This window comes from Vibrio cyclitrophicus, from assembly GCF_024347435.1.
Classification (GTDB): Bacteria; Pseudomonadota; Gammaproteobacteria; order Enterobacterales; family Vibrionaceae; genus Vibrio; species Vibrio cyclitrophicus.
In genome coordinates this window covers 230,685-288,355 of the sequence record NZ_AP025480.1, presented here as the reverse complement: position 1 = coordinate 288,355, position 57,671 = coordinate 230,685, and the positions used below count along the sequence as shown (strand labels likewise).

General features: G+C 44.7%; 51 protein-coding genes and 1 pseudogene (2 of these 52 cut by a window edge). 23 read left to right on the top strand and 29 right to left on the bottom strand.

All coding sequences use genetic code 11. From position 1 onward, the window contains the following. From OCW38_RS01280 to pilM, 9 genes are all read right to left on the bottom strand, one after another. A protein-coding gene (locus tag OCW38_RS01280) for a Dam family site-specific DNA-(adenine-N6)-methyltransferase (RefSeq protein WP_010435266.1) crosses the window boundary here: on the bottom strand, nt 1-391 show its 5' end (the start). 455 nt of this gene lie to the left of the window's left edge; 391 of the gene's 846 nt are visible here — the first part of the coding sequence; it begins with the start codon at nt 389-391; its stop codon lies beyond the left edge, outside the window. Between the two features lie 69 nt (nt 392-460). Next, nucleotides 461-1,978, bottom strand: a complete 1,518-nt coding sequence (locus OCW38_RS01275; protein ID WP_261894841.1) for an SPOR domain-containing protein — start codon at nt 1,976-1,978, stop codon at nt 461-463. An 80-nt stretch (nt 1,979-2,058) separates the two neighbouring features. Further along, entirely contained in the window at nt 2,059-3,147 is a 1,089-nt protein-coding gene (gene aroB, locus OCW38_RS01270; RefSeq protein ID WP_010435273.1) for a 3-dehydroquinate synthase, read from the bottom strand. 24 nt (nt 3,148-3,171) lie between these two features. Next, entirely contained in the window at nt 3,172-3,690 is a 519-nt protein-coding gene (gene aroK / locus OCW38_RS01265; protein ID WP_009848907.1) for a shikimate kinase AroK, read from the bottom strand. Between the two features lie 176 nt (nt 3,691-3,866). Then, on the bottom strand, nt 3,867-5,558 hold the full coding sequence (locus OCW38_RS01260) for a type IV pilus secretin PilQ (RefSeq protein ID WP_016787694.1): 1,692 nt from the start codon (nt 5,556-5,558) through the stop codon (nt 3,867-3,869). Nucleotides 5,559-5,617: 59 nt separating this feature from the next. Beyond that, nucleotides 5,618-6,136, bottom strand: coding sequence for a pilus assembly protein PilP (locus OCW38_RS01255; protein WP_016787693.1), 519 nt, complete (start codon nt 6,134-6,136; stop codon nt 5,618-5,620). Then, nucleotides 6,123-6,752 (bottom strand): type IV pilus inner membrane component PilO, encoded by a 630-nt coding sequence (locus tag OCW38_RS01250; protein ID WP_010435284.1) that lies wholly within the window; start codon nt 6,750-6,752, stop codon nt 6,123-6,125. Before OCW38_RS01250 ends, OCW38_RS01255 begins: the two co-directional genes overlap by 14 nt. Then, on the bottom strand, nt 6,745-7,359 hold the full coding sequence (locus tag OCW38_RS01245) for a PilN domain-containing protein (protein WP_010435288.1): 615 nt from the start codon (nt 7,357-7,359) through the stop codon (nt 6,745-6,747). Before OCW38_RS01245 ends, OCW38_RS01250 begins: the two co-directional genes overlap by 8 nt. Next, the gene (gene pilM, locus OCW38_RS01240) at nt 7,343-8,368 is read right to left on the bottom strand and encodes a type IV pilus assembly protein PilM (RefSeq protein WP_016787692.1); all 1,026 of its coding nucleotides are present in this window, start codon (nt 8,366-8,368) and stop codon (nt 7,343-7,345) included. Before pilM ends, OCW38_RS01245 begins: the two co-directional genes overlap by 17 nt. A gap of 151 nt (nt 8,369-8,519) precedes the next feature. Here pilM and OCW38_RS01235 point away from each other — a divergent pair, with 151 nt between their 5' ends. Then, a complete protein-coding gene (locus OCW38_RS01235) occupies nt 8,520-11,078 on the top strand; it encodes a penicillin-binding protein 1A (RefSeq protein ID WP_032545551.1) in 2,559 nt (852 codons plus the stop codon). A 95-nt stretch (nt 11,079-11,173) separates the two neighbouring features. On the opposite strand, the gene oxyR is transcribed toward OCW38_RS01235, so the two are convergent. Then, entirely contained in the window at nt 11,174-12,067 is an 894-nt protein-coding gene (gene oxyR / locus OCW38_RS01230) for a DNA-binding transcriptional regulator OxyR (protein ID WP_010435297.1), read from the bottom strand. Nucleotides 12,068-12,288: 221 nt separating this feature from the next. Between oxyR and OCW38_RS01225 the strand changes: the two genes are divergently transcribed. Both OCW38_RS01225 and OCW38_RS01220 read left to right on the top strand, forming a co-directional pair. After that, a complete protein-coding gene (locus tag OCW38_RS01225; RefSeq protein ID WP_010435300.1) occupies nt 12,289-13,017 on the top strand; it encodes a glutathione peroxidase in 729 nt (242 codons plus the stop codon). Between the two features lie 307 nt (nt 13,018-13,324). Further along, complete coding sequence (locus tag OCW38_RS01220; RefSeq protein ID WP_010435302.1) at nt 13,325-14,791, top strand: dihydrolipoyl dehydrogenase; 1,467 nt, start codon at nt 13,325-13,327, stop codon at nt 14,789-14,791. 243 nt (nt 14,792-15,034) lie between these two features. Here the strand turns inward: OCW38_RS01220 and OCW38_RS01215 are convergent, their stop codons facing one another. Beyond that, a complete protein-coding gene (locus OCW38_RS01215) occupies nt 15,035-15,382 on the bottom strand; it encodes a RidA family protein (protein ID WP_102370802.1) in 348 nt (115 codons plus the stop codon). Between the two features lie 87 nt (nt 15,383-15,469). Here OCW38_RS01215 and OCW38_RS01210 point away from each other — a divergent pair, with 87 nt between their 5' ends. Next, the gene (locus OCW38_RS01210) at nt 15,470-15,718 is read left to right on the top strand and encodes a DUF3624 domain-containing protein (protein ID WP_102421265.1); all 249 of its coding nucleotides are present in this window, start codon (nt 15,470-15,472) and stop codon (nt 15,716-15,718) included. A 252-nt stretch (nt 15,719-15,970) separates the two neighbouring features. Here the strand turns inward: OCW38_RS01210 and argH are convergent, their stop codons facing one another. The 4 genes from argH to argC form a co-directional block, all read right to left on the bottom strand. Next, nucleotides 15,971-17,845 (bottom strand): argininosuccinate lyase, encoded by a 1,875-nt coding sequence (gene argH, locus OCW38_RS01205; RefSeq protein ID WP_010435308.1) that lies wholly within the window; start codon nt 17,843-17,845, stop codon nt 15,971-15,973. A gap of 345 nt (nt 17,846-18,190) precedes the next feature. Further along, entirely contained in the window at nt 18,191-19,402 is a 1,212-nt protein-coding gene (locus OCW38_RS01200) for an argininosuccinate synthase (protein ID WP_010435312.1), read from the bottom strand. A 120-nt stretch (nt 19,403-19,522) separates the two neighbouring features. Then, a complete protein-coding gene (gene argB / locus OCW38_RS01195) occupies nt 19,523-20,311 on the bottom strand; it encodes an acetylglutamate kinase (protein ID WP_010435314.1) in 789 nt (262 codons plus the stop codon). A gap of 12 nt (nt 20,312-20,323) precedes the next feature. Next, nucleotides 20,324-21,328 carry an N-acetyl-gamma-glutamyl-phosphate reductase gene (argC, locus tag OCW38_RS01190; protein ID WP_016767982.1) on the bottom strand — a complete coding sequence of 335 codons (1,005 nt, stop codon included), beginning with the start codon at nt 21,326-21,328 and terminating at the stop codon, nt 20,324-20,326. A gap of 153 nt (nt 21,329-21,481) precedes the next feature. On the opposite strand from argC, the gene argE reads away from it, so the two are divergent. The 3 genes from argE (at nt 21,482) to OCW38_RS01175 (ending at nt 26,421) form a co-directional block, all read left to right on the top strand. After that, complete coding sequence (argE, locus tag OCW38_RS01185; RefSeq protein ID WP_261894832.1) at nt 21,482-22,618, top strand: acetylornithine deacetylase; 1,137 nt, start codon at nt 21,482-21,484, stop codon at nt 22,616-22,618. Between the two features lie 253 nt (nt 22,619-22,871). Continuing rightward, a complete protein-coding gene (gene ppc, locus OCW38_RS01180) occupies nt 22,872-25,508 on the top strand; it encodes a phosphoenolpyruvate carboxylase (RefSeq protein WP_261894830.1) in 2,637 nt (878 codons plus the stop codon). 373 nt (nt 25,509-25,881) lie between these two features. After that, complete coding sequence (locus OCW38_RS01175) at nt 25,882-26,421, top strand: PadR family transcriptional regulator (protein ID WP_010435321.1); 540 nt, start codon at nt 25,882-25,884, stop codon at nt 26,419-26,421. A gap of 129 nt (nt 26,422-26,550) precedes the next feature. On the opposite strand, the gene metF is transcribed toward OCW38_RS01175, so the two are convergent. The 3 genes from metF to OCW38_RS01160 all read right to left on the bottom strand — a co-directional run bounded on the left by metF (nt 26,551) and on the right by OCW38_RS01160 (nt 31,285). Further along, nucleotides 26,551-27,435, bottom strand: a complete 885-nt coding sequence (gene metF / locus OCW38_RS01170; RefSeq protein ID WP_261894828.1) for a methylenetetrahydrofolate reductase — start codon at nt 27,433-27,435, stop codon at nt 26,551-26,553. A gap of 254 nt (nt 27,436-27,689) precedes the next feature. Continuing rightward, on the bottom strand, nt 27,690-30,101 hold the full coding sequence (locus OCW38_RS01165; RefSeq protein ID WP_261894826.1) for a bifunctional aspartate kinase/homoserine dehydrogenase II: 2,412 nt from the start codon (nt 30,099-30,101) through the stop codon (nt 27,690-27,692). A 2-nt stretch (nt 30,102-30,103) separates the two neighbouring features. Continuing rightward, on the bottom strand, nt 30,104-31,285 hold the full coding sequence (locus tag OCW38_RS01160) for an O-succinylhomoserine (thiol)-lyase (protein ID WP_010435327.1): 1,182 nt from the start codon (nt 31,283-31,285) through the stop codon (nt 30,104-30,106). 208 nt (nt 31,286-31,493) lie between these two features. Between OCW38_RS01160 and metJ the strand changes: the two genes are divergently transcribed. Beyond that, the gene (gene metJ / locus OCW38_RS01155; RefSeq protein ID WP_010435330.1) at nt 31,494-31,814 is read left to right on the top strand and encodes a met regulon transcriptional regulator MetJ; all 321 of its coding nucleotides are present in this window, start codon (nt 31,494-31,496) and stop codon (nt 31,812-31,814) included. A 299-nt stretch (nt 31,815-32,113) separates the two neighbouring features. On the opposite strand, the gene OCW38_RS01150 is transcribed toward metJ, so the two are convergent. After that, nucleotides 32,114-33,403 (bottom strand): malic enzyme-like NAD(P)-binding protein, encoded by a 1,290-nt coding sequence (locus OCW38_RS01150; RefSeq protein ID WP_261894824.1) that lies wholly within the window; start codon nt 33,401-33,403, stop codon nt 32,114-32,116. 331 nt (nt 33,404-33,734) lie between these two features. Further along, nucleotides 33,735-33,953, bottom strand: coding sequence for a 50S ribosomal protein L31 (rpmE, locus tag OCW38_RS01145; protein WP_004737142.1), 219 nt, complete (start codon nt 33,951-33,953; stop codon nt 33,735-33,737). 331 nt (nt 33,954-34,284) lie between these two features. On the opposite strand from rpmE, the gene priA reads away from it, so the two are divergent. From priA to rraA, 7 genes are all read left to right on the top strand, one after another. Beyond that, on the top strand, nt 34,285-36,486 hold the full coding sequence (gene priA, locus OCW38_RS01140) for a primosomal protein N' (protein WP_261894821.1): 2,202 nt from the start codon (nt 34,285-34,287) through the stop codon (nt 36,484-36,486). Nucleotides 36,487-36,726: 240 nt separating this feature from the next. After that, on the top strand, nt 36,727-37,731 hold the full coding sequence (cytR, locus tag OCW38_RS01135; protein ID WP_261894819.1) for a DNA-binding transcriptional regulator CytR: 1,005 nt from the start codon (nt 36,727-36,729) through the stop codon (nt 37,729-37,731). 122 nt (nt 37,732-37,853) lie between these two features. Further along, the gene (locus OCW38_RS01130; protein ID WP_010435351.1) at nt 37,854-38,393 is read left to right on the top strand and encodes an SPOR domain-containing protein; all 540 of its coding nucleotides are present in this window, start codon (nt 37,854-37,856) and stop codon (nt 38,391-38,393) included. Between the two features lie 206 nt (nt 38,394-38,599). Next, nucleotides 38,600-39,148, top strand: a complete 549-nt coding sequence (hslV, locus tag OCW38_RS01125; protein ID WP_004729692.1) for an ATP-dependent protease subunit HslV — start codon at nt 38,600-38,602, stop codon at nt 39,146-39,148. A gap of 58 nt (nt 39,149-39,206) precedes the next feature. Next, nucleotides 39,207-40,547: an HslU--HslV peptidase ATPase subunit gene (gene hslU, locus OCW38_RS01120; protein ID WP_016767976.1), complete on the top strand. Its 1,341-nt coding sequence runs from the start codon at nt 39,207-39,209 to the stop codon at nt 40,545-40,547. 155 nt (nt 40,548-40,702) lie between these two features. Beyond that, nucleotides 40,703-41,620: a 1,4-dihydroxy-2-naphthoate polyprenyltransferase gene (locus OCW38_RS01115; protein ID WP_261894816.1), complete on the top strand. Its 918-nt coding sequence runs from the start codon at nt 40,703-40,705 to the stop codon at nt 41,618-41,620. A gap of 73 nt (nt 41,621-41,693) precedes the next feature. Then, nucleotides 41,694-42,212 (top strand): ribonuclease E activity regulator RraA, encoded by a 519-nt coding sequence (gene rraA, locus OCW38_RS01110; RefSeq protein WP_010435359.1) that lies wholly within the window; start codon nt 41,694-41,696, stop codon nt 42,210-42,212. A gap of 106 nt (nt 42,213-42,318) precedes the next feature. Here rraA and zapB read toward each other — a convergent pair whose 3' ends face one another. Next, nucleotides 42,319-42,561: a cell division protein ZapB gene (gene zapB / locus OCW38_RS01105; RefSeq protein WP_010435362.1), complete on the bottom strand. Its 243-nt coding sequence runs from the start codon at nt 42,559-42,561 to the stop codon at nt 42,319-42,321. A 324-nt stretch (nt 42,562-42,885) separates the two neighbouring features. Here zapB and glpX point away from each other — a divergent pair, with 324 nt between their 5' ends. The 3 genes from glpX (at nt 42,886) to OCW38_RS01090 (ending at nt 45,200) form a co-directional block, all read left to right on the top strand. Continuing rightward, nucleotides 42,886-43,893 carry a class II fructose-bisphosphatase gene (gene glpX, locus OCW38_RS01100; protein ID WP_010435365.1) on the top strand — a complete coding sequence of 336 codons (1,008 nt, stop codon included), beginning with the start codon at nt 42,886-42,888 and terminating at the stop codon, nt 43,891-43,893. A gap of 178 nt (nt 43,894-44,071) precedes the next feature. After that, nucleotides 44,072-44,698, top strand: a complete 627-nt coding sequence (locus OCW38_RS01095; protein WP_010435367.1) for a helix-turn-helix transcriptional regulator — start codon at nt 44,072-44,074, stop codon at nt 44,696-44,698. 154 nt (nt 44,699-44,852) lie between these two features. After that, entirely contained in the window at nt 44,853-45,200 is a 348-nt protein-coding gene (locus OCW38_RS01090) for a DUF3135 domain-containing protein (RefSeq protein ID WP_010435369.1), read from the top strand. 124 nt (nt 45,201-45,324) lie between these two features. On the opposite strand, the pseudogene OCW38_RS01085 reads toward OCW38_RS01090, so the two are convergent. Then, nucleotides 45,325-45,621, bottom strand: a pseudogene (locus OCW38_RS01085) (group II intron reverse transcriptase/maturase); the annotation flags it as partial. Nucleotides 45,622-45,693: 72 nt separating this feature from the next. Between OCW38_RS01085 and OCW38_RS01080 the strand changes: the two are divergent. Then, nucleotides 45,694-46,871 (top strand): IS3 family transposase gene (locus OCW38_RS01080; protein WP_102461597.1). Its coding sequence is split into 2 segments (ribosomal slippage): nt 45,694-45,952 and nt 45,952-46,871, totalling 1,179 coding nucleotides; the frame shifts between segments, so codons are not numbered across the junction. On the opposite strand, the gene ltrA is transcribed toward OCW38_RS01080, so the two are convergent. The 4 genes from ltrA to OCW38_RS01060 all read right to left on the bottom strand — a co-directional run bounded on the left by ltrA (nt 46,790) and on the right by OCW38_RS01060 (nt 50,849). After that, nucleotides 46,790-47,869, bottom strand: coding sequence for a group II intron reverse transcriptase/maturase (ltrA, locus tag OCW38_RS01075; protein WP_261894810.1), 1,080 nt, complete (start codon nt 47,867-47,869; stop codon nt 46,790-46,792). The two genes, OCW38_RS01080 and ltrA, sit on opposite strands and share 82 nt — an antisense overlap. A 365-nt stretch (nt 47,870-48,234) precedes the next feature. Then, entirely contained in the window at nt 48,235-49,266 is a 1,032-nt protein-coding gene (locus OCW38_RS01070; RefSeq protein ID WP_261894808.1) for an IS110 family RNA-guided transposase, read from the bottom strand. A 727-nt stretch (nt 49,267-49,993) separates the two neighbouring features. After that, entirely contained in the window at nt 49,994-50,416 is a 423-nt protein-coding gene (locus OCW38_RS01065; protein WP_010435371.1) for a DUF805 domain-containing protein, read from the bottom strand. A gap of 85 nt (nt 50,417-50,501) precedes the next feature. After that, on the bottom strand, nt 50,502-50,849 hold the full coding sequence (locus OCW38_RS01060) for a 5-carboxymethyl-2-hydroxymuconate Delta-isomerase (protein WP_010435372.1): 348 nt from the start codon (nt 50,847-50,849) through the stop codon (nt 50,502-50,504). Between the two features lie 250 nt (nt 50,850-51,099). On the opposite strand from OCW38_RS01060, the gene tpiA reads away from it, so the two are divergent. After that, on the top strand, nt 51,100-51,870 hold the full coding sequence (tpiA, locus tag OCW38_RS01055; RefSeq protein ID WP_010435373.1) for a triose-phosphate isomerase: 771 nt from the start codon (nt 51,100-51,102) through the stop codon (nt 51,868-51,870). Between the two features lie 149 nt (nt 51,871-52,019). Here tpiA and pfkA read toward each other — a convergent pair whose 3' ends face one another. The 3 genes from pfkA to OCW38_RS01040 all read right to left on the bottom strand — a co-directional run bounded on the left by pfkA (nt 52,020) and on the right by OCW38_RS01040 (nt 54,879). Continuing rightward, nucleotides 52,020-52,982: a 6-phosphofructokinase gene (gene pfkA / locus OCW38_RS01050; RefSeq protein WP_004729705.1), complete on the bottom strand. Its 963-nt coding sequence runs from the start codon at nt 52,980-52,982 to the stop codon at nt 52,020-52,022. A gap of 315 nt (nt 52,983-53,297) precedes the next feature. Then, complete coding sequence (gene fieF, locus OCW38_RS01045; RefSeq protein ID WP_016767974.1) at nt 53,298-54,206, bottom strand: CDF family cation-efflux transporter FieF; 909 nt, start codon at nt 54,204-54,206, stop codon at nt 53,298-53,300. 163 nt (nt 54,207-54,369) lie between these two features. Next, nucleotides 54,370-54,879 (bottom strand): CpxP family protein, encoded by a 510-nt coding sequence (locus OCW38_RS01040; RefSeq protein ID WP_010435378.1) that lies wholly within the window; start codon nt 54,877-54,879, stop codon nt 54,370-54,372. A 178-nt stretch (nt 54,880-55,057) separates the two neighbouring features. Between OCW38_RS01040 and OCW38_RS01035 the strand changes: the two genes are divergently transcribed. The 3 genes from OCW38_RS01035 to OCW38_RS01025 form a co-directional block, all read left to right on the top strand. Then, a complete protein-coding gene (locus tag OCW38_RS01035; RefSeq protein ID WP_010435380.1) occupies nt 55,058-55,747 on the top strand; it encodes a response regulator in 690 nt (229 codons plus the stop codon). Further along, on the top strand, nt 55,747-57,129 hold the full coding sequence (cpxA, locus tag OCW38_RS01030; RefSeq protein WP_010435382.1) for an envelope stress sensor histidine kinase CpxA: 1,383 nt from the start codon (nt 55,747-55,749) through the stop codon (nt 57,127-57,129). The genes OCW38_RS01035 and cpxA overlap by 1 nt, the downstream gene beginning before the upstream one ends. Nucleotides 57,130-57,205: 76 nt before the next feature. After that, a protein-coding gene (locus OCW38_RS01025; RefSeq protein WP_016767973.1) for a superoxide dismutase crosses the window boundary here: on the top strand, nt 57,206-57,671 show its 5' portion. The gene runs 152 nt beyond the window's last position; 466 of the gene's 618 nt are visible here — the first part of the coding sequence; its start codon is at nt 57,206-57,208; the stop codon falls past the right edge of the window.

Here is a 57,671-nt window from a genome sequence, read left to right as displayed (position 1 = left end):
AGCCGCCCTTCTTGTTGTAACGACACAAGCCATTGAAGCCAAATCGGTTCATATACAAGAAAGCAAGCGAGCGATACATGATGTTATCTGTACCGTTGAACTGAGCTCGAATATCTAGAAAGACTTCTTTGCGGTTGTTCTCAGGGCAGAACCAACGCTTTGCTTCAGTGATGTACGTTTCAGGGTCGGTTTTCAGTAGGTTATATAGGTTGATAAGGTCGGGATTGATATCGGCTAGTAGGTACTGCTCAAAATCAGTGTTCAAAAATACTGAACCAGCACCGACAAACGGTTCTACCAATTTACGAGCAGGTGGCAGGTGACGTTGGATGTCTTCAACTAGGCCATATTTACCACCAGCCCATTTTAGAAAGGCACGCTGCTTTTTCATTTACTGCTCTATCTATCAACTCAAAAATAAGGCTGCGGAATGTAACATATTTTGAGGCTAAGCTCAGGGTTATTTCGCACGTTCTATCTCTCGATGCACTTGATTCATCGATTTTGCCCAAGGTTCCAACTGTTGAAGTGGTTTTGATAATGCACTTACCGCGTCCCGAGCTACTTGAATCGTTGGATAATCTTGATAAGTAATAATAAACCACTTGGTGTCATTACGAAGTGTTGGATAGATACGAACCTTGTCTTCGACTTCATATTCTTCAATAAAAGACTGAACGTCTTCTAATGACGTCATGGCACTCAACTGCAGAGTATAAGCTCGTGGAGAGATAGCTTGTAACTCTTCGCGAGCAAATGAGAAAGTGATCTTTTTCGTCGGAGGATTTGAATTTGTTAGGTCTAACTCTTCATCGATCGAAGGCTGTGACTCTACCTTTTCTGATTCTGGCTGTGGACTAACCGGGTCACCTGTGTTTTCTTCAACAACAGCATCAATCACACTGGTATCGGCACTCTCCGGTTTATCGTCAAGTAGAGCATCAACCACATCAGAGGTAATCACGACACGTTGCTGATCTTGCTCCACCTCTCCAACACTAGCGGTATCTTCAACAACGGTTGGTGGCAGAGATGAACTATCATCATCAGCACCTTGGTAGCTCATGTCAGTTTCGGCTTCAGCACTTAGCGCTCCGTCGACTCCAACCTGTTCGGAACCACTTTCCACTTCAAAGGTTGGGATAGCTGTCTGTTCAATGGGAGCAATAAGAGATTGCGCTTTATCGTCAGGGGTTGGTTGACTGAACATCCACCAATAACCACCACCAATTAAAACCAACATCAAGGCCACCACTATTGCAATGTTGATGGGCGAGCCAATAATTGAGCGAATAATAATCCTTTTTTCCACTTTCAATTCTCCTAAAGCCATTAACTCACCGGGCAGAGGTTGTGCTTTATTAAACGCACGTCGCACGCGATTTTCAGACTCATCATCTACATATCGAATCACCAGAGATTCAAAGAAATGTTCAGCCTCTGATTGTGAAAGGTCATCGATCTCGAGATCGATAGGCTTGTGTTGCTGACCGTAACTCAGACGTGTTAATAACGTATCTAAGTGGCCACTTTCCGAAAAGAGAACGATATTGATCGTCCATTGAGGGTTTGATTGAGCCTCAAGTACCAACATCCATAATTCGGATACTAATAGCTCTGAGAGTCGGTGGGCATCATCAACAACAATAACCACATTGCACGAGTCTCCGTCAAGTAACCTAGTAAGGCTATCTGACAAGGAATCATGTTGGTTAAACAGTGGATCAGAAACAATTTGGCTAAGAATAAGCGCTCGATGTTGTTGATCATCTTGGCTCGGATGGCAAAGCAGTAAACACTGATTTTTTTCTGTGGACCACGCTTCAAGATAACGCTGAGCTAACCAAGAACGGCCAGAGCCAGCTTTACCAGCTACCGTCACAAGGTTTGAACCAAAGTTCGTCAAAAGTTGTAAGCGTTCTAGTAGCTCAACTTGAGACTCTAACTCCAATACTCTTAATTCATGAGCCAAACTCATTGGGGATCCCTACTGAATAAGACCGATCAGTAAAACGCTTCAGTTGCCTAGGGTTTAGCTAGGCAACATCACAACCAAATTTAAAGAGTACGGCAGAAATCAATCGCTTGTTTAATGATGTCCTGAGGCACATCAGCAACCACTTCAGCAGTACCAATACTTGTTGGCAATACCAGACGTAACTGACCAGACAGCACTTTTTTATCTCGCATCATATGCTTCATAAAGTCTTCAAAAGACATGCTTTCTGGCGTATGGATTGGCAGTTTCGCATTCTTGAGTATAGAAATAATTCGCTCAAGTTGCTGCTGAGAAATCAGCCCCTGTAATTGAGCAGTTTTCGCTGCCATTACAGTACCTGAAGACACAGCTTCACCATGTAGCCAATTACCATAGCCTAGTTCAGCTTCGATCGCATGACCAAATGTATGACCTAGGTTCAATAACGCTCTGATTCCTGACTCTTTTTCATCGATAGCAACCACTTCAGCTTTAATTGCACAACAACGAGCAATAGCAGTGATCAGTGCTTGTTCATCAAGTTGATAAAGTTTCTCTAGATTCAGTTCCAACCAATCAAAGAAAGCTTCATCATAAATGATGCCGTATTTAATGACCTCAGCAATACCCGCTGCAAATTCACGCTCAGGAAGTGTGGCTAAACAGTTAGTATCGATGATGACAGATTTTGGTTGGTAAAAAGCGCCGATCATGTTCTTACCAAGAGGATGGTTCACTGCAGTTTTACCGCCTACAGAAGAATCCACTTGAGAAAGAAGTGTCGTCGGGATTTGAATGAAATCAATACCGCGTTGGTAACAAGAAGCAGCAAAACCGACCAAATCACCGATAACACCACCACCCAAAGCAATTACCACCACATCGCGGCTGTAATTTCCTTCAAGCATGTAGCTCATCACTGAATTGAATGTTTCAAGGGTTTTATACTGCTCGCCGTCTGGCAACTCTAAAAGAGAAGTCTGACAACCAACTTGATCCAATAACGATAAAATTTTATCAGCATAAAGGGGCGCTACTGTTACATTACTGATAACAACAACTTTCTGTTTGCCTGATAAAAAAGAAAGGTACGCCGGGTCTTCAAATAACCCGGCGCCAATAGAGATAGGGTAGCTACGCTCAGCTAGATTGACCGTAATCCGTTCCATGGGTTTGCTCTCCGAAAAATGAACTTAACGTTCTTCTAGCATTTTTACGATCTGGTTGGCTACCACTTTTGCACTTTGGTCGTCAGTACGAACTGTGTAGTCCGCCACTTCTTCGTATAGTGCGTTGCGAGATACAGCTAGATCTTCTAGCACATCACGCGGGTTGTCTGTTTGAAGTAGAGGGCGTTTCTTGTCGCGGTTAGTGCGAGCAAGTTGCTTTTCAATTGTTGTCTCTAGGTATACAACAATGCCTCGTGCAGATAGACGGTTACGGTTTTCTTTGCTCAGCACTGAACCACCACCTGTCGCAAGAACAATACCTTGTTCTTCTGTCAGATCGTTGATTACAGATTCTTCGCGCTTACGGAAACCATCTTCGCCCTCAACATCAAAAACCCATGCGATGTCTGCGCCAGTGCGCTCTTCGATCACAGTGTCGGAGTCTAAAAACTCCATATGAAGTTGGGAAGCTAGGTGTCTACCAATTGTACTTTTGCCGGCGCCCATTGGGCCAACAAGAAAAATATTGCGTTTCTCAGCCATGTTTTTAGCAGTAATTTACAACGTTAATTCAATGACATCGCCACAAGGTAGGTCAGTACAAGTACTGAAATTAAAAGGCCCGTGGCACCGATTCCTCACAGATAATTCGTGATAAGACCCGAAATTATCAAGGTTAGGTGCCACTAATGCAACTTTATTTTTAATCTAATTGTTCATTACTGAATCACAACTTTAGGTGTAACAAAAATAAGCAGTTCACTTTTGCCTACATTTTCATAGCTGCGACGGAACAATGCGCCTAAAACTGGCAGGTCGCCCAACAGCGGAACTTTGTCGACAGTACTGCTGACACTATGTTGAAAAATCCCGCCAAGTACGACTGTTTCACCATTATTAACAAGCACTTGCGTTCCTATTCGTTGAGTATCAATGGCCACTGCTTCGCCCGTTCCTGTTTTCACTACCTGCCCAGGTCTATCTTGAGTCACACTCAAGTCCAACACTAAGCGGTTATCTGGCGTGATCTGCGGTGTCACCTTCAAACTTAATACCGCTTTCTTAAATGCGACCGACGTTGCACCACTTGAAGAGGACTCCAAATAAGGAATTTCCGTACCTTGCTCAATATAAGCCGGTTTTTTATTGGTGGTGATTAAGCGTGGGCTCGAAATTATTTCGGCTTTAGATTCTTGTTGTAGCGCTGATAATTCAAGATCGAGCAGCGTATCCGAACCCAACTTAGCAACCTGAAACGCAATACTCGATGCGTTCGGCGATGTTGCCCCTAAATTGACGTTGAGATAATCATCAATCGCACTATTCCCACCATTATCGTCATACGGCGTAATTTGCGATGGGTGGTTGCCTTCAATTGAACCGCCAACGGTGAAGCTTCCGTTGTTTGAGGAAACGCCCCAGCGCACACCAAGCTCATCCAGGTTACCCTCGGTGACAGTTACGATGCGCGCCTCTATCTGAACTTGCTTCACCGGAATATCTAGCGATTCAATGATGCCTCGGATCACCGCAATGTTTTCTTCCAACTCACGAATGAGCATTGAGTTGGTTCGTTCATCAATGGTAATTGAACCTCGATCAGACAACATACTCACCGCACCTTCACCGCCAATCATGTCGGCAATGTCGGTCGCTTTAGCAAAGTTGATTTTGATGATTTCAGATTTGAGTTCACCCAACTCCTCTTCTAAACGCGATTTCTCGAGCGCTTGCTGCTCTCGAAGATCGAGTTCCGCTTTCGGTGCGACCAAGATAACGTTGCCATCAACACGTTTATCTAAGCCTTTAACTTGCAAGATAATATCGAGAACTTGCTGCCAAGGTACGCCATCTAAACGTAAAGTTAGGTTACCTGCCACCGAATCAGATACGACTAGATTGAAATCATTGTAATCGGCAATCAGCTGCAAGACATTTCGTACCGGGATATCTTGGAAGTTAATCGATATCAGTTTGCCCTCTTTTTCTAAGATACTTTTCTCAATCGCAGCTTCATCGATCTTAGGCTGACTCACAACAACCTCAATAAAACGTCCTTTGAGGTTGTACTCATATTGGTAGTCATTGGAGATGTTTGCCAACAGCCGAGTGCTCGGCAACTCCCTAAAGACTTCAATCCCCTCAACTAAAGTCGCAAAGTCCTTTACGTCCAGTAGGTACAGTTTATCGTCGTCAACCTCAGTATTGATCAGTTCAATACTCAACCCTTCTTGCACTCGCTGAACATCGACAACCGCAGTAGTCGTTGCCAGTTCAATAATGATGACCGCTTCTTTGTCCTTGTTGACCCTGAAATCAATATTCTCCAGCTTGTTGGAGGTCTCTGCATGACTCATCACCGTAAAAAACAACACCACCGACAACACAATGCCTTGCAGCCCTCTGTTCATTGTCTCACTTATTCCTTTAATCATAGTTACATCTCATATCCACATCATGTGACATTGGTTTACTTCAGAGCCAGCCTAACGTTGCGCTTGTGCCAACAACCTAAGCCATCTGGAAGAGTTTCATTAATCAGAACGTACTGGCTTGTTACCTTGGTAACTCGACCATTGTTTAAGCCGATGAACTGACCTTTCTTAACATTCACAACGTTACCTATAGGCGTCTGCACAAGGCCAAATACACTTGAGTCACTTCCCATTACACCTTTTAAACGCAACTGATTTAGCGGGTACTTTTCTAATTTTCCATTACGAGCACGAGTACTGGGCTGCCAACAGTTTTTTTTAACCAGAGGTTGATTCTGCACAATAGCTTCCTGAGGAAGTTCAAAAGGAGGACGAAAAGCTCGGCGTTGATAAGTGGCAGCAGCAAACTCAGAGGCAGGAACAAGCTGTTCCACCTCTTTCCTCGCCTTGGCCTCAACTTGCACAACAAAGTCTTCTAACGAATCCTCATTTGCTTTGCAGCCCGACAATAAAAGTAATAACAAGATCGAATAAAGCGCGTTACTGGGTTTCATCATTCACCTCCGACTTAAACTGGTAGGTATAAGCGCGAACCCTAAAGTGCAGCGTGCTACTTTCTTGACTGACTCGCTGCCAGTTCACATCATCAAAGCTAATAATTCGTGGCAGCTTAGCGATGGCCGCCGAGAAATCACCAATCTCATGGTAGTCACCCGTCAACTCAATATTGAGAGGTAACCGATACAGAAACGCTTTGTTTTGCTTCTGCCCCCAATCAATCCGTGTAAACGTCAGCTTGTTATCCAAGCCAAGTTCATTCACTGAGGCCAACATGCTGGCCAGCTCCTTTTGAACCGGTAGTTGCTCTAACAAGTAGTCGTAACGGCTAGTTAATTCATCTAACTGACTCTGCAACTTAGGCAAGGCTGCAACCTTATTGGCCTTTATTCTCAAGGTCGCTTTTAAGGTTTGCTCTTGTTGTTTCATTTTCTGTAGCTCATCGTCCAAAGGCAGAATATAGAGCCAAGTCCCTAATCCTTGGATAAGCACCATCAACAACAGAATCACCAGTAATTGAGGCAGTAACGGCCATTCGGTGATTTCATCAACATCAAGATCTTGCAAGCTCATCCTATTTTGCCAACTAATCCTATTTTGAAGGTTAGCCATGATTCGCCCCCTTCTCTTTTATGTTCGCAGTTGTGCCCTCTGCGGTTGTGTTTTCTAAAGAAACAGGGCTAAACACAAAAGAGACCTTGAAGCTCTGAAACTCTTTATTGAAGCGCTTACGGTTATGAACAATAGAGTGCATCTCAACTTCTTTAAGAGAGTCAGAACGTTCTAGGTTGTCCAACATGGTGGCTAGACGAGCGGTGCTGTCGCTGATGCCCGACATTTCAATCTCCTGACCATTCATCTTTATCTTGTCGACATACACGCCCTCAGGAATCAGCTCCGGCATCAGGTTCATAAAGTCGGTGGTTTTATTGCGCCCGAACTGTAAAGACTCCACGACAGCAAGTCGTGTAAGGATGGCTTTGTGCTCTTGCTCTGCGACTTTTAATGACTGGATTTGTCGGTCGAGCACTGCGATGTACTTATCGAGATAACTGAGGCGCGCTTGCTGCTTGGCTTGTTGGTCATGAAAATAGTGTCCCACCGCCCATTGCCCGGCAAGCGCAATGATGACGCCAAGAATGACCAGATGAATGAAACGCTTTTTATGCTGAGCGCGAATCTCATCACGCCACGACAACAGGTTAATTTGATGCAACATGCTTTTCTCCCTGCCACTTGAGTCCACTCATCGCCATGCCTGCTGCAATACCAAAATGTTGCCAATCCATGGGTAATCGACGTTTTTTCGCGACCTTATTCTCAAACAAAGATAGGGGGTTCAAAGACTCACAACTTAACTGAAAATGTCGCTCTAACTCTTCAACGACCATCGGCATACTTGCTCCTTCGCCCATTAGCCAAATTCCTGAGATAGGTTGAAGCGCATTGACCGATGAATAGAGCTGTAACTGACGCTTGAGTTTTTCAATCAAATTGACAATAAACTTATGCTTCTCCTCAACGTTACTAAACCCACCCTCCATATCCATCGAGTTACCCGTACTGCAAAGATCTTGAATGCCAAAGGCAATATCTTTATAAAATGGCGCTGAACCTTGGGGAATAATGCCTAATGAAGTTTGATCAACGCCAACATCCACCAACAGCCAATTCTTTTTTTCTGGATACAAATGCGAAGCCAATTGCCAAATGTTGAGTAAACCATGGGCCTGAGTGTCGACAACGATGGGCTTAAACCCTGCTTTCGTTAGCGCGTCAGCTCGGCTATCAACCACCTCTTTACGAGTCGCATACACTTGATAGCTGCTTGTTGATCCTTTACCAAATCGTTTGTCTTCTAGCTTTACAAAATCTAAACTCAGCTCCTCGATAGGAAAGGGAGATTGATGAGCAAAGGTTTGATAGATCGAGAACTCCTTTTCTCTATCTTCTAATTCGCTCTCTATTTGCAGTACTTTGCTGATCACCGTGTTATCCGGTACCGAAATAGCGACGTTGCGGCTTCCAAAAGGCAGCCCTTTCCTAAGTTCTTTGAGTTTCTTAACAGTTTTCTGATACTCCAAAGTATGGTTAGCTGTAAAAATGTCGTCCGAAATCGGCAGCTCTTTGTATCCCACCAGGGCATACGACTCCCCAACGGGTTTTAGTACCACGGCTTTGATGCTGTGGTGATTTATATCTATACCTGTAATTAATGATGAACCCATGTGACCTAGCTCCTGAAGTGCCAAGCATTTCGTTGATTATCTAGGGGTTGTGATTATTAGTTAAATAAGCGTTAATAAACGAAAGCTAAGTTTTTAGCCTAGAGTACAAGGGTTTGCTGCTTATCAGCCTTAACTAATCAGGGATTATCCGGTGAAGTTCATAAAGCGATTATTCATATTTACATTGATTTGCATGATTCTTGGAGTCAGTACAATTTTTGGGTTTTATTATTACGTAAAACCAGAGTTGCCTGATGTTGCCACTTTGCGTGACGTAGAACTCCAAACCCCGATGCAAGTCTTCAGTCAAGACGGAAAATTGATCTCTCAATTTGGTGAAAAGCGTCGCAACCCAGTCACTTATGACGAGATACCTCGCCACCTGGTTGAAGCCCTAATTGCTACTGAAGATAGTCGTTTCTACGAGCACCCGGGTATTGACCCAATTGGTATTACTCGTGCCGCGATCGTTGTTGCGATGTCAGGATCTGCAAAACAAGGTGCGAGTACCATTACTCAGCAGCTTGCGCGTAATTTCTTCTTATCTAATGAGAAAAAGATTATGCGTAAGATCAAAGAGATCTTCATTGCGATCCATATCGAGCAACTGCTTAGCAAAGAAGAGATCATGGAGCTGTACGTAAACAAGATCTTCTTAGGCCACCGTTCATATGGTTTCGGCGCCGCAGCTCGTGTTTACTTCGGTAAAGACCTTCCAGAACTAACACTCAGTGAGCTCGCTACGCTTGCTGGTATGCCAAAAGCACCGTCAACCATGAATCCTATTTACTCGGTAGAGCGCGCAACTCATCGTCGTAACGTTGTATTGCGTCGTATGTTAGACGAACAGTACATCACTCAAGAAGAGTACGATGACGCTCGCAGTGAAGAACTTATCTCTAAGTACCACGGTGCCGAAATTGAACTCAGTGCACCGTATGTTGCTGAAGTCGCACGTGCTTGGATGGTTGAGCGATACGGTGAAGCCGCTTACACATCAGGTATGAAGGTTTATACGACTGTTGATTCAAAGCTGCAGAAAGCCGCAAACCAAGCTGCGATTAAAAACCTACTTGGTTATGATGAGCGTCACGGTTACCGCGGTGCTGAAAAAGTGTTGTGGCAAACTGAGCAATCGGCTTGGGAGCATGAACAAATCGTTAAGCACCTTAAATCTCAACCAACCTATGGCGACCTAGTCCCAGCAGTGGTTACGGCCGTCGATGCAAAAAGCGCACAAATCTGGGTTAAGAACCAAGGTGAAGGCTCTATCGAATGGCAGGGTATGAATTGGGCGCGTAAATTCCTAACCGACAACCGCCAAGGACCTGCGCCTTCTCAAGCAAAAGAGATTCTGGCTGTTGGTGAACAAATTTGGGTTCGCCATGAAGCAATTACAGGCGACGAAGTATCTGAAGAGCCTAAAGAAGAATCAGCGATAACTGAACCTGCAAAACCTGTTGTATGGCGACTAAGCCAAGTACCCAATGCGAATACCGCTTTTGTTGCAATGAATCCAAATAACGGCGCGGTATTGTCGATGGTCGGTGGTTTTAACTTTGTTCACAACAAATTCAACCGCGCGACGCAATCTATTCGTCAAGTCGGTTCTGGTATCAAACCATTTATTTACTCGGCGGCGATTGATAAAGGCTTAACGCTGGCATCACTGATCAACGATGCGCCTATCAACCAATGGGATAAGAGCCAAGGTACGGCATGGCGACCAAAGAACTCACCACCGACATACGTGGGTCCTACGCGTTTACGTATTGGCTTAGCTCAATCTAAAAACGTAATGGCTGTCCGTGTACTACGTGAAGTGGGGTTGGATGACACTCGTAATTACCTAACTCGTTTTGGTTTTGATATTGATGAAGTACCTCGCTCAGAAACTATTGCTCTAGGTGCTGGCAGCTTAACACCAATGAAAGTAGCGCAAGGTTACTCAGTATTTGCGAATGGCGGCTACTACGTAGAGCCTTTCTACATCAGTCGTATTGAAACGCCATTTGGTGAAATTGAATTTGAAGCGACACCAAAAGTGGTGTGTAAGGATAATTGCGAGCAGAACGTCGCTACAGACCCAATGGCCGATGAGTTTGCAGAGCAAGATGTTGACGCGAAAGTACAATACGCGCCTCAAGTTATCTCTGAGCAGAACGCTTTCCTTGTTCGTGAAATGATGTACAGCAACATCTGGGGTGGCGGAGATTGGAGTGCTGGTACTGGTTGGAACGGTACAGGCTGGCGTGCTCAGCCATTGAAGCGTCGTGACATTGGCGGTAAAACTGGCACCACTAACGATTCAAAAGATACTTGGTACAGCGGCTACGGCCCAGGCATGGTTGCAACGGTATGGGTGGGTTTTGATAACCACAACCGCAACCTAGGTAGAACCAAAGCGAACTCAAACCTTGGCAAGAACCAGATTACAGGTGCAGAAGCTGGTGCTAAAACAGCAGAGCCTGCATGGGTAGATTTCATGGGTACAGCGTTAGCTGGCGTGCCAGCACAACGTAAAGAACTTCCGGAAAACATCATCCGTGTTCGTATCGACCGCGAAACTGGCTTACTGACAAACAAGTTCGATAGTTCATCAATGTTCGAGTACTTCGAGAAAGGCACAGAGCCAACCGAATACATCACTGAACGTTTCAATGACATCTACTCAACATCATCAGGTGAAGCCGTAGAAGAGCTGTTCTAACTAGGGTTTGTTGAACCTAGCAACATGAACCAACAAAAAGGGTTGATATGAATTCATATCAACCCTTTTTTATATCTATTATTTAATACAAACCGCTAAACTGCTTTCTCTAATTGAACTCGGATAGTGTCCGCCAGTTGCTCAAAACGTCCCTTCAATGGAGAGCCCGGTCGATATGCGACCACAATACGACGTGAAGGTGTTGGATTAACAGCCGGTACGTAACACACACCGTCTTTCTTTTTTTCCTTTGGAACGGAAAGTTGAGGTAACAAGGTAATGCCTGCCCCTGCGGCGACCATGTTACGAAGCGTCTCTAAACTGGTCGCTTTAAAGCGTTCATCATCTTTTGCACCTGCGGCAAAACAAAACCCTAACGCTTGGTCTCGTAAACAATGCCCATCGCCCAAAGCCAGTACCGTTCTCCCGTTAAGCTGCAACATGTCCACACTGTCTTGATTCGCCCATTCATGGTCGCATGGCACGGCAACACTCAATGGCTCATCGTAAACATCAATTTCTTTAAAAGAAGCCGTTTCATCAACCGCAGCCAGTACTAAACAATCCAATTTGCCATCTTCTAGCTGACTCACTAATTGATTTGTCTGTGCTTCATGCAAGTAAAGCTCAAGATCTGGAAAGCACTCTTTCAGATGAGGAATAATTTTCGGCAAGATGTATGGGCCAACGGTCGGAATAAAACCAATATGCATTGGCCCCGTCATCGCTTCACCATGCCCGCTCGCCATATCTTTAAAAGTTTTCACTTCATTAAGAATGCGCTTTGCCTGCTCGACAAGTTGTAAACCCGATTCTGTAAATATTACCTTCCTTGGGCTACGCTCGGTTAACTGAAGTCCAATTTCATCTTCTAGTTTACGTATCTGTCCGCTCAAGGTGGGCTGACTGACAAAGCACGCTTCTGCCGCTTTTCTAAAGTGCTTATGCTCTGCAAGAGCCACTAAGTATTCAAAGTCACGAATGTTCATGATCTGTCTCTTACCTCAAGTTTTAAAAAGAACAAAGGTCTGAATATAAATATTTTGGAATAAAATACTTTTGATAGAATTTACCTATCAAAACCATAACATCAAACGATTAGAACTATCAAAGGTTTTATCTAATAATGGGCTCAACGAAACGAAACAGAGCAAAGAAAAACGTTAAGCTCTGATAGAACAAAATTAAAATACTATTTAAGGAAATCAATATGTTTGCATCTAAAGAAGGTCAATCAATCCCTCAAGTAACATTCCCAACTCGCCAAGGTGATGCATGGGTTAACGTAACGACGGAAGAACTATTCAAAGATAAGACAGTTATCGTATTCAGCCTGCCAGGTGCGTTTACACCAACATGTTCTTCAAGCCACTTACCTCGTTACAACGAACTACACTCAGTGTTCAAAGAAAACGGCGTTGATGACATCCTTTGTGTTTCAGTAAACGATACGTTCGTAATGAACGCATGGAAAGCAGACCAAGAAGCTGAAAAAATCACATTCATCCCAGATGGCAACGGTGACTTCACAGACGGCATGGGTATGCTGGTTGAGAAAAACGACATCGGCTTCGGCAAACGTTCATGGCGCTACAGCATGCTGGTTAAAAACGGCGTGGTAGAAAAAATGTTCATCGAAGAAGATGTACCAGGCGACCCGTTCAAGGTTTCTGATGCAGATACTATGCTTAACTACATTGCTCCTGAGCACAAAGAGCAAGAGTCGATCACAGTATTCACTAAGCCAGGCTGTCCTTTCTGTATGAAAGCGAAACAAAACCTAATCGACAAAGGTCTAAACTACGAAGAAGTGGTGTTAGGTAAAGACGCAACAACAGTAAGCCTACGTGCAATCTCTGGTCGCACTACCGTTCCTCAAGTATTCATCGGTGGCAAACACATCGGTGGCAGCGAAGAACTAGAAGCTTTCCTAGGTTAATCACTTAGTCGCTAATAAACGCCTAGCAATTAAATAACCTAAGTAATACCAGCTAACCCAACCTCTTGTGGGTTAGCTATTCCAAATCACTCTTATATGAGCTTTGGAAAAGATAAAGCTTCTGACTCGCGAACTTTTAACTAACCTATAGTTAGTAACAAGAAGCAGTTAGTAACAAAAAGCTGAATCACAAGCTAAACCTAATAAAACAGAATCACAAAACTGAACCGCTATCCTGACTCTCAACAAATCACCAGAGTTGGAGGGGTTTGTTCAAACTAAATTTAGCCATTGCGAGAAGATTATTATGAAACAAGTCAATGTAGATGTAGCAGTTATCGGGGGCGGTACGGCAGGTCTAGGTTCTTACCGCGCTGCAAAAGCACACACTGACAGTGTTGTGATGATTGAAGGCGGCCCTTACGGTACAACCTGTGCTCGTGTTGGTTGTATGCCATCGAAACTGCTTATTGCAGCTGCAGAAAGCGTACACCAAATAGAGAAAGCTCCGGCTTTTGGCGTTCACCCACAAGGTGATATCGTGATTAACGGCCGTGAAGTGATGGATCGAGTGAAGTTTGAGCGTGACCGTTTTGTTGGTTTTGTTTTAGAAGGTGTTGATGAAATCCCAGAGCAAGACAAGATCTCTGGTTACGCAAAGTTCTTAGATGACAACACGCTACAAATTGATGATCACACGGTTGTCACCGCTAAACGTATTGTTATAGCAACCGGTTCTCGCCCTGCATATCCTGCAGTTTGGAATGAGCTTGGTGACCGTCTGATCATTAACGACGACGTGTTCAGCTGGGATGATTTACCGGAATCAGTCGCAGTATTTGGCCCTGGTGTTATTGGGCTTGAGCTTGGTCAGTCACTGCACCGCTTGGGTGTAAAAACAAAACTGTTCGGTTTAGGTGGTCAAGTAGGCCCAGTAACCGACCCAGAGATCATGGCTTACGCAGACAAAGCTTTCAATGAAGAGTTCTACCTAGATGCTGACGTAAAAATCGAAAGCATGAAGCGTATTATGACTGAATCAGGCGAAGTTCGCGTCGAAATCCAGTTCATCAATAAGCAAGGTGAACTAGAAACCAACATCGTTGAGTTCGTACTGGCAGCAACAGGTCGTCGTCCTAATACAGACAAGCTTGGACTAGAAAATACCTCTCTAGAACTTGATGAGCGTGGTGTTCCAATCGCAGACCACTACACGCTACAAACATCGCTACCATCAGTATTCATTGCAGGTGATGCAAGCAACCAACTGCCTCTACTACATGAAGCAGCAGACCAAGCTCGTATTGCGGGCGACAACGCAGGTCGTTTTCCTGAAATTCGAGCAGGCTTACGCCGCTCTAAAATTTCAGCGGTATTCTCTGACCCGCAAATCGCGATGGTTGGTGAAACGTACAAAGAGATCACAACACGATTGGGCACATGTGGTTGTTTCGCAACAGGTGAAGTGTCGTTTGAGAGCCAAGGTCGTTCACGAGTGATGCTACGCAACAAAGGTATCCTGCACGTTTACGGCGAACAAGGCACTGGTCGCTTCCTTGGTGCTGAGATGATGGGACCAAATGCGGAACACTTGGCGCACCTATTAGCTTGGGCACATCAGAATAAGATGACGATTTCGGAAATGCTAGACATGCCTTTCTACCACCCAGTGATTGAAGAAGGTGTACGGACAGCACTACGTGACTTGAATGCGAAACTGCACCTAGGTCCAGAGACGGTGAAACACTGTCTAGATTGCGGACCGGGCTGTTAATCTCAGATTATCGTTAGCAGTTAGCAGTTAGCAAACACTAGATACTAAAAAGGAAAGCCATTGGCTTTCCTTTTTTTGCAACGAGCAAATAACAGACTCCCTATTACACTCCTTCGTCACTATCGGAAATGACGATAATTTTCACAATATGGTAGGAACAAAATCCTCTACGTCATTCCAGAACCGAGGGACGAGGTATCTGGAGTCTCTTGAAGCCATAGCCTGTCGCTAAATACTTAGCAGTTACTTCTCAGCAGCAATCACAGAGATTTCAACAAGTAGCGCTTCGCGAGCCATATCGCCAGTCACACATGCGCGAGCTGGAGCGTGACCTTCTGGTACCCATGCATCCCAAACTGCGTTCATTTCTTGGAAATCTTTCATGTCTTTCAAGTAAATCGTTGCTGACAGCATGTGCTCTTTGTCGCTGCCTGCTTGCTCAAGTAGCGCTTCTACTTTATCTAGCATCGTCTGTGTTTGCTCAGTGATGTCTTTGGTTGCATCAGCACACACTTGGCCACATAGGTAGATAGTGCCGTTGTGTTTCACAATACGGCTCATGCGTTGTTTGGTGTCTTGGCGCTCAATCATCGACTTTCTCTCTCTGTGTCACCGTGATCCAATATCTTGTGACGTGTTATTATCAGGGCAACAAGCATAACGCGAATCAAACCCAAGATGACATGCATTCATTGCAATAAAAGTGAAAAAATCCGTAACAAACTCGGTCGCTGCCAGCGTTGCATAAATCAGCTGATGGTGTTGTCGATTTTGAGTTGGGGAGTATGGTGGCTATTTTTCAGAGAAGATCCAAAAACCATCAATGCCATCGCTTTGATGATGGCCGCTTTCGCGTTCAGTGGTTTGTTGTCGCTGCATTGGTTCATGAAGTTTGTCGTGCTGCCTTTAAGGAACAAAAAGCATTAATAACGAGATTGGTTGGATAGAGGATAACGGCTAAGTGCTAGATTCAATACACAAAGAATTAATCTCAACTCGAGTTATCATCACTTCTCAAACAACAGATAGAAAAAAGCCCCAGAACCAATCGATTCTAGGGCTTTCTTAGAAAATTCTAAGAAAAAGCAGTGGTACTTTAATAGACCGGACTTTTCTTAATTTGTTCCCAAAAAAGATCAGATTTTTGATCTTTTTTTAGGGAGCTACAAAATCAATGCGTTATGCCACATTAACCTTTGCGATAATCTGCTCTACCAAGTTTACTTCCAAGGCCACTTCATCACATGCATGTTGACGAGGGCACTGGTCACAATCTTTCAGTACTTTCTCTGGCAACAAAGATTTTGAAGTTGGTAAGAAGTCATGCTTCATAAAGAACTCAGGAGTGCGCGTCAGTACAAACACCTTCTTGATGGCCATTTGTCGTGCTTTATCAACCAAGTGTTGCACAATCGCCGTACCCTGCCCTTGGCCTTGCCAGCCAGCTTCCACACCAAGTGAGCGAATTTCTGCTAAGCCAGAGTCATACACATAGAGTGATGCACAACCAGTGACTTCACCATGATGTTCTGCGACCGCAAACGAGCCAATATCACGCACCAGTTCATTACGAGAGCGAGGTAGGTTTTCACCCATATTCGCCCAGTAGGCCACCATGCCTTCTAATGCTTCAATATCGGTCAGACGAGCAGGACGAACCTTCACAATAGAAGTGTCACGCTGTGATAAACGTTTCTCTGCTTGGTCAACCGCGTAAGCCACCTGCTGTGGTGATACACCGCCTAGCGCACTACGTTTTTCAAGACACGATTCAATGGTTAGGATGTCATACACATCCTCTTCTATCACCTCAGAGAACTCTTTCATCTCTGCGATGGTTAATTCTTCTAATGCGCAGCCTTTTGCAATCGCCGCCACTACCGTTACACCGACAATGTGGTGAGCTTCACGGAAAGGAATGCCTTTCGCTACTAGATAATCAGCCAGTTCAGTTGAGTTCGCGTAGCCTTGTTTTGCCGCTTCAAGTGTACGCTCGCCGTTCACTTTAATACCGTCAAAACACAATGCCGCCATTTCCATACAATCATTCCAAGTATCTAAAGCGTCGAACAGACCTTCTTTATCTTCTTGCATGTCTTTGTTGTACGCCAAAGGCAGAGCTTTCACTGTCATCATCATTGCGGCTAATGAGCCATAAACACGGCCAGTTTTGCCACGAATCAATTCTAGCGCATCAGGGTTTTTCTTTTGTGGCATCAGAGATGAACCTGACGTCACGGTATCCGCTAACTCGATGAAGTTTGATTCACCTGAGTTGTAGAAAATCATATCTTCTGCAAGACGTGAAAGGTGAAGCATTGAAATAGAAGCGATCGACATCAGCTCCATCACATGGTCACGGTCAGAAACTGAATCTAGAGAGTTGCGCGTTGCACGACGGAAACCTAAGTTGTGAGCTAACTCTTCACGGTCCATCGGGTAAGCAGTTCCTGCAAGGGCACCAGAACCCAGCGGACATGTATCTAGACGCTTAATCGCATCATTCAAACGTGAATAGTCACGCTCAAGCATTTCAACGTAAGCCAAGCACCAGTGAGCAAAAGTTACCGGCTGAGCACGCTGTAAGTGAGTGTAGCCAGGAAGCACGGTTTCTTGATGCTGAGAAGCAACATTCACCATTTGGCTCTGCAGACGATCAAGCGCTAGCAACAGTTGGTTGCCTTGTTGACGACACCATAGCTTAAGGTCTGTCGCCACTTGGTCGTTACGAGAACGGCCAGTGTGGAGCTTTTTACCTAAATCACCGACTTTGCCGATAAGTTGTTGCTCAACCCAGCTGTGAATATCTTCTGCATCAGAACGTAAGATCTGTTCAGGGTCTTCCATCACTTCAAGTTTTAGCTCATTCAGCGCTAACTCAAGCTTCTGTTGCTCTTCTTCTGTTAATACGTTGACCGATTGTAGAGCTTTTGACCAGGCAATTGAGCCCACAATGTCTTGCTCAGCCAATCGGTAATCAAAACGAAGAGAATCGTTAAAATCTTTAAACCGGGTGTCTGCTGCTTGGGTAAATCTACCGCCCCATAATGCCATTGTGTATCTCCTAATTGCACAGTGCTCACTGTTTTTGCAAATGATAATTCTGATTAAGATTCAGTATTTTTCTGATGGTTTAAACTTACGGCAATTCAAAATGAAAATAAAGTATTAATTCATTATTTTCACATATTTATTCACAAAAAGTTCAATCCATTGATTATTTCATTGTGGATCGCGAATTATATGCCATTCGATAGTAAAAACCGAAGCTGATTTATTAAACAAACAGAAAGCAAAAAGCCCACTCACTAATCAATAGTGAATGGGCTTTGCATAATAATGTCTGTTTACTGGCCTTCAACCTTTCGCGGAGGCTAGCTCACTAACTCATAGTTAGGATTACTTTTGACTATTCAAAGCACGGATACGGCTTGATAGTGAGTAAAGACGGATGAAGCCTTCAGCATGGCTTTGATCGTAAACTTCATCTTCACCAAAGGTTGCAAATTCTTCTGAGTACAAACTGTTGTCAGAACGTTTCTGAGTCACCGTTGCATGGCCTTTGTAAAGCTTAATAACCACTTCACCATTTACGTCTTGTGCTAGTTCATCTGTCGCCGCAAGAATTGACTTACATAGCGGAGTGAACCAACGACCATCGTATACAAGGTGAGAAGCTTTAACACCTAGCTCTTCACGGAATTCGAATGCCGCTTTATCAAGAACCAGTTGCTCTACTGCACGCAGTGCTTCCATCATGATTGTGCCACCTGGAGTTTCGTAACAACCACGAGACTTCATACCAACAAGACGGTTCTCTACGATATCGATACGACCAACACCGTGCTTAGCACCCTTCTCATTGAGGTAAACCAGTGCGTTGTATGGCGTCATTGCTTCGCCATCTACCGCTACCACTTCGCCTTTTTCAACTTTCAGCGTTACTGTTTCAGATTCGTTTGGTGCTTGCTCTGGATCTACCGTCCAAGCCCAGCAATCTTCATCAGGTGCATTCCATGTATTTTCCAGAACACCGCCTTCTGTAGAGATGTGCCATGCGTTTGCATCACGTGAGTAAATCTTAGTAAGAGAAGCTGTACAAGGAATGTTACGCTCAGCTAGGTAATCTAGACACTCTTCACGGCTCACTAGATCCCACTCACGCCATGGCGCAATTACGTGTAGATCTGGAGCCAGTGCAGCGAATGCGCCTTCAAAACGAACTTGGTCATTACCTTTACCTGTACAACCGTGACAAAGTGCGTCAGCGCCAACTTTACGCGCAACTTCAACTTGTGCCTTCGCGATGATTGGACGCGCCATTGAAGTGCCTAGTAGGTATTTACCTTCGTAGTAAGCACCTGTTTTTAGCGTTGGGTAGATGTAGTCTGCGACCATTTCTTCTTTAAGGTCAGCGATGTAACATTCAGATGCTCCAGACGCTTTTGCTTTTTCTTCGATGCCAATCAGCTCTTCATCACCTTGGCCTACATCAGCAACAAATGCGATAACTTCGCAATCATAGTTCTCTTTCAACCATGGAATGATTACTGATGTGTCTAGACCGCCAGAGTAGGCTACTACAACTTTCTTTACGTTAACTTTGCTCATTTTCTTTCTCCTAGTTTCCATACTGCACATGGCGGTCAGCGTTGGAAATGACTTTAATAGTTATATGTTTGTACTAAATTTTTTTGTCTAAATTCTTTAAGTAGTAACTCGTTGTGAGGCCTACTGAGGTAAAAACTGTGTTCCTATACTTTTACCTGAAAAAAGTTGTGTTAGTTTTTCTGGATATCGCCAAGTAGCAACTTCGATAGGTCGTCCTAAGTCGTTAGCAGCTTCTAGTGCGGCTTGTACCTTGACGATCATGCCATCGGTAATCACTTTACCGGTAATCAGGTCATCGGCTTGTTTTTGGTTAAGGCTTGGAATGAGGTGACCTTTGCCATCCAACACACCACTGACATCAGAAAGTAGCACCAATTCAGCATCGAGTGCGCCAGCAACGGCAACCGCCGCTTGGTCTGCATTGACGTTCATCAGTTGGCCTTGTTCAGTCAAACCAATCGAGCTAATGATTGGCAATGCGCCAGCATTAAGAATGGCTTGTAGAACAGTTGAGTCTCCCGGCTCCGCTTTGCCTACCGCGCCCAGTTCAGGATCCAGTTCGCTCACTTTACATAAGCCGCCATCTGCTAGGCTCAAACCAACAGCGTTGATGCCATCTTTAATCGCCTGACCTTGAAGTAGTTTGTTAGCCGTGCCCGCTAATGCACCGGCGATCACAGGGATTTGGTCGTAAGGGGTAACACGTAGCCCCTCTTTCTTCACCGTCTTTAGGTTTAAATTCTTCATCAAGTCATCAACAAGGTAGCCGCCACCGTGCACAATCACGATTGGTCGTTGTGCCTGTTGTTGGTAAGCAGAAATTGCACCAAATAACTTGCTAAGTGTTTCACCACAAGATAGCGCAGCGCCACCTAACTTTATGATTAATGGTTGATTATTCAGGCTCATATCTGGATTCCTTTACACTAACGCAGTTAATGGTGCAAAACCATAACGTAAATTTAAACACTGCATCGCTTGACTAGATGCACCCTTTAATAAGTTATCAATCGCTGAAACAACGATGATGTGCTGACCTTGAACCTTCCAACCTAAATCGCAGAAAGGTGTCTGTTCTACATCTTGAATTCTTGGCAGTGTCTCTTCGAGTAATCTCACTGCTGGCTTACCTTGATAAGCTTTCTCAAAGGCTTCTTGTATCTGTTTTTCTGTCACGCCTTCAGCCAACTTCATGGTAATGGTTGCCAAAATACCGCGCTTAAAATTCCCTAGGTGCGGTGTGAAAATCACATCACATCCTAGATGGGCAGCCATTTCAGGTTGATGACGGTGGTTAAATACACCATAGGCTTGCAGGCTTACTTCACAGAAGCTGTTAACCATACTCGCCTTTCGACCAGCACCAGTTACACCACTGGTCGCGTTAATCACTGGCCATTGGTTTGTATCAAGTAGCTTTGCTTCCACAAGAGGTTTAATCGCCAATTGGGAGGCCGTTGGGTAGCAACCCGCTACTGCGACAAGTTGAGCTTCTTTAATTTCTTGCTCATTCCACTCAGCTAATCCGTAAGCCGCTTTATCTAGCCATTGTTCGTGTTGATGCTCAAAGCCGTAGAACTCTTCGTAAAAATTTTCACCTTTCACTCTGAAGGCACCTGACAGATCGAATACTTGGCACCCATTTTCAAGAAAGATGGGTGCTAGGTCGTGACTGACTTCATGCGCGGTTGCTAAGAAAATCACATCAGACTGCTTTGCCACTTCTTCAGGATTGGTTAACGGCTGTACTGGCATATCAATCAAGCCAGCTAACTTACCGTGCAATGCTGCAATAGGTTTGCCTGCATCTACACTATTGGCTGAGACATATAAACCTGATAGCGTGAGCTCAGGGTGTCTGTTTATCATTAGAGCCAGTTCTGCTCCTGTGTAGCCGCTTGCGCCAATGATCGTGGTTTTCAGCATCTCAACACATCCATTCTTGAGGTAAGTAACATTTCAAATTTGACTATTCATACTTAATTTTTAGCTTTATTTGATTTCTTATGCATTAAATATGATTTAATATGTGTTTTACCGACTTATGGTTTTCCTGTCAATAGTAGAAGTGAAGATAATATGCAATTACCGAGTTTTCTTGAGGTCTATAAAGGCCTAATTTCCACAGACTCTATTAGCTCTACCGATCCAAGCTGGGATCATGGCAACGAAAAAGTCATAGAAAAAATGGCGCAATGGTTTAAAGATCTGGGCTTTAGCGTTGAAGTAGTGGAAGTCGAACCCGGCAAGCATAATATGGTTGCGAAGATGGGTTCTGGTGAAGGTGGCTTGCTACTTGCGGGACACAGCGACACGGTTCCCTTCGATGAAGGACGTTGGAACTTCAACCCTCATGCGCTTACTGAACACAACAATCGCTTCTACGGACTAGGCACCGCAGATATGAAAGGCTTTTTCGCTTTCGTTTATGAAGCTGCGAAGAAAATGGATTGGAGCAAACAAACCAAACCACTTTATGTATTAGCCACCTGTGACGAAGAAACCACCATGCTAGGTGCTCGTCATTTCACGGAAAATGCATCATTTAAGCCGGATTACTGCATTATTGGTGAGCCAACCAGCCTAGTGCCGATTCGCGGTCACAAAGGTCACGTGGCAAATGCAGTGCGAGTAACGGGCAAATCAGGCCACTCTTCAGATCCAGCTTTAGGCGTCAACGCCATCGAGATCATGCATGAGGTATTGTTTGCTTTAATGCAACTGCGTGACAAGTTAGTAAAAGAGTATCATCACCCTGGTTTTGCGATTCCAAGCCCTACTCTAAACCTGGGACATATCCACGGTGGCGACAGCGCCAACCGTATCTGTGGTTGTTGTGAACTGCACTATGATGTTCGTCCTTTACCAGGCATCAGCTTAGATGGCTTGGATAACATGCTGCGTAGCGCACTTAAAGAAGTCGAAGCAAAATGGCCGGGCAGAATTGAGATTACTCCATTGCACGAACCTATTCCGGGTTACGAGTGTCAGCACGATCATCCCTTTATTGGTGGAATGGAATCGGTGTGTGAAACTGAATCTCAAACCGTGAACTACTGCACAGAGGCACCTTTCCTTCAAGAGTTGTGTCCAACCTTAGTACTGGGCCCAGGTTCAATTGATCAAGCTCACCAACCCGACGAATTCCTGAGCTTCGATTTTATTAACCCAACGATTGATGTTCTAAGTAAATCGATCCGTAAATATTGTTTCTAGTTACCCACTATCCATTCGATATTTTCCGATAAAAGCCGCCCGAAAAGGTGGCTTTTATTCTGCGATTCCTCGTTTAGCCTTAATCTTGTAATTAAATTTCACTTTTTACCTAAGTTTTGGAAAATTTACTTCTCCCGCATTTTTAAAACTAATAATTGCAAACTTAGAATGCTTTATTTGACTAGATACAGCACTTTTCGCTAGATTGTGTACTTAACAAGGAACAATGGATGTAATTTTTTTACGAGGCAGGATGACAATGAACGAGAAATACGCCGCTCTCAAGAGTAACGTAAGCATGCTAGGACGCTTGCTAGGTAACACAATCCAAGATGCACATGGTGACGTTATCTTAGAGAAAGTGGAGACTATCCGTAAACTTTCCAAATCCGCCCGCGCAGGCAACAAAGCTGACCGTGACAGCCTAGTTGAAGAAATTAAAAACCTGCCGAACGAACAACTCACTCCTGTTGCTCGTGCATTTAACCAATTTCTCAACCTCACCAACATGGCAGAGCAATACCACACAATCTCTCGCCACTGTGAGGAGCATGTTTGCGAACCTGACGTGCTGCAGTCTCTATTTTCCAAATTAAATCAAAATGACATCAGCAAGTTAGATGCTGCTCAAGCTGTTCGCGATCTGAATATTGAGCTCGTTTTGACAGCTCACCCAACAGAAATTACTCGTCGCACCATGATCAACAAGTTAGTTAAGATCAACGAGTGTCTGTCTAAATTAGAATTAAGCGATCTATCACACAAAGAGCGTGTGAAAACAGAGCGTCGCCTAGAACAACTTATCGCCCAAGGTTGGCACTCAGATGTGATTCGCCAGCAACGCCCAACACCACTTGATGAAGCTAAATGGGGCTTTGCGGTTGTCGAAAACTCGCTTTGGGAAGCTGTGCCTGATTTCCTACGTGAAATGGACGGTCGACTAAAAGGCTATCTGGATGAAGGCTTGCCAATTGATGCTCGCCCTGTCCACTTCTCATCTTGGATGGGTGGTGACCGAGATGGTAACCCATTCGTAACACACACCATCACTAAAGAAGTACTGCGTCTATCTCGCTGGAAAGCCGCTGACCTTTATCTAGGTGACGTAAACGAACTGATTACTGAACTGTCGATGACTAAGTGTAATGATGCCGTTCGTGAATTGGCTGGCGATGAACACGAAGCTTATCGTGCAATCCTCAAAAGCCTACGCACTCTGCTGAACAACACACTAGAAGTGCTCGATGCAAAACTGCATGACACTGAAGTGCCAAAGAAAGAAACACTACAGAACATCGACCAACTTTGGACACCACTTTACGCGTGTTACCAATCGCTACACGAATGTGGCATGGGCGTAATCGCAGACGGTTCTCTGCTTGATACGTTGCGCCGTCTAAAAGCATTCGGTGTACACCTGGTTCGTCTCGATGTTCGTCAAGAAAGTACACGTCACTCAGATGTGCTATCTGAACTGACTCGCTACCTAGGCATTGGCGACTACGACCAGTGGAGCGAGCAAGACAAGATTGCTTTCTTAACCAATGAATTAAGTTCTAAACGCCCACTGCTACCACGCGATTGGGAGCCATCTGAACAGGTTAAAGAGGTTTTAGACACCTGTAAGGTAATTGCAGCTCAACCTCGTGAAGCCTTCGGCGCTTACGTAATCTCAATGGCTCGTACAGCCTCTGATGTATTGGCTGTTCATTTGCTTCTGCAAGAATGTGGTTGCCCGTACCGCATGGACGTTTGTCCATTGTTCGAAACGCTAGACGATTTGAACAACTCAGAAGCCGTAATGAAACAGCTAATGAGCATCGACTTGTACCGTGGCTTTATCCAAAACCACCAAATGGTAATGATCGGATACTCTGACTCAGCAAAAGATGCTGGCGTAATGTCTGCAGGTTGGGCTCAGTATGACGCAATGGACAAGCTAGTTAAGGTTTGTGAAGAAGAAGGTATTGAACTGACTCTATTCCACGGTCGTGGTGGTACGGTTGGTCGTGGTGGTGCTCCAGCGCACGCAGCCCTACTTTCTCAGCCACCTAAGAGCTTAAAAGGCGGCTTACGTGTAACAGAACAAGGCGAAATGATTCGCTTTAAGCTTGGCCTACCAGATGTTGCCGTAAACAGTTTCAACTTATACGCAAGTGCGATTCTAGAAGCGAACCTTCTGCCGCCACCTGAGCCAAAACAAGAGTGGCGCGACCTAATGGAAGTTCTGTCTCAAGTCTCTTGCGAGGCTTACCGCAACGTGGTTCGTGGTGAAGAGAAATTCGTACCTTACTTCCGTCAAGCGACGCCTGAACTGGAGCTAGGTAAACTACCTCTTGGTTCTCGCCCTGCAAAACGCAACCCGAACGGAGGCGTAGAAAGCCTACGTGCAATTCCGTGGATATTCTCTTGGAGCCAAAACCGTTTAGTTCTTCCTGCATGGTTAGGCGCTGGTGAAGCGATTCAATACTCAGTAGACCAAGGCCATCAAGCGCTACTTGAAGAGATGTGTCGTGAATGGCCATTCTTCTCGACTCGCCTTGGCATGCTAGAAATGGTGTACTCTAAGTGCAACATGGAAATTGCCAAGTACTACGATCAACGTCTTGTTGACGAAGAACTGTTACCTCTAGGTGAATTACTGCGTGAACAGCTGCAAAAAGACATCAAAGCAGTGCTGAATGTAGAAAATAACGAGAACTTGATGCAAAGCGACCCTTGGGGGCTTGAATCGATTCGTCTACGTAACATCTATGTTGAGCCACTAAACATGCTTCAAGCAGAGCTGCTTTACCGAACTCGTAAGTGTGAGACACCACCAGCAGAGCTAGAAGAAGCACTAATGGTGACGATTGCAGGTATTGCTGCTGGTATGCGAAATACAGGTTAATTAGCGAACCCTACTATAATCTGAGTAGCATTTACCTCTAAAAAAAGAACAAAAGGTCGCCATGTGCGACCTTTTTATTTTGTCATAAAACAATTAATGAGTATTTTGTCATTTTTTCGGGTTATTTTGTCCATGTATTCTACTTTATGCTTATTATTTAGATATACTACTGCTCCGCTGCGGAAATACTCCAAAAAAATAATCTGCAGCAACTTGACCAATAAACTGGTCAACCTAGGTGATAAACGGCTTTGTAAGGTGACATAACCAACCGATGAGTTGGTGCTACTTAGACATAACCAATATAACGTGCCATTAGAAGCACACTTGTTGTTTAAGTATTTGTTTACTGTTTACCATTTGGATTTCAGACATGTCATTACCACACGTAATTCTAACCGTTTTAAGTACACGCGATGCTACTGGTTACGATATCACAAAAGAATTCTCCGCAAGCATTGGTTACTTCTGGAAAGCTAGCCACCAACAAGTTTACCGCGAGCTAAATAAAATGGCTCAGAACGACCAGGTAACTTGCGTGCTTGAGCCTCAAGAAGGCAAACCTGATCGTAAAGTTTACTCTATCACTGATGCAGGCCGTGGCGCGCTAGGTGAATGGTTTGAACAACCAACTGCACACCCAACTGTTCGTGACGAGTTCTCAGCTAAGCTAATGGCTTGTGCTGTGCAACCTTCTGACGCTTACCGCGTACAACTTGCTGAGCTAGTAGAAGAGTCTCGCAAACTGGTTTCTCACTACAAAGAAATCGAAGCAGCTTACTACGCAACGCCATCGACGCTAGACAAGCAAGCACGCCTTGAACGCCTAACGCTTCGTCGTAACCTACTTATCCGTGAAGCATGGATTGTATGGGCTGAAGAAGTACTGCTTGAACTTGGCGCTCTTGCTTAAGTTAAGCTAGAAGCTGAAAAGCAAAAGGCTTGAACTCTTAGAGTCCAAGCCTTTTTTGTATCTATAAGATTTGAGAGGTACAGCCGATGGCTTTTTATCCGAGCCTGAGCTTAACTACAAGGCAGCGACTTATGGACGAACACCCAAAGTATGGCAAAGTGCATAAGTCATTTCTGCACGGTTTAGCGTGTAGAAGTGGAAGTCTTTCACACCTTCACGGCTCAACGTACGAACCATATCGATCGCTTGACTAGCACCCACTAACTGGCGAGTCGTTGGATCATCATCCAAACCTTCAAATTGCTTGGCCATCCAGCCCGGAACTTTCACGTTATTCATCGCAGCAAAGCGAGACGCCTGCTTGAAGTTAGAAACAGGTAAGATGCCCGGTACGATTTCAACATCGATACCTGCCGCCACACAGCGATCACGGAAACGTAAGTAACTTTCTACATCAAAAAAGAATTGCGTGATGGCACGGTTAGCGCCAGCATCCACTTTACGCTTCAGGTTAATAAGGTCTGATTGAGCACTTTTTGCTTCAGGGTGAACCTCAGGGAAAGCTGCAACAGAGATATCAAAGTCGTGGCGAGATTTAAGCAGCTCAACCAAGTCAGATGCATACATATCTGGAGCGCCACCGCCTGCTGGGATATCACCACGCAACGCAACAATGCTCTCAATGCCATTTGCCCAGTAATCATCAGCAATTTGAATCAGCTCTTCACGGCTAGCATCAATACACGTTAAGTGTGGTGCAGCAATTAGGCCTGTTTGGTTCTTAATTTCTTTAATAATTGAGTGGGTACGATCACGCTCACCCGAGTTTGCACCGTAGGTTACTGATACAAATTTTGGTTGGAGTGTTTTAAGACGGTGAACAGAATTCCACAAGGTCTCTTCCATCTTCTCACTGCTTGGTGGAAAAAACTCAAATGACACATTGATGCTGTCAGAAAGCTCAGCGATATTCTGATTTAAAGCGTCGATATGGCCTGCGTGTGTGTATCCCATCTTACTCTCCCTGTGGCAAAAACAACCACTAAAACTCAAATCCTTAAACGACGTTTAGACGTCTATATGTCTGTAGAATGTATTGAATACGATTTAATGTCAATAGATCCATTATGAATTTTTCTCAAGTAGATCGTGAGAAAAACTCAAGTCGATAGGTGAGTTGCCAAGAAGAAATAATGTAAAAAAAAGGCTGAAAAACACATCGTGCTTCCAGCCTTATTTATCTTAGTGAATAGTATGCTATTTAGAATTTAAAACAGGCTAGACATTCTGTTTAGATCAGATTGAATTGCACCTGCCGTCACTTCACGCCCCGCTCCTGGGCCACGAATAACCAATGGATTATCTTTGTACCATTTGCTCTCAATCGCAAAGATGTTATCGCAAGGCAGTAAGTTAGCCAGCGCATGCTCTTTCGACAACGCCTCCACACCGACCGTTGCCTTGCCGTTCTTCTCTAAACGCGCTACGTAACGTAAAACCTTCTGCTGAGAGTGCGCTTTTTCTAAACGCTCGGCCAGTTCTTCACTCAACACAGAAGCCTTATCAAAGAAATCATCCACTGATAAATCTTGCAGCGCTTCAGGTACTAGCGATTCGACTTTTACGTTTTCAGGCTCGATCTCTAAACCAGATTCACGCGCTAGAATCACCAACTTACGCATTACGTCTGAACCATCTAAGTCAGCACGTGGGTCTGGTTCAGTAAGGCCTTGTTGCCATGCTAAGTCGACCAACTCACTGAACGGTACTGTGCCATCAAACTGTTGGAACAACCAAGACAACGTGCCTGAGAAAATGCCAGACAACGCAATGATGTCATCGCCACTCTCACGCAGGTCGCGTACCGTGTGGTTAATCGGCAAACCTGCACCAACGGTCGCGTTGTATAACCAGTGACGGCTGATCTTAGCAAACGCATCTTGCACCTGATGGTAATACTCACTTGATGCAGAGCCTGCAACCTTGTTGGCCGAGATCAAATGAATGCCTTGTTGTGCGATTTGCAGATATTTTGCTGCAAGCACTGGGCTCGCTGTAACATCAAGAACCACCGCTTCATCGTAACCCTGAATCGAACCTAAGCGCTCTAACCAATCGTTACCATTATTAGCAATCGCTTCATCATCAAAACGCTTACTAACAGACGTCGCATCAATGCCTTGATCGTCGAACCAATAGGTTTGGCTATCAACCACCGCAACCAACTCAAAGTTCATTCCACGACGCTTTTCAAGTTCAGCCTTTTGCTCAACAAACAGGCTTAACCAACTTGAACCAATGTTGCCCTTACCACATAAGGCAATCGCCACACGCTTCTGTGCTTGAAACAATTGAGAATGAATGCCTTTCACTAAGCTTGAGGTTTCACTCTTACGAATCACTGCGACCAAGCTTAAGCCTGAATTCGCTTCTGAGATAAATTCAACCGGTGAGCTCTTTAGTTGCTGGTAGAAGCCGTAGCAATGGTTCGGGTTTTTAGTCACACCCGCACCCACTGCAGCAATCAGAGAGAAACCTTCCTTTAGTTTGATTTCAGCTTCAATCGCATGGTCTTGTAGGTATTCCAGAGCACCACCAGCGATCTCTTCTGTGTAAGCAAGACGCAAGCAATGTTGATCCGGTTCAAGTTCATAAGCAAGTGGCTCTAGTTGAGCACGCTTAAGACCTTCCAACACTTCACTTTCTAGACGGTCGAAATCATGTCCGTGACCAAACGTCAGTTGCACGATAAGAACTTCATCTAAAGAGGTAATAATTTTTGCACCACGACCTGAAGCCAGTACTCGCTCTATCTGTGTAGAGCCCGCCTCTGGCTGGTAACTGCAGCGTAAGCTCAGATCCATAGCACTTTGAGCCACAGGTTGTAGCGTTCGGCTATGAAGCACAGGAGCCGCTAGACGAGCCAGTTCACTCGCTTCATCAAGACGAAGTAAAGGTAACAAACACGCATCTGAAACTAAACGAGGATCAGCGCTGTATACACCAGCCACGTCACTCCAAATCGTTACGCGTTCAACTTCTGCCAAAGCACCAATCACGGTCGCCGAGTAATCCGAACCGTTGCGGCCGAGCAGCACTGTTTCGCCCTCGCAGTTCTGAGCCATAAAGCCAGTAATCACTACACGGCAATGCGTATGCTGAGCCAAAACTTCTTTAATCAGAGGGTAAGAACGTGCGCGATCAACTTCAGGTTGAGCGCCCACTTCTGCTCGTAAAAAAGCACGCGCATCTTGAGCGACGGCTTGTAAATCATTTTGGCACAACAAAGCCGCCAACAAGCGTGAAGACCAAACTTCGCCATGACCAAGCACTTGCGCTTTTTGCACTTCACTTAGAGGAGCAGTTAACTCTCCTAAAGCGGTGAATTCTTGTTGGATGGTTGCCGTTAGTTGCACTGCGAGCTCACCTTCAAGAAGCACTTCAATCAGCTCTAGTTGGAACTGACGAAGAGTTTGTAGGCACTCATGGGCAATACGACCATCTTTATCGAGAGCTTCAACAAACTCTATCAAGCGGTTGGTTGTTTTACCTGCGGCAGATACCACAACCAAATCGGTTGCTGATGAATATTCTCTAAGAATGTTCACAACGCGTTGGTAACATTCAGGGTTCGCTAAGCTGCTACCACCAAATTTATGTAGCTGGCGAAAGGTTGTCATTATTAACCCTCCCCTTCAGCGATAAAGCGTTTTGTCTTTTCAAAGGCTTGCTTGAGATCGTCAATCAAATCTTCAGCGTCTTCTAAACCAACCGAAAGGCGTAATAGTTGCTGAGAGATCCCCGCTTCTGCCAAGGCTTCTTCACCCATTGCACGGTGAGTCATCGACGCAGGGTGACAAATCAAGCTTTCAACACCGCCCAAAGACTCAGCTAAAGAGAACAGCGCTAACTCGCCAACAAAGTATTTAAGCGCCTCAAATGAGCCTGAAAATTCAAAGCTCAGCATTGAACCAAAGCCAGACTGCTGTTTCTTCGCAATATCATGACCTGGGTGGTCAGATAAACTTGGGTGATAAATAGTGCCAACAAGATCTTGCTGCTGTAGCGAAGTTAAGATTTCACGCGAGCTCTCTTCATGAACACGCATACGAGCCCCAAGCGTACGAATACCACGTAGCGTCATGTAGCTATCAAACGGTGTGCCGGTCGCACCGATGCAGTTGCCCCACCAAGCTAACTCTTCAGCGTGCTCTTCCGTCTTGGTAACGACCACACCACCAATCACGTCTGAGTGACCATTAATGAATTTCGTTGTTGAGTGGATAACAAAATCGGCACCTAGCTCTAACGGCTTTTGGAACACAGGCGTCAAAAACGTATTATCAACAGCAACCAATGCACCCACTTCTTTTGCTTTACGGCAAGTTTCAGCAATATCAACCACGCGAACCAGTGGGTTCGATGGAGTCTCTAATAAGATCAGCTTAGGCTTAAGTGCGATCGCCGCATCTAGCGCAGCTTGATCCGATTGATCAACAAACAGCACTTTAAAATCGCCTTTAAGCGAACGCGTGTTAAATAGACGGTAAGTACCACCATAACAATCGTGTGGTGCGACAATAAGATCATCACCACCTAAGAAAGTAGACACCCATAAGTTAAGCGCCGACGTGCCACAGTTAGTCACAACGGCACCTTTACCAGACTCCAGTTCAAACAGAGCAGTTTCTAATAAACCACGGTTTGGGTTACCAGAACGGGTGTAATCGTACTTTGGCACTTCACCAAAAGCGGGAAAACCGTAGTTAGTCGACAGATAAATAGGTGGAACTACGGCATGATGTTGAGTGTCTGACTCGATGCCAGTACGTACGGCGATGGTTGCTGGCTTCCGGCTGCTCATAGGTGCTTCCTTACAAGTTTGGCGTCTGGGTATCACAGCAGCTTGTGGGGTTTTTGCGGCTGTGTTAGATATATGTTATTCACTTTACTTTCATAAACGTGAGACGTCAACACTTCTAGACGTCTATATGTCTTTGCTTATGGCAGTAAATCCCGCTAAAATCACCACTATTAATTTATTCTAACAACTAAAGTGATGAAGGTACGCAATGGCCGACTGGAATGGTGAATACATAAGCCCATATGCTGAGCATGGAAAGAAAAGCGAACAAGTAAAGAAAATTACAGTTTCTATCCCTCTAAAAGTGTTAAAGGTTCTCACTGACGAGCGTACTCGCCGCCAGATTAACAACCTACGCCATGCAACAAACAGTGAGCTACTGTGCGAAGCCTTTCTACATGCGTACACAGGCCAGCCACTGCCAACGGATGAAGACCTTCGTAAAGATCGCCCAGATGATATTCCTGCTGAAGTGAAAGAACTGATGACAGCAATGGGTATCGAGTTCGAAGCATTTGACGAAGAATAACAATAACTCAGTCGCTGCCTTCAGTATTGATCCGCTATAGCTGAACCCTATTTGTCACATCAGCCACTATCTTATCTAGGCGTGTGCTGTAAATGATAGACATAAAAAAACCGACTCCTGATGAGTCGGTTTTTTATTATTCTTTTTTGCTCAATCGAGCAACCGCTATAACAAGCGATTACGCCATCCAGTATCTATGCCATACGCTTTTATGCCATACGCTTTTATGCCATACGCTTTTATGCCATACGCTTTTATGCCATACGCTTTTATGCCATACGCTTTTATGCCATATGCTTTTATGCCATATAGTTAGCAGGCATCTCAATACGAGCTACGCCAGATTCAACTGCCGCTACGGCTACCGCTTTTGCTACACGAGGAAGTAGACGTGGGTCCATTGGCTTAGGAATGATGTAACCCTTACCGAACTTCAGTGCAGTCTCACCTGCAACTGCTAGTACTTCAGCTGGAACTTCTTCTTTCGCTAGTTCACGAATAGCTTTAACCGCCGCTAGCTTCATTTCGTCATTGATTTCGCTCGCACGTACGTCTAGTGCACCACGGAAAATGAATGGGAAACAAAGTACGTTGTTTACCTGGTTAGGGTAATCACTGCGGCCTGTACCCATAATTAGATCAGAACGAACTTCGTGAGCAAGCTGTGGCTTGATCTCTGGATCAGGGTTTGAACATGCAAACACAACTGGCTTATCAGCCATTAGCGTTAGTGCTTCTGCTGGTAGCAAATTAGGGCCCGATACGCCCAAGAAAAGATCAGCACCTTCAATAACATCTTCAAGCGTACGCTTGTCGGTGTTGTTTGCGAACAGTGCTTTGTACTCATTCAGGTCATCACGACGAGTGTGGATCACACCTTTACGATCAAGCATGTAGATCTTCTCACGCTGAGCGCCACACTTAATCAGTAATTCCATACAAGCAACTGCGGCTGCTCCAGCGCCTAAGCAAACGATCTTACACTCTTCGAGTTTTTTACCTTGAAGCTCGATTGCGTTCAGCATACCCGCGGCAGTTACAATCGCAGTACCATGTTGGTCATCGTGGAATACAGGTACATCACAACGCTCAATCAGGCGACGTTCAATTTCAAAACAGTCTGGTGCTTTGATGTCTTCTAGGTTAATACCGCCGAATGTATCTGCGATATTCGCAACCGTATCAACGAACTCATCGATTGTGCGGTGTTTTACTTCAATATCGATAGAATCTAAACCAGCAAAACGCTTAAACAGTAACGCTTTACCTTCCATAACAGGTTTAGAAGCAATAGGGCCAAGGTTACCTAAGCCAAGAATCGCGGTACCGTTAGAGATAACTGCAACCATGTTGCCTTTACCTGTGTACTTGTAAACGTTATCGACGTTCTGTGCGATCTCTCGGACTGGCTCAGCCACACCAGGACTGTATGCAAGTGCTAGGTCTTCTGCAGAGTTTGCAGGCTTCGTCAGTTCTACGGCAATTTTGCCAGGAATTGGGAACTCATGGTAATCAAGAGCTTGCTGACGGAATTGTTCTTGAGGCGATAATTCTTGAGAGGATTGAGCTTGGCTGCTGTCTTCAGACATAGGTGTAGGTTCCTAGGATATTATTATTTGGGGGATCTTGTTCATGTTAATGGATGTACTTCAAAGTTCCTAGATGGTTGAAGCCTCTGTCTCATTAAAAAACGAGATTTCACTACTAATAAGACCAGTGAGCAGTTGAATTTACTGTCGCTTGTTGCACTTTCGAGTAGATTTCAATCATGCATGATTCAGGCGGAACGATGAGAGTTAAGCTTAGTTGGCGAAAGAGTATAAGAATAGGTTAAGAACGGAATAATATTGATCTGTTTATCAAACGCCAGAAAACAAAAAAGGACACCGAAGTGTCCTTTTTGTTTCTAAATAGCGAGAATTACTTCTTGCTAGAAAGAGCACCGAAACGCTTGTTGAAGCGATCAACACGGCCGCCCGTATCTACGATACGTTGCTTACCAGTGTAGAATGGGTGACATTTGTCACATACGTCTAGGTGGATAGATTCTTTTGCAAGCGTTGAGTTGAACTCAAATGTGTTGCCGCAAGAACAAGTTGCAGTAACTGCTTTGTATTCTGGGTGGATTCCAGCTTTCATGGGATAACCTCAAGTAGGCCGTGTCGCTATACGATTCTAAGCCGCACACCACACGTAGTTAAAAAAATAAATAAAGACACCGCTGTATCACTAAATAGAGATAAAGCCATACCTTTAAGGCGCAGTATAGTAATGAATCTGTGAGATAGGATCAACTAATTTGATACATTTTTCACCAATCGTATCTTTATTTTCTACATCGAGTGGGATTTAGACGTGCTAGTTGGCTTCATACGCTAACTCAGCCTTCTCATCCAAACTGCTTCTCGAATTTAACTGGCTTATCCTTTAGACTGTTCGCTCTCGTCAACTCAGATAAAGCCGTCCCTTTATGCGTCCAATGATTGCCCGTGTGGCACTGCCTGTTCCACTCGACAAGCAGTTCGATTACAAGATTCCCAACCACCTATTTCCTATCATTGGCGGTCGAGTGTCTGTGCCATTCGGACGACAAACCTTAACTGGCATCGTCACGGCTCTGGTTAACGAATCAGAATTCGAGCTAGACAAGCTCAAGCCAATCAAAGCTTTATTAGATAACCAACCCGTTTGGCCAGAATCAGTCTACTCACTCTTAATGTGGTGTAGCCAGTTTTATCAGTATCCATTGGGTGAAACTTTGGCTAACGCTCTGCCAAGCGCTTTACGAAAAGGAAAAGCGGCCGACTTCGCAACACTTGTCGAGTGGCAACTGACCCCATCAGGTAGAGATCAGCTGATGCAAGGCTTTGGTCGTGCGGTCAAGCAAGCCAAAGTGATGCACATGCTTGAGCACGGTCCCGTTCCTCATCAAGAGTTCATCGATGAAGAAGTCGGTAGTGCTGTACTCAAGACACTCGAAGAAAAAGGTTGGATTGAATCTGCTGAGAAAAAACCGAAACGCCAACCGTGGTCAACTGACCTCGAAAACGACCAAGACAAACCTAAGCTCAACGAAGAGCAAGCTATCGCGATAGCAACGGTAAATAGCCAAACCGACTTTGGTTGCTTCTTATTAGAAGGTGTCACGGGCTCAGGTAAAACTGAAGTCTACCTTAATATGATCAAGCCGATTCTAGACCAAGGTAAACAAGCGTTAGTCTTGGTTCCTGAAATAGGCCTGACACCTCAAACGATTAACCGCTTTAAACGACGCTTTAATGTACCCGTTGAGGTCATCCATTCAGGGTTAAACGATTCTGAGCGATTGAATGCTTGGTTATCGGCGCGTGATAAAATTGCGGGTATCGTGATTGGTACACGCTCGGCTCTATTCACGCCTTTTGCCGATCTGGGCATCATTATTGTCGATGAAGAACATGATGCTTCATATAAACAGCAAGACAGCCTCCGCTACCACGCTCGTGATGTGGCGATCATGCGTGCTCACAAAGCACAGATTCCGGTTGTTCTTGGTTCAGCTACTCCGGCCTTTGAGACACTGCACAATGCTCAGATCGGTAAATACAGCTACCTCACTCTCACCTCACGCGCGGGGGTCGCTCTGCCGACCACCAATAAAGTATTGGATGTTAAGGGGGAATACCTAGAAAGCGGCTTATCTGCGTCGTTGATTGCAGAAATGCAAAGGCATCTCAAGGCGGGTAACCAAGTGATGTTGTTCCTCAACCGCCGTGGGTTTTCTCCAGCACTGATGTGTCACGATTGTGGTTGGACTGCAGAATGTAAACGCTGTGACGCTTACTACACCTATCACCAATACAGTAATGAGATGCGCTGCCACCATTGTGGTTCACAACAGCATATCGTACATAATTGCCAAGGCTGTGGTTCAGCGAACTTAGTAACCGTGGGTGTCGGTACCGAGCAACTAGAAGCTCAACTTGGCCAACTATTCCCTGAATACAAAACCATTCGCATTGATCGCGATAGTACTCGCCGTAAAGGCAGCCTAGAAAATGCATTAGAGTCGATTCGCAAAGGTGAATACCAAATCCTGATTGGTACACAGATGCTTGCTAAAGGGCATCACTTCCCAGATGTCACACTTGTTGCGTTATTGGATGTTGATGGCTCTTTATATAGTAGTGACTTTAGAGCTTCAGAACGCCTTGCTCAGTTATTCATTCAAGTAGCGGGACGCGCCGGTCGTGCAAGTAAACCGGGTGAAGTCATCTTACAAACTCACCACCCTGAACACGGATTACTGCAAGCACTATTACATAAAGACTATAACCACTTCGCTCAGACTGCCTTAGCCGAACGCAAACAGGCGATGTTACCGCCATATACCTTTATGACGTTATTCCGAGCGGAAGCTAACGACACGCGCTTAGTGGAAGAGTTTCTACGTCAAGTGCGTCATACATTAGAATCGCACCCGCTGTTTGACCAATATTGTATGGTGTTAGGGCCAACCCCTGCCCCGTTAGCAAAACGAGCGGGCAAGTCGCGCTGGCAGTTAATCTTACAAACTCAGACGCGTTCATTAATGCAGAAGCTATTAATGAGCGCGAAACCGGCAATCAATATGTTACCCGCTGCAAAAAAAGTCCGCTGGTCACTCGATATAGAGCCTCAAGATTTGAGCTAAATCCCATCGGGTTAAAACTAATGATAAGTTTGTTCACAAATCTTTCATATTTCTCGTGAGCAACTTCACACTAGTCATGTGATTTTTGTTAATCTAGCCGTAACTTTACACAGATTAAACGAATAAAATATTGCAATAAAAAAAGTGTTAGCAACACTTTCACAATATCTATTCGATTAAATTTATTATTCATGCCTTAGATACTTAGGCAGCAAAGGAACTTACAAGAGGGTTTAATTTATGGCGACAATGAAGGATGTTGCCCAGCTAGCAGGCGTCTCAACAGCAACGGTATCACGTGCATTGATGAACCCTGAAAAAGTCTCTGTTTCTACTCGTAAGCGAGTCGAAGCGGCAGTGCTAGAAGCTGGATACTCACCCAACACATTAGCTAGAAACTTACGTCGCAACGAATCAAAAACCATCATCACTATCGTTCCTGATATCTGTGACCCTTATTTTGCTGAAATCATTCGTGGTATCGAAGACGCCGCAGTAGAAAATGATTACCTTGTTCTACTGGGTGATAGCGGCCAGCAAAAGAAGCGCGAGTCTTCTTTTGTTAACTTGGTTTTCACCAAGCAAGCTGACGGTATGCTGCTGCTTGGCACTGACCATCCGTTTGATGTCAGCAAGCCTGAACAAAAGAATTTACCGCCGATGGTGATGGCATGTGAATTCGCCCCTGAGCTCGAATTACCGACAGTACACATCGATAACTTAACCTCTGCATTTGAAGCGGTTAACTACCTAGCCCAATTAGGTCATAAGCGTATCGCTCAAATATCTGGCCCAATATCAGCGACACTGTGTAAACTCCGCCAACAAGGCTACCAACAAGCATTGCGCCGTGCGGGTGTATCAATGAACCCAGCTTATAGCACGGTCGGTGACTTTACCTTTGAAGCTGGTGCTCAAGCGGTTCGTCAACTTCTAGCTCTGCCCGAGCAACCTACTGCTATTTTCTGTCATAACGATGCAATGGCGATTGGTGCGATTCAAGAAGCGAAGAAGCTAGGTTTACGCGTCCCTCAAGATTTATCAATTGTTGGCTTTGATGACATCCAATTCGCTCAATACTGCGATCCACCACTGACAACAATTTCTCAGCCTCGTTACGAGATTGGACGTCAAGCCATGCTAATGATGCTTGATCTCCTTAAAGGTAACGATGTTCAAGCTGGTTCACGTCTGCTTGAAGCTAAACTCGTGGTTCGAGGCAGTACTGCACCACCGCGAATTTAATAGCACAAAATACCTATACAAAGTGGCGGTACATTTTGACGTGCCGCTTCCATTTCTGCACTATTATCCTCGCGCAATCTGGATTACCATGAGAGCAGAATCATCAACTATTGAATTGTCTTGTGGCTAATAGAGATTATGTAAAGCGCGGTCGTGGCACAAAAAAAACGACTAAAAAACAAGCCCCTCGCCGTAAGCCTTGGCGCAGTGGTCTTTTGGCGATCCTCCTTGCCGGTGGTTTTGGTTATGGACTTTACTTACTGAGTAATGATCCTGAGCCGCCAACTCCCGCTCCTGTGGTAACCAAACCAAAACCTAAGCCAAAACCTGCGAAAATGATTCCACCACCTCCTGAAGAGAAATGGGATTATGTCGAAACGCTGCCAAGCCGCGAAATTGAAGTCAAAGCAAAAGAGCAACAGATCTCAAAAATCCCTTACGTGATGCAGTGTGGTGCTTACAAAACCTCGTCACAAGCTGAAGCTCGTAAGTTAGATATTGCCTTCCAAGGTATCTCAAGCGAAATCCGCAAGAAAGATGGCAGCAGTTGGTATCGTGTGGTTCTTGGACCATACAAGTTGAAGCGCGACGCTGAGCGAGATCGCCATAAGCTGCAACGAGCGAAAATAGAACCTTGTGCTATTTGGAAAGATACCGAGTAGTTACAGATTTAGCAGAAGCAGAAAAAACCAAACACTGAAGGCCTCCCATTGTGGAGGTTTTCTTTTATTCGCTCCCTTTCTCCAACTTTCCTTACAACTTCCGTCGATAAGTTGCACGACATCACTCGTGGTTCCTTGAATTATCCGAGTGCCATCCTCATATACTTTTTATACCCAAAGATAAGAAATATTAAGAGGCCCTACTCGTGACTACCATTGTATCTGTACGTCGTAATAATAAAGTCGTCATCGCGGGTGATGGACAAGTATCTCTAGGCAATACTGTAATGAAGGGCAATGCCCGTAAAGTACGTCGCCTATACAACAACAAAGTACTGGCAGGTTTTGCTGGCGGTACCGCTGATGCTTTCACGCTATTCGAAAAATTTGAAAGCAAGCTACAAATGCACCAAGGCCACCTGACCAAAGCTGCCGTTGAGCTAGCGAAGGATTGGCGTAGCGACCGTGCTCTACGTAAGTTAGAAGCATTGCTTGCAGTAGCGGATGAGACCGCTTCACTGATCATCACTGGTAACGGTGACGTAGTTCAACCTGAGAATGATCTGATTGCGATCGGTTCGGGCGGTAACTTCGCTCAAGCAGCAGCTACTGCACTATTAGAAAATACTGATTTAGATGCGCGTGAAATCGCAGAAAAGTCGCTGAACATTGCCGGCGATATCTGTGTCTTCACCAACCATCACCACACTATTGAAGAACTAGAAAGCACCGTTGAGCTGCCAAAGCCAGAGTAACGACCGCTTCCATCAATAACGTTGTATTCAACAGTGATTAAAGAATTAAGGAAAAACCATGTCTGAGATGACTCCTCGCGAAATTGTTCACGAACTCAATCGCCACATTATCGGCCAAGACAACGCTAAGCGTTCAGTTGCTATTGCCCTGCGTAACCGCTGGCGTCGTATGCAGCTTGAAGAAAGCCTGCGTGTTGAAGTATCACCAAAGAACATCCTAATGATTGGCCCAACGGGTGTAGGTAAAACTGAAATCGCTCGCCGCCTAGCGAAATTAGCAAACGCGCCTTTCATCAAGGTAGAAGCGACTAAGTTCACCGAAGTGGGTTACGTTGGTAAAGAAGTTGAAACCATCATCCGTGATCTAACGGACGTTGCGATCAAGATGACGCACCAACAAGCGATGGAAAAAGTACAATACCGCGCTGAAGAACAAGCTGAAGAACGCATTCTTGATGCCCTTCTACCACCAGCTCGTGATGCTTGGGGTCAGAATGAGCAATCAACTGAAGACACAACCTCTTCAAACACTCGTCAGATTTTCCGTAAAAAACTGCGCGAAGGTAAGCTAGACGACAAAGAGATCGAAGTTGATGTAGCGGCACCGCAAATGGGTGTTGAAATCATGTCACCTCCAGGTATGGAAGAGATGACTAACCAGCTACAAGGCATGTTCCAAAATCTCGCTGGCGACACCAAGAAAAAGCGTAAGATGAAAATCAAAGACGCATTCAAAGCACTGACAGAAGAAGAAGCTGCGAAGCTTGTGAACCAGGAAGAGCTAAAAGAGAACGCGATCTTCAACGCTGAAAACAACGGTATCGTGTTCATCGATGAGATCGACAAAATCTGTAAACGTGGTGACAGCTCAGGCCCAGACGTATCTCGCGAAGGTGTTCAACGTGACCTACTGCCTCTTATCGAAGGCAGCACAGTATCAACGAAACACGGCATGGTTAAAACTGATCACATCTTGTTTATCACATCAGGCGCATTCCAAGTGGCTAAGCCATCTGACCTGATCCCTGAGCTGCAAGGTCGTCTACCAATCCGTGTAGAACTTGAAGCGCTTTCTGCACATGACTTCAAACGAATTCTTACTGAGCCAAAAGCATCTTTAACAGAGCAATACATTGCCCTGATGAAAACAGAAGATGTGAGCATTGAGTTCACTGAAGATGGCATTAATCAGATTGCTGACGCGGCATGGCGTGTTAACGAAACCACGGAGAATATCGGGGCGCGTCGCCTACATACTGTTATGGAACGCCTAATGGATGAGATTTCATTCGACGCAACAGAAAAAGCCGGCAGCAAACTCGTCATTGATGAAGCTTACGTAACGTCGAAGCTCGGTGAATTCGTTGAAGACGAAGACCTAAGCCGCTTCATCCTGTAGCACACGAAACTCCAACTTATTGCTCTATCTCAAAGAAATAGCAGCTAATAAGCGAATTCAAGGCCCACTTTCGAGTGGGCTTTTTATTACTTGAAGAATGGGCGTATACTCAAATCACAGTTTGAAACGAAGACTTACAAAGAAATAGACCTACGATGAAACAATCTCTACTGATTTGGCTTGATGCCGCACGACCGAAAACTCTGCCTCTCGCACTCGTCTCTATTCTTACAGGAAGTAGTTTAGCGTTCTCCAGCGATCACTTTTCTTTATCGATAGCACTACTGGCTTTTTTAACCGCCACACTCTTACAAATTTTATCGAACCTAGCGAATGACTATGGCGATGCGGCTAAAGGCACCGACAACGAAAATCGTCTAGGACCAACACGCGCAATGCAATCTGGCGCGGTGAAGGCAACAACCATGAAGCAAGCGATCATCCTCAATATCGTGTTTACCGTTATCGCAGGGCTCATTCTGATTTTCCATGCGCTGACATCAATTGAAAGCATTCTGTCTTTCATCGCACTCGGCGTATTAGCGATTGTCGCGGCTATCGCATATACCGTAGGCAACAAACCCTATGGATATATTGGCCTAGGGGACTTATCTGTCTTTATCTTCTTTGGTTTGTTAGGTGTTTCTGGTACTTACTTCTTACACACTGGTCATGTTGAACCAAGTCTATTTCTTCCAGCGTTAGGCTGCGGAATGATGGCGGTTGCGGTACTCAATATCAATAACATGCGTGATATCGAAAACGACAGTGAATGCGGGAAACGCACCATGGCCGTTCGTCTAGGACAACGCAAAGCTAAGCAATACCACTTTGCACTTCTTGGATTGGCTCTCGCGTCTTTCGCTCTGTACCTACTCATTCAAGAAAAACCAGTCTGGATCAGTCTACCGTTTTTACTCAGCATTATTATTGTCTATAAGCATGGCAAGGCCGTGTGGGAAACAGAGAAGCCAGCACAAATAGCGCCGATGATGCCTGTCATTGTGAAATGCTCACTGGTCACTAACCTATTGTTTGCAGGGGTTGTCGTAGCTCAAACTCTACTGAGTTAATTGAGACTAATCATTGCAAAGGGATCAAGCACCGATATACTCAAACTAAGCTCATTGTTCAAAAGGTACGCAAATGGAATACAACACTTCAGCACTGTGCGACATATATCTGGATCAAGTGGATGTCGTGGAGCCAATGTTCAGCAACTTCGGTGGACGAGCATCCTTCGCCGGACAGATCACGACATTAAAGTGTTTTGAAGACAACGCTTTGATTCGCTCCGTATTAGAGCAAGATGGCTTGGGGCGAGTGTTGTTAATCGATGGTGGCGGCTCACTACGTAAAGCGCTGATCGATGCGGAGATAGCCCTACTTGCCGAAGACAATGAGTGGGAAGGTATTGTGGTTTACGGCTGTGTGCGTGAAGTCGATGAGCTTGAAGATATGAACCTAGGTATTCAAGCCCTAGCCTCTATACCTGTCGGCGCAAGCCAAGGTGGAGTAGGTGAGATTGATGTACCGGTTAACTTTGGTAGCGTGACCTTCTTACCGGAAGATTACCTCTACGCAGACAACACCGGCATCATCCTTTCTGCAGAGCCTCTGGATGTAGAACTTGATCTGGATGTTGAAGAAGAAGAGGTCGAGTAACTCAGCTTTGAATAATAAAACAAAGCATAAGAGTACGAAGCATTAGAACACAAACAAAAACGCCCGCTAATCAGTAGCGGGCGTTTTTTTAAATCCGAAGAGTCAATTACTCTACGTCATCCATTTTACCAAGAAGGTTACGGATACGATCTTGCCATGCAGAATGCTCTTCCTGCATTTGCTGAGTTTTTTGCTCTAGCTCATGACGACTTGCTTTAAGCTCACTAGCTTCAGTTGCTAGTGCTTGTTTCTCTTCTTTAAGCTCTTCCACTTCCATTTGAAGAAGTGCAATTGTATCTACTGCTGTTTGAATTTTTGCTTCTAGCTGCTCTAGTACTTCAAAAGACATTCTGGCCTACCTTTAAGTTATTCGTTTGATGGTGAAGGTTCACTCCACTTATTTCCCCATTCTACTCAGCAGAGCAAGGATAAACACTCAATATATTCGATATTTTGCGCCATTCGATGAAAAAAACAGCGCTTTTTACCGAATATTGACGTGAACTATTACCAACGCAACAACAGACTGATTATTTTGATGAATATTACCGGTTTTCGACCGCAAATTGATCAAGAGCAATCCCCAAAAAACAAAAAGGCAAACGTTTCCTTTTGGATATGGTAAAATTCGCCGCGAAATTTCTATTCCCCCTTTGAAAATTTTGGAGTCCGCATGAAACGCGATTTAGCAATGTCATTCTCTCGTGTCACAGAAGGTGCAGCACTAGCTGGTTACAAGTGGCTTGGCCGTGGCGATAAAAACGCTGCAGATGGCGCTGCTGTAGAAGTAATGCGTAGCCTATTAAACAAAACCGAAATTAGCGGTGAGATTGTTATCGGCGAAGGTGAAATCGATGATGCACCCATGCTATACATCGGCGAAAACGTAGGTGTAGGCGGCGACGCTGTCGACATCGCAGTTGACCCAATTGAAGGGACACGCATGACAGCAATGGGTCAATCAAATGCATTGGCAGTACTTGCTGCAGGCGAAAAAGGCAGCTTCCTTAAAGCGCCTGATATGTACATGGAAAAATTGGTAGTAGGCCCTGGCGCTAAAGGCGTGATTGACCTAGAGCTTCCATTGACCGAGAACCTCGAAAACATCGCTAAAGCATTAGGTAAAACACTCGATACTCTAGTAGTAACCACGCTTGCTAAACCTCGTCACGATCAAATCATCGCTGACATGCAAGCAATGGGCGTCCGTGTATTTGCAGTGCCTGATGGTGATGTTGCTGCTTCAATCCTAACGTGTATGCCAGATAGCGAAGTAGACGTCATGTACTGCATCGGCGGTGCACCTGAAGGTGTAGTTTCTGCTGCGGTTATTCGCGCACTAGACGGCGACATGCACGGCCGTCTTCTCCCTCGTCATGAAGTCAAAGGCGACACAGAAGAAAACCGTAAACACGGCGAAATTGAACTAGAACGTTGTGCTGAAATGGGCGTAACAGCGGGCATCGTGTTAAAAATGGAAGACATGGCGCGCAGCGACAACGTTGTATTCTCAGCAACAGGTATCACTAAGGGTGACTTACTAGAAGGTATTTCTCGCAAAGGTAATATCGCAACCACAGAAACACTGCTTATCCGTGGTCGCTGCCGTACGATCCGTCGTATCAAGTCTATCCACTATCTAGAGCGTAAAGACCCAGAAGTAGTGGGTCATATCCTGTAAACCTAAGCTCGGTTAAACAAAACATTCGAAGGCTGATACCAAGTATCAGCCTTTTGTTTTATGTCCTACGAGAATGGCACCATTTACAATCAATATAGTAAATGGTTATCAATATAGTAAATGGTTTGCTTTATAAACACCTTGCCCCATAATAGTAAGGTTCAGAGGTAGGGATAGTATGAAAACGAGCGACAAAATCTTACAAACCATTAAGCGTCAAGGCGCGGTAACCGCGAAACAATTGTCAGAAGAATTTGGCATGACGACAATGGGTGCAAGACAGCACCTGCAAAGTTTGGAAGATGACGGTATTCTTGCGTTTCATGACGTAAAAGTAAAAGTGGGACGCCCTACCCGCCACTGGTCTCTGACTCAGCAAGGGCATAGTCAATTCTCAGACCGACACGGTGAACTCACCATTCAGGTGATTGACGCTGTCGAAAACCTATTTGGCAAAGAAGGCTTAGCTAAAGTTGCAGCTGAACGTGAACAGCACACTCTTAAGCAATATCAAGCCGCTCTATCCGACTGTAATAATCTGATCAGTAAACTTGAAAAACTCACCCAACTTCGCGAAGAAGAAGGCTACATGGCAGAACTTCAAGAACAAGGTGATAACTATATCTTGATCGAAAATCACTGTCCTATCTGTAAAGCAGCGACTCGCTGTCCAAGCCTCTGTCAATCTGAGCTCAATGTATTTACTGAGTTACTCAAAGGTGAGTGTCATGTAAGCCGCACTGAACACATTATCGCTGGTGAGCGACGCTGTACTTATACTTTAACACCAGCACTTTTAACGTAGCCTCTGTATCAATACCAAGTCCAAGTCCAGCAGGCTGACGCCAAGTCATTGATCTTGTCTCAAGATTGAGAAAATACAAATTGATTAAAATTTGTACTAATTTATTTCTTAAGCTTAAAGCATATGAAACATGCTTAACGCTAAGGAAAGAAACATGGCATATCCACAGTCGGATCAAAAACTGCCCCCCTTTGACGAACTCGTCCAACTAGCGAAAAGTGATCCTGAAGCATTTAATCAATTCAAACATGATATGTGTGAACAAATGATTTGTTCTGCCTCTGAGGTGATGCAAGATCGACTTCGAGCCCAACAAAGTCACCTCGACTTAGTGGTCAGCCGTTGCAAGAATCCACACCATGCTAATGTTGTACTGATGCAAGAGCTACGCTGTCAGGTCTGTAAATTTCAAGATGCGCTTCAAGGCCGCTGTAGTTTTGAAGAGCCTGAATCTGAAAATGTGGTTCCTTTTAGGCCGAACACAGAACCGAAAATGTATTAAAAAATCGTTACTCAAACGCCCAAGCATCAGTAGCAAGATATTAGAGACCAAAAACATCGAGTAGGGTGAGGCGTTACCGCCTCATCCCTCTCACAGAACCGTACGTACGGACCTCGTATACGGCTCATGCACACTTCCATTCAGCATATTGGCTGAACACATACCCTGTCCTTATTGTCCCAAGATTTACCAATCCTTGGTCATTAAACCATTGATTTGGCATCGCATAGCTTGATAGTGGACTCGCTGCACTGACCCAACTTGTCATTGAGATATGCTGGAACGGCGGCTTATACCCTAACTGTTTTAACTTTCGATGTAAGCGTAGAGGCTTCTTCCAAAGTTTCAACTGGATACTACGCAGTCTTCTTCGTAGCCATCCTGCTAGTCTTGAGAACTCCCTGCGGCTATTGGTGATCCTTGTAGTGGTACGGTGAATTTGGTCACTTAGTTAGAGGTGATATCATCACCTCATAAGTTAACAGGTGACACTATGACAAAACGTACAAGACGACTATTTAGCGCAGAATTTAAGTTAGAAGCAGCTCAGTTAGTCCTAGACCAAAATTACTCAGTGACTGAAGCAGCCCAAGCCATGAATGTGGGCAAGTCCACGATGGATAAGTGGGTTCGCCAGCTTAGAGAAGAGCGCCAAGGAAAAACACCGAAAGCTTCACCGATGACCCCTGAACAAATAGAAATTCGGGAATTAAAAAAGAAGTTGGCTCGCCTTGAAGAGCATAATGAAATATTAAAAAAAGCCACGGCTCTGTTGATGTCGGACTCACTGAACAATTCTTGATAATCAAGAAACTCAAGCAGAGCTACAGCGTAAAAACATTATGCGAAGTCTTCAATGTTCATCGAAGTAGTTATCACTATTGGCTTAAACGCCCAACGGTAATTAACGCTGAAACAGTAAAATTGCGCAGCTTGGTCAGTGAGGCTCACGCTGCAAGCAATGGCTCTGCGGGAGCGAGAACCATTGCAGATATAGTCACAAATCAGGGGGGAAAGCTGAGCCGATACCGAGCAACAAAACTTATGAGAACGCTTGGTTTAGTGAGTTGCCAAGTGCCAAAACATCGTTACCGAAAGGCTTCACAAGAACATATTGACGTTCCAAATCACTTAGGTCGTCAGTTTGCGGTTACCGCCCCAAATGAGGTATGGGCTGGTGATGTGACGTATATTTGGACAGGTAATCGGTGGATGTATTTAGCCGTTGTTATCGATCTTTTTGCCCGAAAAGTGATTGGTTGGTCGATGTCTCTATCACCTGATTCTAGACTAACAGGCAAAGCTCTTTCGATGGCTTATGAGTCACGTGGTAAGCCTAAAGGTGTTATGTTCCATAGCGATCAAGGCAGTCATTATACTAGCCGTAAATACCGTCAATTGCTGTGGCGTTTTCAAATAAAACAGAGTTTATCTCGCCGAGGAAATTGTTGGGATAATGCGCCGATGGAGCGTTTCTTTAGAAGTCTGAAAACGGAATGGGTGCCAACTGTGGGTTATCGTAGCTTCGCTGAGGCTCAACAAGAGATTACCCGTTACATTATCGGATACTACTGCCAACTCAGACCACATCAGTATAACGGTGGTCTAACTCCCAATGAATCAGAACGATTATATTGGGAAAACTCTAAAACCGTGGCCAATTTTAGTTGACCACTACACCTGAAGTATTGGCTGAACCCTCTTAACACTGGGTTTAGATCTTTTATGACTTGCTCAAGTGGCTTACCGCACCCTCGCTTCGTCATTCGCTTTAACTTGCTTTTGAACACTTTCAGTTTTTTAGTTTGAATGCGGGTAAATTGACTCCCGATTTCTACACCTAAAAACTTCACGCCATCACTGCTGTGCGCTATATGTGATTTCGTCTGGTTCACTGTGAGTTTAAGCTCTCCTTCTAAGATCTTCGTCGCTTGTGCAAGGGCATTCTCTGACCCTGCCTTGCTACGACAGAAGATGAGTATGTCATCCGCATAACGAACAATCCTATGGCCACGCTTTCGCATTTCCTGATCGAACGCATCAAGGTAGATATTGGCTATCAAAGGACTGATAACACCACCTTGTGGACTTCCTAGCTCTGTCTCCTGCCAACTACCGTCTATCATCACCCCACTTTTTAGAAACTGTTTTATCAGCTCTAATACACTGCTATCTGTGACTCGTTTTCTGATGCTTTTGATAATCAACTCGTGGTCGAGTTTGTCAAAGCACTTCGACAAGTCCATATCTACAACGTGTTGTAACCCGTAACGCCGGATGAACATCGTGGATTTGTTGATTGCATCGTGACAGCTTCGATTCGGCCTATACCCAAAACTTGATGGGTGAAATTGCTCTTCGAAGATGGGGGTGAGGATATCGTTGAGCGCTTGTTGGACAACTCTATCCCTAACTGTTGGGATCCCGAGCAATCGCACCCCTCCGTCTTCTTTGGGTATCTCTACCCGTTTGACTGGCTGAGGTTTGTATTGCTTGGTTTTAAGTTCAGAGAGGAGTTGATCGAGGTTATCACTCAGATTTTCGGCGTAGTTGCTCAGGCTCTGCTCATCTATTCCAGCCGCGCCTTTCGCTTTCTTTACCTTTTTAAACCCTTTATACAGCCTCTCTTTGTTGAGTAGATGACCATATAAGCTGTAATAAACTCGCACTTTCTCTCCTTGGATTGTGTGCTGTGTGGGGACAGGTGTTTCATCTTCAGCGTGGGTGTTATTTCTCTCTGCTGTTCAGCCTTCTAGCTCAGTGGCAATTTACTGAAGTGAGTCAGAGTTACTCCCCTATACGTATATGGAATCCACGTATTTACAAAGTGATAACATAAATAAAAGTTAAGATGCGTTCGTATATTCGGCTTCTTATTGAAGGAGCTACCTTCTAGCCTTTGATGTTTGCGCACCTACTGTCCTTGTCAGTTTCTCAGCCTCTTAAAGCGTTACATAAAGGTCAGGTTTTCAGTAGGTTGGTCTTATCTTTTATGCATCATCATTTTGTAAAATATTAGAAATTGATTTATCGATTAATCGTTGAGTAATACTGGTTTATATTCGGTTTCATATCGAAGCATCGCCCATGCAGTGCGTACCACCTTGTTAGCTAGTGCTATGCAAGCTTTTTTGAAACCAATACGCTCAATGATACTCTTCAGCCAAGCGTCTTTCTGAGTTTTTGGCTTTTCGGGTAGCCGTCCAACATAGGACATGGCACCAAGATAAAGAAGAGAGCGTAGTTCCTTCACACCGCCGCATTTATCGATCCCAATCATAAATACCTTACCGCCCGAACTGTGTTGCTTTGGTGTAAGACCAACAAATGCAGAAGCTTGTCTTCCATTCTTGAACTGCTTTCCATCACCAAGAGTTGAATAGAGCATCGCAGCAGTTGTTTCACCAACACCTTCAATGTCCATTAATCGTTGGCACGGCTCTATCTGGCGGGTTAAAGCATTTTTCTCTTTTTCGAATGCGATGAGTTTTGCCTTCAGTTCCTTATATTGCTCCCACAACATAGACAGGACAGATACGACATTGGCTGGTATTGATGTTTCCCCATCGAGCACAGTTTGAACCGACGCTTTTAAACCTTTTTCACCCTTAGGGTTTGCTATCCCATAGCTTAAAATGGTGCCTCGAATGTGCTGCCCCAATGAAACAACACTGCGTGATAAGAAACGGCGACTGCTTTCTAAAGATTGCATAGATTGCTGTTCGAGAGATTTGGGTTGACTGTATTTGATACCGATTTGAAGAGCAGCATTAGCGATGGCGAGTGCATCATTATGATCTGTTTTATGACCTTCCAAATACCCTTTCACCTTCTTAGGGTTGATTACCCTAACTTCGTGGCCAAAACTTTCGGCTAATCGTCCCCAATAGTGGCTACCGCAACAACCTTCCATTGCAACGATAGAAGGTTTAGCCTTAACCAGAAACTCTTTCATTTTTTGACGGCTCAAAGGCTTGTTCGATAGTAGCTCACCGTGAACATTGATATGGCACGCTTGTAGAACATTTTTTGCTAAGTCGATAGCGATAACATTTTTAGTCAACATATTGGAACCCTCGTTATAACGTCGCTCTGCTAAGTGTAGACTGGCAGAGAGGGATTGGATTCCATACATCAGTTTCTTAGCGCAGTATCTTGCTTCCACAATCAACCAAACTAGGAATACCCCGATAGCGATTCGGTTTGGGTATCACTGAAAAAAAAAACATCTGTTCATCACAGACTTAAAGTGTACTTCCTCCCTTCGCAACACTGAGTGCTTTTGGCATTTCAGTGCTCCATCAGACTTGATGCTGCTGGTCAGCTAAGTTTTCTCCTCCACACCATTACTGGGCTTCTCTGGCTTAGCCTTACTCACTACTACGGATTCATCTGCCACCTCGCACCAACACACCTCTTAGCTTTCGCTTCGAGTTTGTGCTTCCAGACTGTCTGGATGTGGTGTCAGGCTTCCCCAGTTACTGCACTGGCTCCCTGTTAACAATGCCACCCTCAAGCACAGCATAGGTCTGACTGAGTATAGGGCTTCGCGCTATTTCGGACGCTTACCCACCTATGCTGCCGAAGCAGGTTTACTTGCGTTGTGTACTGCTAACTTCCTATCGCTTCCTTCAGACCCTGCCGTTAGCCAACAACGCCCTTGCGATTCGGATTATCTTCCCCTCAGTCGGGGTGATTCAGGTTTCTTTCAACCTGACGGGTTTGCCAGCTTCGCTGGGCAAACAAAAAAAGGGAGCACAATGCTCCCTTCTTATTTCTCAATCATTCAATCTTTACACTGGGTCGTCACCGTAATCATTACGGCCTTCAGTTCCCTTGAGCAATCCACATTCAATCAAAATCCATAAACCACATACTAATGCTGCAACCGTTGCTGCCATGTGAACTGGCGATACCGACTCTGTTGTCGTTGCGACCATTGGCGAAGCCAAACGCCCAAGCACCAGTGGCACGTTCAACAGCAACCAGTAGTTCGACTTATTGCGGTCGTGCCAGCGTTTAGCGGTAATTGCAAGATCTGGGATAACCAGCAACAGTAGGAAGATTGGTAGCAGGATATAGGAATATGCAGGGAACAGAACAGAAATACCGGAAGCAAAACCAGTAATCGCTACATAGTAGAAAACATTCCAAATCCAGTAAGTCTTACGACCAATTCTCCCTTTGAAAGAGAGCAGTAAATCTTTCATCGACATCTTAAAATACTCAAAAATTAATACGCTACCAAAAGTTAGCAGCAAATAGTTGGTTAATCACTTTTAGATCGTTGATTATTTTTAGCTAATTAATCACTTTCTGAAAGCAACTTTTATCCATATCTCGTATGTTGACCGTTAGGCTTCGGATATGGCTTGCCTGTTTTTGTAAGGTTTGCATTAACAGACGGGACAATTCTCTTTTTTGCTCTTCGGTACGCCCTGAAAGTAACTCAAAGCTAATATGAACAAAGTCCACATTATCTTCTTCATCACCGACTAGCCAGTTATGACAGCGCAGTGAACGAGACTTCACAGAAGGAACATCAAACAAACCACAGTTTAATGTAACTTGATGAAGATCTTCTAGTAAACCTTGGATATTCACACGCTCATCCACTGAATTTGAGTACTCTAGAACTAGGTTCGGCATTGTTACTTCCTTATTGTTAACGCAATCGTTTGTCCCTTAATAGCAACTAACGATGAAAAATCCGAGAAGTTAGCTATTATTCTGTCTGCCGGATCACTGATATTTGCTCAGAATCTACTCTGACCATTGAGTAAGATCCAAGAAAGTCATGACCACAGTCATGATCTGTTGATATTAATCTGTTATATTATTTCGTAATAAAGTTTACTTTTTTACATTCGATTTATTTAAATACTTTGGAGATATTCCTATGCGTCATCCTGTAGTTATGGGTAACTGGAAACTAAACGGCAGCAAAGAAATGGTTGTTGATCTACTAAACGGTCTTAACGCTGAACTTGAAGGCGTAACAGGCGTAGACGTAGCAGTTGCTCCACCAGCACTTTTCGTTGATCTTGCAGAACGTACGCTTACTGAAGCGGGCAGCGCAATCATCCTAGGTGCTCAAAACTCTGACCTAAACAACAGCGGTGCATTCACTGGCGACATGTCTCCAGCAATGCTTAAAGAGTTCGGCGCATCTCACATCATCATCGGTCACTCTGAGCGTCGTGAATACCACAACGAATCAGATGAATTCGTTGCTAAGAAATTCGCATTCCTAAAAGAGAACGGCCTAACTCCAGTTCTTTGTATCGGTGAATCTGAAGCACAAAACGAAGCAGGCGAAACTGTTGCAGTATGTGCTCGTCAACTTGACGCTGTTATCAACACTCAAGGTGTTGAAGCTCTTGAAGGCGCTATCATCGCTTACGAACCAATCTGGGCTATCGGTACTGGTAAAGCAGCGACAGCTGAAGATGCACAACGCATCCACGCTCAAATCCGTGCACACATCGCAGAGAAATCTGAAGACGTTGCTAAGAAAGTTGTTATCCAATACGGCGGTTCTGTTAAACCAGAAAACGCAGCAGCTTACTTCGCACAACCAGACATCGACGGTGCTCTAGTTGGCGGCGCAGCGCTAGACGCGAAAAGCTTCGCAGCTATCGCTAAAGCAGCAGCTGAAGCAAAAGCTTAATTTAAACGTCACCGTTTAGATTGAATGAAAGGTCAACTTAGGTTGGCCTTTTTTATTACCTGTCAGTTCTAAAGCCTCAAACAACAGGCACAAAAAAACCGCTGATAAATCAGCGGTTTTTAATATTTTAAGCGAACGCTAAGCGTTGCTTAGAACAACTCTTCTGCAACGCGGAATAGCTCAGAACGGTCTGGGTTCTGCATGTTCTCGATACAGTCGATGATGTCGTGGTGAACAAGCGCTTCTTTCTCAATACCAACACAACGACCACCGTGGCCTTCTTGAAGAAGGTGAACTGCGTAGTTACCCATGCGAGAAGCCAGTACACGGTCAAATGCAGTCGGGCGACCACCACGTTGGATGTGACCAAGAACCGTTGCACGAGTTTCACGACCTGTTGAAGCTTCGATCTCTTTCGCAAGTTCGTTCGCGTCCATCATAAGCTCTGTTAGAGCGATGATTGCGTGCTTCTTACCTTTCGCAATACCATCTTGGATATTGCTGATCAGCTGATCTTTATCTAAGCCAGTCTCAGGAGTGATGATGTATTCACAACCACCTGCAATTGCTGACATAAGCGTAAGGTCACCACAGTGACGGCCCATGATTTCAACAATAGAAATACGTTGGTGAGAAGAAGACGTGTCACGTAGACGGTCAATTGAGTCGATAACAGTGTTAAGCGCTGTTAGGTAACCGATTGTGTAATCAGTACCTGCGATATCGTTGTCGATAGTACCTGGAAGACCGATACATGGGTAACCCATCTCAGTCAGTTTCTTAGCGCCCATGTAAGAGCCGTCACCACCGATAACAACAAGTGCTTCGATACCGTGCTTTTTAAGGTTCTCAATGCCTTTCTCACGAACAGCAACATCTTTAAACTCAGGGAAACGTGCAGAACCTAAGAAAGTACCACCACGGTTGATCACGTCAGATACGCTTGAACGGTCAAGCTTTTCGATACGGTCTTCAACAAGGCCTTGGTAGCCATCGTAAATACCGTAAACTTCAATGCCAACTGATAGCGCTGTACGAACTACACCGCGAACTGCTGCGTTCATGCCTGGAGCGTCACCACCACTGGTCAAAACACCGATCTTCTTAATCATGCTCACCCTCGATTTTTGGGAATCTATTATTCAATTCTTATTCTTGCTGATTGTATATCAACAAGATTTTAAATCTATATTTGTGCGTTATGTTACATTTCCTCAACAGGAATAGCACTCAAATCGCGTAAAATTATGTAACATTTCTACTTCTGTAAGAGTATTACAGTTTTACTCAGTAACTTTGTTGATTCACATCAGAATCAACATTAATTGTTACTAAGGTGATTTTTGAATCACCTTTGAGTTAGTAATTTTTACTCACTCTAGTTCAAAAGCCGGCCACTTACCATTTGCTCTCAGCTTTATCACTCATTACCAAGAATGAAACTTCTGCTGTTTCTCTGGGCCAAATACCACCGAATACGGATCTTGATGAATTAATACATCAGCATCAGGAAAAACAGAGATAAGCTTGTCTTCTACTTCGTCAGAAATGCGATGCGCTTCAATAAGTGGGATATTATCTTCAAGCTCCAAATGCAATTGAATAAAGCGAATTGGGCCCGAACGACGCGTTCGTAATTGATGCACACCCAATACACCTTCGATACTCAACGACGTCTCTTTAATCTGTTTAAGCTCTTCATCCGGTAGCTTTCTATCAAGCAATGACTGAATCGCTTCATTTGCCATTTGATAAGCGCTGTAAAGAATGTAGATACCGATACCAATCGCGAATACCGAGTCCGCTTGCCCAATACCAAACCAGCTCAACGCCAATGCCAGCATAATGGCCGCATTCATATAGAGATCCGATTGATAATGCAGTGAGTCCGCCGCAATAGCCTGGCTACCGGTTTTTTTCACGACATGTTTTTGGAATCGAACCAAACCAAAAGTCATCACCATCGCGAATAAGCTGACGTAGATACCAATTTCAGGAGAGTTCAGTTCGTGAGGCCTAAAGAAGCGTTCAATACCATTAAGTATAAGGAAACAAGCGGAGCCGGAAATAAACATCGCCTGTGCTAGTGCTGCAAGAGATTCAGCTTTGCCATGACCAAAAGTATGTTCTTTATCGGCAGGCTGGAGAGAGTATCGAACGACGATTAGGTTCACGACTGACGCCGCAATATCTAACAAGGAATCAACCACGGAAGCCAACAGACTCACAGAGCCGGTCACCCACCATGCTGCGACCTTCACGATCAATAAAATTGTGGCGATGGTAGTGGCTGCCCAAGCGGCGAGCGTAACTAAACGTGCGTATTCTTGTTTCATAATTTGGCTATAAAATGACTGATAGCACAAAGTATAACCTGCAAACAATCAATTGAATATGACAGACATGATGTAAGAGATTCATTTTAAGGGATCAAAAAAAGCGGCACACGGCCGCTTTTTCACATTATTCTGGGGATTAAACACCAGATTAGATGAAAGACTATTTGTCTTTGTTCATGCGTTTTTCCATTTTGTCAGCGCACTTACTCATACGCTCTTGTTGGATCTCTTTCAATTGAGTTTTTTGCTCTGCTGTCAGAACGCTCATCATGTCGTGTTGTTTCTTCAGCATTGCGACACGACGTTCAGTTTGCTTAGCAACCATTTGGCTTGCTAGATCGTTTGCAGCGGCTTCATCGAAGTTGTCGGCCAATACTAGAGCTTGAACCTTTTCGTGATGCGCTTTCATTTGCGCCATTTTTGCCGTTTTGTTTGCACCGCGCTTTGCTTTCATCTCAGCACGGTCTGCTTCACGCATCTCTTTTAACTGTTCTTTTTGAGCGTCGGTTAGGTCTAGTTGGCGCATTACTTTTTTATCGAAACCGCCACACTTGTCGTGCATACCTTTGTGGTCACCTTTATCACCACCACCGTAAGCATACGCGCTTGCTGTACCAAAAATAAGTGGAAGTGCCGCAGCTGCTAGTACAAGTTTCTTAGTCATTTTCATAATTGTTGCCTCAATTCGGTATAATAAGTCATGTGTTGCGTCTGTTTCTCAGCGCTTGAATATAGATTAGTCTTTCCCTCGTAAAGTGACGTTTAGAAAGCGTAAAGAATCGTAAAGAGTGAAAGTTGACGAATAATTAGCAGTATTATTAACCTAACTAAATGATTAAGGCTTCCCAATGGCGAACATTCTTCTTATTGATGACGACACAGAGTTAACCAGCTTACTTAAAGACATTTTGAGCTTTGAGGGCTTCACTATCTCCGAAGCCAATGATGGCTATGCCGGGCTTGAAGCGATCAATGATGAGATTGATCTGGTCCTTTTGGATGTGATGATGCCGCGCCTTAATGGCATGGAAACGCTAAAAAAGCTGAGAGAAAATTGGGAAACGCCGGTACTAATGCTGACAGCGAAAGGCGAAGAAATAGATCGTGTTATTGGCCTTGAACTTGGTGCGGATGATTACTTGCCAAAGCCCTTCAGTGATCGAGAGCTGCTCGCTCGTATTCGTGCCATCTTGCGTCGTACGCAAACCAACACAGTGCCTAAAGCGGCCAGTGATAGGATTCAATACCAAGACATTGAAGTATTCCCTGGCAAACAAGAAGCTTATTGCAATGGTCAGATTATCGATCTCACCACTACCGAGTTCGCTCTCTTGAGTCACCTAATCCAGAACCCTGGACAAGTGATCACCAAAGAAGCATTGAGTTTAGACGTGTTAGGTAAAAGGCTAGCGGCGTTTGACCGTGCGATTGATATGCACATATCTAACCTGCGCAAGAAGATTCCAGAACGCAGCGACGGGAAATCTCGCATTAAAACCTTACGAGGTCGTGGCTACTTGTTAGTAGAGGAGGATTAATGCGTATACCTAAAATCACCAGCTTATATGGACGTATCTTTGCTATCTTTTGGTTCACCATGTTACTGGTGCTTTTGTCGGTGCTATCACTGCCACACTTAGATCCTCGAGTTGCTCGCGATGTACCGGTCGAGCACCTCAAGAAATTAGAACGCATTGCGAAAAGTACAGAGAAGCGATTCGCCAAAGAAGACAACTTAGGCAAGATTGTCTTCCAACTGGAAGGCCCAACCCGCAGCAGAAAAGACACACGCCCTCGGATGTATTTGACTGACCTTGAAGGCTCAGTACTAACGACTAAAAAGCATTCAGATTACAAAGTGAAAGCAATTCGCAATTTCGTGACTACGATTGATAACCCTGAAGTGCCAAAACAAAAGCTGTATGGGCATTACATGGTGGCAGGCCCAATCCCAGTTTCACTCGCCGGTGAAGACCTGATGATGTACATCGGAGTTAAATGGGATCAGCCACCACCATTTTTACTGCGACTGTTTGATAAACCATTACAGTTATTACTTGCCGTGATGCTGGCGAGTACCCCGCTGCTGCTTTGGTTAGCTTGGGCGCTAAGTCAACCAGCACGAAGGCTAGAACTTGCTGCACAACGCGTTGCTAAAGGTCAATTTGAGGTTGACCCTCAACTGGAAAAAGGCACATCAGAATTCAGACAAGCCGGTGAGAGCTTTAACCAGATGGTCGAAGCAGTAAACCAGATGATTTCAGGGCAGCAACGTTTATTGTCTGATATATCTCATGAATTACGTTCTCCACTCACTCGATTACGCATGGCGAATGCACTCGCCATTCGTAAGCAAGGCGACAGCCAAGAGCTAGAGCGTATCGATACTGAAGCGCAGCGTTTAGAACAGATGATCAGTGAACTTTTAACTTTGTCTCGTATGCAGGTCGATAGTCACATCACACGTGAAGTGCAACCCTTATCGAGCCTGTGGGAAGAGATCCTAAAAGACGCAGAGTTTGAAGCAGAGCAAATGGGCAAGCAGATGAGGTTTTCAAAAATTCCTAATCGTTCTATCTCGGGTAATCCGAAGTTATTGATGAGCGCGCTCGACAATATTACTCGCAATGCCATTTACTATGGTAGAGACCAAGTTGATGTTCAATTTAGTGTTCAACAAGACCAACTGACGATTTGCGTAAATGACAACGGTGAAGGCGTTCCTGATGACGAATTAGATTCAATTTTCCGACCTTTCTATCGTGTTTCAACGGCAAGAGATCGAAACTCAGGCGGAACAGGATTGGGGTTAACTATTACAGAAAGTGCGATTCGTCAACACAGTGGTTCGATCACAGCAAGCCGCAGTAAACTAGGTGGATTACAACTAGAGATCACTCTGCCAATCCTACCAGCGTAATACCCCTACAAAGATCACAGTTGATAATGATAGTTATTATCATTATGGTAAATCCTCTAATTAAGGAGGATTTACCATGTCACACTCTTTCCCAGATCTACCCTACGCTTACGATGCCCTAGAACCTTACATTGATGCAAAAACAATGGAAGTGCATTACAGCAAACACCATCGAACCTATTACGATAAGTTTATTACTGCGGTTTCTGGTAGCGAGCTTGAGCACCAGTCTCTCACCGAGATTTTCGCTAACATCTCTCAGCACAGTCCAGCCGTTCGTAACAATGGTGGCGGTTACTACAATCACATCTTGTATTGGAACTGCATGTCGCAAGACGGTGGGGGTGAACCTACGGGCGAACTAGGTGAAGCGATCAAAAGTACATTCGGAGATTTCAAAACCTTCCAAGACCAGTTTGCTCAAGCGGCAATCAATACCTTTGGTTCAGGCTTTGCTTGGTTGGTGGTGGAAAAAGGACAGCTGAACATCGTCTCGACCTCGAATCAAGACAACCCATGGATGGATACCATTGCCAGTAACG

Coding starts and splice junctions, on each gene's coding strand:
- hslU (WP_016767976.1), top strand. CDS start 39,207: ATGTCTGAGATGACTCCTCGCGAAATTGTTCACGAACTCAATCGCCAC.
- OCW38_RS01260 (WP_016787694.1), bottom strand. CDS start 5,558: ATGAACAGAGGGCTGCAAGGCATTGTGTTGTCGGTGGTGTTGTTTTTT.
- OCW38_RS01215 (WP_102370802.1), bottom strand. CDS start 15,382: ATGATTGAGCGCCAAGACACCAAACAACGCATGAGCCGTATTGTGAAA.
- OCW38_RS01090 (WP_010435369.1), top strand. CDS start 44,853: ATGGCATATCCACAGTCGGATCAAAAACTGCCCCCCTTTGACGAACTC.
- OCW38_RS01250 (WP_010435284.1), bottom strand. CDS start 6,752: ATGGCTAACCTTCAAAATAGGATTAGTTGGCAAAATAGGATGAGCTTG.
- argB (WP_010435314.1), bottom strand. CDS start 20,311: ATGAGCCTGAATAATCAACCATTAATCATAAAGTTAGGTGGCGCTGCG.
- aroK (WP_009848907.1), bottom strand. CDS start 3,690: ATGGCTGAGAAACGCAATATTTTTCTTGTTGGCCCAATGGGCGCCGGC.
- tpiA (WP_010435373.1), top strand. CDS start 51,100: ATGCGTCATCCTGTAGTTATGGGTAACTGGAAACTAAACGGCAGCAAA.
- OCW38_RS01160 (WP_010435327.1), bottom strand. CDS start 31,285: ATGAGCAGCCGGAAGCCAGCAACCATCGCCGTACGTACTGGCATCGAG.
- oxyR (WP_010435297.1), bottom strand. CDS start 12,067: ATGAACATTCGTGACTTTGAATACTTAGTGGCTCTTGCAGAGCATAAG.
- fieF (WP_016767974.1), bottom strand. CDS start 54,206: ATGAAACAAGAATACGCACGTTTAGTTACGCTCGCCGCTTGGGCAGCC.
- priA (WP_261894821.1), top strand. CDS start 34,285: ATGCGTCCAATGATTGCCCGTGTGGCACTGCCTGTTCCACTCGACAAG.
- OCW38_RS01275 (WP_261894841.1), bottom strand. CDS start 1,978: ATGAGTTTGGCTCATGAATTAAGAGTATTGGAGTTAGAGTCTCAAGTT.
- pfkA (WP_004729705.1), bottom strand. CDS start 52,982: ATGATTAAGAAGATCGGTGTTTTGACCAGTGGTGGTGACGCTCCAGGC.
- argH (WP_010435308.1), bottom strand. CDS start 17,845: ATGGCATTATGGGGCGGTAGATTTACCCAAGCAGCAGACACCCGGTTT.
- OCW38_RS01150 (WP_261894824.1), bottom strand. CDS start 33,403: ATGTCTGAAGACAGCAGCCAAGCTCAATCCTCTCAAGAATTATCGCCT.
- cytR (WP_261894819.1), top strand. CDS start 36,727: ATGGCGACAATGAAGGATGTTGCCCAGCTAGCAGGCGTCTCAACAGCA.
- argC (WP_016767982.1), bottom strand. CDS start 21,328: ATGCTGAAAACCACGATCATTGGCGCAAGCGGCTACACAGGAGCAGAA.
- OCW38_RS01200 (WP_010435312.1), bottom strand. CDS start 19,402: ATGAGCAAAGTTAACGTAAAGAAAGTTGTAGTAGCCTACTCTGGCGGT.
- OCW38_RS01065 (WP_010435371.1), bottom strand. CDS start 50,416: ATGTCGATGAAAGATTTACTGCTCTCTTTCAAAGGGAGAATTGGTCGT.
- aroB (WP_010435273.1), bottom strand. CDS start 3,147: ATGGAACGGATTACGGTCAATCTAGCTGAGCGTAGCTACCCTATCTCT.
- pilM (WP_016787692.1), bottom strand. CDS start 8,368: ATGGGTTCATCATTAATTACAGGTATAGATATAAATCACCACAGCATC.
- OCW38_RS01220 (WP_010435302.1), top strand. CDS start 13,325: ATGAAACAAGTCAATGTAGATGTAGCAGTTATCGGGGGCGGTACGGCA.
- OCW38_RS01245 (WP_010435288.1), bottom strand. CDS start 7,359: ATGTTGCATCAAATTAACCTGTTGTCGTGGCGTGATGAGATTCGCGCT.
- argE (WP_261894832.1), top strand. CDS start 21,482: ATGCAATTACCGAGTTTTCTTGAGGTCTATAAAGGCCTAATTTCCACA.
- ppc (WP_261894830.1), top strand. CDS start 22,872: ATGACAATGAACGAGAAATACGCCGCTCTCAAGAGTAACGTAAGCATG.
- OCW38_RS01035 (WP_010435380.1), top strand. CDS start 55,058: ATGGCGAACATTCTTCTTATTGATGACGACACAGAGTTAACCAGCTTA.
- OCW38_RS01165 (WP_261894826.1), bottom strand. CDS start 30,101: ATGACAACCTTTCGCCAGCTACATAAATTTGGTGGTAGCAGCTTAGCG.
- OCW38_RS01060 (WP_010435372.1), bottom strand. CDS start 50,849: ATGCCGAACCTAGTTCTAGAGTACTCAAATTCAGTGGATGAGCGTGTG.
- OCW38_RS01255 (WP_016787693.1), bottom strand. CDS start 6,136: ATGAAACCCAGTAACGCGCTTTATTCGATCTTGTTATTACTTTTATTG.
- glpX (WP_010435365.1), top strand. CDS start 42,886: ATGAAACGCGATTTAGCAATGTCATTCTCTCGTGTCACAGAAGGTGCA.
- OCW38_RS01210 (WP_102421265.1), top strand. CDS start 15,470: ATGACATGCATTCATTGCAATAAAAGTGAAAAAATCCGTAACAAACTC.
- rpmE (WP_004737142.1), bottom strand. CDS start 33,953: ATGAAAGCTGGAATCCACCCAGAATACAAAGCAGTTACTGCAACTTGT.
- metF (WP_261894828.1), bottom strand. CDS start 27,435: ATGGGATACACACACGCAGGCCATATCGACGCTTTAAATCAGAATATC.
- OCW38_RS01225 (WP_010435300.1), top strand. CDS start 12,289: ATGTTTGCATCTAAAGAAGGTCAATCAATCCCTCAAGTAACATTCCCA.
- OCW38_RS01040 (WP_010435378.1), bottom strand. CDS start 54,879: ATGAAAATGACTAAGAAACTTGTACTAGCAGCTGCGGCACTTCCACTT.
- rraA (WP_010435359.1), top strand. CDS start 41,694: ATGGAATACAACACTTCAGCACTGTGCGACATATATCTGGATCAAGTG.
- OCW38_RS01070 (WP_261894808.1), bottom strand. CDS start 49,266: ATGTTGACTAAAAATGTTATCGCTATCGACTTAGCAAAAAATGTTCTA.
- cpxA (WP_010435382.1), top strand. CDS start 55,747: ATGCGTATACCTAAAATCACCAGCTTATATGGACGTATCTTTGCTATC.
- OCW38_RS01095 (WP_010435367.1), top strand. CDS start 44,072: ATGAAAACGAGCGACAAAATCTTACAAACCATTAAGCGTCAAGGCGCG.
- metJ (WP_010435330.1), top strand. CDS start 31,494: ATGGCCGACTGGAATGGTGAATACATAAGCCCATATGCTGAGCATGGA.
- zapB (WP_010435362.1), bottom strand. CDS start 42,561: ATGTCTTTTGAAGTACTAGAGCAGCTAGAAGCAAAAATTCAAACAGCA.
- OCW38_RS01115 (WP_261894816.1), top strand. CDS start 40,703: ATGAAACAATCTCTACTGATTTGGCTTGATGCCGCACGACCGAAAACT.
- OCW38_RS01175 (WP_010435321.1), top strand. CDS start 25,882: ATGTCATTACCACACGTAATTCTAACCGTTTTAAGTACACGCGATGCT.